The organism is Flavobacterium subsaxonicum WB 4.1-42 = DSM 21790 (assembly GCF_000422725.1).
Classification (GTDB): Bacteria; Bacteroidota; Bacteroidia; order Flavobacteriales; family Flavobacteriaceae; genus Flavobacterium; species Flavobacterium subsaxonicum.
Window position 1 is genome coordinate 1 of record NZ_AUGP01000002.1, and the last position, 57,671, is coordinate 57,671.

60 protein-coding genes and 1 pseudogene (1 of these 61 running past the window's edge) are annotated in these 57,671 nt (G+C 42.6%); 43 read left to right on the forward strand and 18 right to left on the reverse strand.

The window, feature by feature from the left end:
* From G509_RS23605 to G509_RS0100570, 3 genes and pseudogenes are all read left to right on the forward strand, one after another.
* Positions 1-237, forward strand: a pseudogene (locus G509_RS23605) (IS110 family RNA-guided transposase); the annotation flags it as partial.
* 313 nt (positions 238-550) lie between these two features.
* Positions 551-2,347, forward strand: coding sequence for a translation elongation factor 4 (gene lepA / locus G509_RS0100565; protein WP_026989752.1), 1,797 nt, complete (start codon positions 551-553; stop codon positions 2,345-2,347).
* A gap of 83 nt (positions 2,348-2,430) precedes the next feature.
* Positions 2,431-3,810, forward strand: coding sequence for a hypothetical protein (locus tag G509_RS0100570; protein ID WP_026989753.1), 1,380 nt, complete (start codon positions 2,431-2,433; stop codon positions 3,808-3,810).
* 220 nt (positions 3,811-4,030) lie between these two features.
* On the opposite strand, the gene G509_RS23065 is transcribed toward G509_RS0100570, so the two are convergent.
* Both G509_RS23065 and G509_RS0100585 read right to left on the reverse strand, forming a co-directional pair.
* Complete coding sequence (locus tag G509_RS23065; protein ID WP_081663215.1) at positions 4,031-5,899, reverse strand: glycine--tRNA ligase; 1,869 nt, start codon at positions 5,897-5,899, stop codon at positions 4,031-4,033.
* Between the two features lie 100 nt (positions 5,900-5,999).
* Positions 6,000-6,527 carry a hypothetical protein gene (locus G509_RS0100585; protein WP_026989755.1) on the reverse strand — a complete coding sequence of 176 codons (528 nt, stop codon included), beginning with the start codon at positions 6,525-6,527 and terminating at the stop codon, positions 6,000-6,002.
* 119 nt (positions 6,528-6,646) lie between these two features.
* On the opposite strand from G509_RS0100585, the gene G509_RS0100590 reads away from it, so the two are divergent.
* The 5 genes from G509_RS0100590 (at position 6,647) to G509_RS0100610 (ending at position 12,473) form a co-directional block, all read left to right on the forward strand.
* Positions 6,647-7,330 carry a ComF family protein gene (locus G509_RS0100590; RefSeq protein ID WP_026989756.1) on the forward strand — a complete coding sequence of 228 codons (684 nt, stop codon included), beginning with the start codon at positions 6,647-6,649 and terminating at the stop codon, positions 7,328-7,330.
* Between the two features lie 102 nt (positions 7,331-7,432).
* A complete protein-coding gene (locus tag G509_RS21185) occupies positions 7,433-9,058 on the forward strand; it encodes an Ig-like domain-containing domain (protein WP_035738294.1) in 1,626 nt (541 codons plus the stop codon).
* Between the two features lie 277 nt (positions 9,059-9,335).
* Positions 9,336-10,346: a DUF6438 domain-containing protein gene (locus G509_RS21190; RefSeq protein ID WP_026989757.1), complete on the forward strand. Its 1,011-nt coding sequence runs from the start codon at positions 9,336-9,338 to the stop codon at positions 10,344-10,346.
* A 102-nt stretch (positions 10,347-10,448) separates the two neighbouring features.
* Positions 10,449-11,225 (forward strand): pyrroline-5-carboxylate reductase, encoded by a 777-nt coding sequence (gene proC / locus G509_RS0100605; protein ID WP_026989758.1) that lies wholly within the window; start codon positions 10,449-10,451, stop codon positions 11,223-11,225.
* Between the two features lie 474 nt (positions 11,226-11,699).
* Entirely contained in the window at positions 11,700-12,473 is a 774-nt protein-coding gene (locus tag G509_RS0100610) for a Bax inhibitor-1/YccA family protein (RefSeq protein ID WP_026989759.1), read from the forward strand.
* Positions 12,474-12,554: 81 nt separating this feature from the next.
* Here the strand turns inward: G509_RS0100610 and G509_RS0100615 are convergent, their stop codons facing one another.
* The 4 genes from G509_RS0100615 to G509_RS21195 form a co-directional block, all read right to left on the reverse strand.
* A complete protein-coding gene (locus tag G509_RS0100615; RefSeq protein WP_026989760.1) occupies positions 12,555-13,319 on the reverse strand; it encodes an amidohydrolase in 765 nt (254 codons plus the stop codon).
* A gap of 105 nt (positions 13,320-13,424) precedes the next feature.
* Positions 13,425-14,306: a hypothetical protein gene (locus tag G509_RS0100620; RefSeq protein WP_131450753.1), complete on the reverse strand. Its 882-nt coding sequence runs from the start codon at positions 14,304-14,306 to the stop codon at positions 13,425-13,427.
* Between the two features lie 46 nt (positions 14,307-14,352).
* On the reverse strand, positions 14,353-14,793 hold the full coding sequence (locus tag G509_RS0100625; protein ID WP_211219578.1) for a hypothetical protein: 441 nt from the start codon (positions 14,791-14,793) through the stop codon (positions 14,353-14,355).
* 92 nt (positions 14,794-14,885) lie between these two features.
* Positions 14,886-15,620, reverse strand: coding sequence for a helix-turn-helix domain-containing protein (locus G509_RS21195; RefSeq protein WP_035738296.1), 735 nt, complete (start codon positions 15,618-15,620; stop codon positions 14,886-14,888).
* 125 nt (positions 15,621-15,745) lie between these two features.
* Here G509_RS21195 and G509_RS0100635 point away from each other — a divergent pair, with 125 nt between their 5' ends.
* The 15 genes from G509_RS0100635 (at position 15,746) to G509_RS0100705 (ending at position 29,594) form a co-directional block, all read left to right on the forward strand.
* Positions 15,746-16,048 carry a hypothetical protein gene (locus G509_RS0100635; protein ID WP_026989763.1) on the forward strand — a complete coding sequence of 101 codons (303 nt, stop codon included), beginning with the start codon at positions 15,746-15,748 and terminating at the stop codon, positions 16,046-16,048.
* Between the two features lie 115 nt (positions 16,049-16,163).
* Positions 16,164-16,415 (forward strand): hypothetical protein, encoded by a 252-nt coding sequence (locus G509_RS0100640; RefSeq protein WP_026989764.1) that lies wholly within the window; start codon positions 16,164-16,166, stop codon positions 16,413-16,415.
* 202 nt (positions 16,416-16,617) lie between these two features.
* Positions 16,618-16,866: a hypothetical protein gene (locus G509_RS0100645; RefSeq protein ID WP_026989765.1), complete on the forward strand. Its 249-nt coding sequence runs from the start codon at positions 16,618-16,620 to the stop codon at positions 16,864-16,866.
* 296 nt (positions 16,867-17,162) lie between these two features.
* On the forward strand, positions 17,163-17,684 hold the full coding sequence (locus G509_RS0100650; protein WP_026989766.1) for a hypothetical protein: 522 nt from the start codon (positions 17,163-17,165) through the stop codon (positions 17,682-17,684).
* Positions 17,685-17,700: 16 nt separating this feature from the next.
* On the forward strand, positions 17,701-18,108 hold the full coding sequence (locus tag G509_RS21200) for a helix-turn-helix domain-containing protein (protein WP_035738298.1): 408 nt from the start codon (positions 17,701-17,703) through the stop codon (positions 18,106-18,108).
* Positions 18,098-18,538, forward strand: coding sequence for a hypothetical protein (locus G509_RS0100660; RefSeq protein ID WP_026989767.1), 441 nt, complete (start codon positions 18,098-18,100; stop codon positions 18,536-18,538). The genes G509_RS21200 and G509_RS0100660 overlap by 11 nt, the downstream gene beginning before the upstream one ends.
* A gap of 65 nt (positions 18,539-18,603) precedes the next feature.
* The gene (locus G509_RS22665) at positions 18,604-19,155 is read left to right on the forward strand and encodes a hypothetical protein (protein WP_051199864.1); all 552 of its coding nucleotides are present in this window, start codon (positions 18,604-18,606) and stop codon (positions 19,153-19,155) included.
* A complete protein-coding gene (locus G509_RS0100670; RefSeq protein WP_026989768.1) occupies positions 19,139-20,464 on the forward strand; it encodes a phage terminase large subunit in 1,326 nt (441 codons plus the stop codon). Before G509_RS22665 ends, G509_RS0100670 begins: the two co-directional genes overlap by 17 nt.
* A gap of 247 nt (positions 20,465-20,711) precedes the next feature.
* Positions 20,712-21,251: a hypothetical protein gene (locus G509_RS0100675; RefSeq protein ID WP_026989769.1), complete on the forward strand. Its 540-nt coding sequence runs from the start codon at positions 20,712-20,714 to the stop codon at positions 21,249-21,251.
* Positions 21,252-21,490: 239 nt separating this feature from the next.
* A complete protein-coding gene (locus tag G509_RS0100680) occupies positions 21,491-22,096 on the forward strand; it encodes a hypothetical protein (protein WP_242604889.1) in 606 nt (201 codons plus the stop codon).
* The gene (locus G509_RS0100685) at positions 22,089-22,544 is read left to right on the forward strand and encodes a hypothetical protein (protein ID WP_026989771.1); all 456 of its coding nucleotides are present in this window, start codon (positions 22,089-22,091) and stop codon (positions 22,542-22,544) included. The genes G509_RS0100680 and G509_RS0100685 overlap by 8 nt, the downstream gene beginning before the upstream one ends.
* The gene (locus tag G509_RS0100690; RefSeq protein WP_026989772.1) at positions 22,541-23,737 is read left to right on the forward strand and encodes a hypothetical protein; all 1,197 of its coding nucleotides are present in this window, start codon (positions 22,541-22,543) and stop codon (positions 23,735-23,737) included. Before G509_RS0100685 ends, G509_RS0100690 begins: the two co-directional genes overlap by 4 nt.
* Before the next feature lie 504 nt (positions 23,738-24,241).
* Complete coding sequence (locus G509_RS0100695) at positions 24,242-26,374, forward strand: hypothetical protein (protein WP_026989773.1); 2,133 nt, start codon at positions 24,242-24,244, stop codon at positions 26,372-26,374.
* On the forward strand, positions 26,371-26,661 hold the full coding sequence (locus G509_RS0100700) for a PKD domain-containing protein (RefSeq protein WP_026989774.1): 291 nt from the start codon (positions 26,371-26,373) through the stop codon (positions 26,659-26,661). Before G509_RS0100695 ends, G509_RS0100700 begins: the two co-directional genes overlap by 4 nt.
* On the forward strand, positions 26,661-29,594 hold the full coding sequence (locus G509_RS0100705) for a coiled-coil domain-containing protein (RefSeq protein WP_026989775.1): 2,934 nt from the start codon (positions 26,661-26,663) through the stop codon (positions 29,592-29,594). The genes G509_RS0100700 and G509_RS0100705 overlap by 1 nt, the downstream gene beginning before the upstream one ends.
* Positions 29,595-29,634: 40 nt before the next feature.
* Here the strand turns inward: G509_RS0100705 and G509_RS0100710 are convergent, their stop codons facing one another.
* Positions 29,635-30,126 carry a hypothetical protein gene (locus tag G509_RS0100710; RefSeq protein ID WP_026989776.1) on the reverse strand — a complete coding sequence of 164 codons (492 nt, stop codon included), beginning with the start codon at positions 30,124-30,126 and terminating at the stop codon, positions 29,635-29,637.
* Positions 30,086-30,430, reverse strand: a complete 345-nt coding sequence (locus tag G509_RS0100715) for a hypothetical protein (RefSeq protein ID WP_026989777.1) — start codon at positions 30,428-30,430, stop codon at positions 30,086-30,088. The genes G509_RS0100710 and G509_RS0100715 overlap by 41 nt, the downstream gene beginning before the upstream one ends.
* Positions 30,431-30,525: 95 nt before the next feature.
* On the opposite strand from G509_RS0100715, the gene G509_RS0100720 reads away from it, so the two are divergent.
* Positions 30,526-30,765, forward strand: a complete 240-nt coding sequence (locus tag G509_RS0100720) for a hypothetical protein (RefSeq protein WP_026989778.1) — start codon at positions 30,526-30,528, stop codon at positions 30,763-30,765.
* A 4-nt stretch (positions 30,766-30,769) separates the two neighbouring features.
* Positions 30,770-31,012, forward strand: a complete 243-nt coding sequence (locus G509_RS0100725) for a hypothetical protein (RefSeq protein WP_026989779.1) — start codon at positions 30,770-30,772, stop codon at positions 31,010-31,012.
* 14 nt (positions 31,013-31,026) lie between these two features.
* Here the strand turns inward: G509_RS0100725 and G509_RS23795 are convergent, their stop codons facing one another.
* From G509_RS23795 to G509_RS0100740, 3 genes are all read right to left on the reverse strand, one after another.
* A complete protein-coding gene (locus G509_RS23795; protein WP_280512586.1) occupies positions 31,027-31,152 on the reverse strand; it encodes a hypothetical protein in 126 nt (41 codons plus the stop codon).
* Positions 31,153-31,224: 72 nt separating this feature from the next.
* Positions 31,225-31,524, reverse strand: coding sequence for a hypothetical protein (locus tag G509_RS0100735; RefSeq protein WP_026989781.1), 300 nt, complete (start codon positions 31,522-31,524; stop codon positions 31,225-31,227).
* 67 nt (positions 31,525-31,591) lie between these two features.
* Complete coding sequence (locus tag G509_RS0100740; RefSeq protein WP_026989782.1) at positions 31,592-32,041, reverse strand: hypothetical protein; 450 nt, start codon at positions 32,039-32,041, stop codon at positions 31,592-31,594.
* A 576-nt stretch (positions 32,042-32,617) separates the two neighbouring features.
* Between G509_RS0100740 and G509_RS22670 the strand changes: the two genes are divergently transcribed.
* The 12 genes from G509_RS22670 (at position 32,618) to G509_RS0100805 (ending at position 42,680) form a co-directional block, all read left to right on the forward strand.
* Positions 32,618-33,640: a head maturation protease, ClpP-related gene (locus G509_RS22670; RefSeq protein WP_051199866.1), complete on the forward strand. Its 1,023-nt coding sequence runs from the start codon at positions 32,618-32,620 to the stop codon at positions 33,638-33,640.
* The gene (locus G509_RS0100755) at positions 33,640-34,698 is read left to right on the forward strand and encodes a hypothetical protein (RefSeq protein WP_026989783.1); all 1,059 of its coding nucleotides are present in this window, start codon (positions 33,640-33,642) and stop codon (positions 34,696-34,698) included. Before G509_RS22670 ends, G509_RS0100755 begins: the two co-directional genes overlap by 1 nt.
* A gap of 208 nt (positions 34,699-34,906) precedes the next feature.
* A complete protein-coding gene (locus G509_RS0100760) occupies positions 34,907-35,521 on the forward strand; it encodes a hypothetical protein (protein ID WP_026989784.1) in 615 nt (204 codons plus the stop codon).
* Positions 35,522-35,524: 3 nt separating this feature from the next.
* Positions 35,525-35,989, forward strand: coding sequence for a hypothetical protein (locus tag G509_RS0100765; protein ID WP_131450755.1), 465 nt, complete (start codon positions 35,525-35,527; stop codon positions 35,987-35,989).
* Complete coding sequence (locus G509_RS0100770) at positions 35,989-37,143, forward strand: hypothetical protein (protein WP_026989786.1); 1,155 nt, start codon at positions 35,989-35,991, stop codon at positions 37,141-37,143. The genes G509_RS0100765 and G509_RS0100770 overlap by 1 nt, the downstream gene beginning before the upstream one ends.
* Complete coding sequence (locus G509_RS0100775) at positions 37,121-37,618, forward strand: DUF6712 family protein (RefSeq protein WP_131450756.1); 498 nt, start codon at positions 37,121-37,123, stop codon at positions 37,616-37,618. Before G509_RS0100770 ends, G509_RS0100775 begins: the two co-directional genes overlap by 23 nt.
* On the forward strand, positions 37,619-39,973 hold the full coding sequence (locus G509_RS23610) for a hypothetical protein (RefSeq protein ID WP_051199868.1): 2,355 nt from the start codon (positions 37,619-37,621) through the stop codon (positions 39,971-39,973).
* Complete coding sequence (locus tag G509_RS0100785; protein WP_026989788.1) at positions 39,973-40,758, forward strand: hypothetical protein; 786 nt, start codon at positions 39,973-39,975, stop codon at positions 40,756-40,758. Before G509_RS23610 ends, G509_RS0100785 begins: the two co-directional genes overlap by 1 nt.
* Positions 40,755-41,045: a hypothetical protein gene (locus tag G509_RS0100790; RefSeq protein WP_026989789.1), complete on the forward strand. Its 291-nt coding sequence runs from the start codon at positions 40,755-40,757 to the stop codon at positions 41,043-41,045. Before G509_RS0100785 ends, G509_RS0100790 begins: the two co-directional genes overlap by 4 nt.
* A gap of 21 nt (positions 41,046-41,066) precedes the next feature.
* On the forward strand, positions 41,067-41,495 hold the full coding sequence (locus G509_RS0100795; RefSeq protein ID WP_026989790.1) for a phage holin family protein: 429 nt from the start codon (positions 41,067-41,069) through the stop codon (positions 41,493-41,495).
* 25 nt (positions 41,496-41,520) lie between these two features.
* Positions 41,521-42,042 (forward strand): hypothetical protein, encoded by a 522-nt coding sequence (locus tag G509_RS0100800; protein WP_051199871.1) that lies wholly within the window; start codon positions 41,521-41,523, stop codon positions 42,040-42,042.
* Between the two features lie 2 nt (positions 42,043-42,044).
* Positions 42,045-42,680 (forward strand): hypothetical protein, encoded by a 636-nt coding sequence (locus tag G509_RS0100805; RefSeq protein ID WP_026989792.1) that lies wholly within the window; start codon positions 42,045-42,047, stop codon positions 42,678-42,680.
* Here the strand turns inward: G509_RS0100805 and recO are convergent.
* Both recO and porZ read right to left on the reverse strand, forming a co-directional pair.
* A complete protein-coding gene (gene recO, locus G509_RS0100810) occupies positions 42,673-43,386 on the reverse strand; it encodes a DNA repair protein RecO (protein WP_026989793.1) in 714 nt (237 codons plus the stop codon). The genes G509_RS0100805 and recO overlap by 8 nt on opposite strands.
* Before the next feature lie 118 nt (positions 43,387-43,504).
* A complete protein-coding gene (gene porZ, locus G509_RS0100815) occupies positions 43,505-45,796 on the reverse strand; it encodes a type IX secretion system anionic LPS delivery protein PorZ (protein ID WP_035738301.1) in 2,292 nt (763 codons plus the stop codon).
* Positions 45,797-46,123: 327 nt separating this feature from the next.
* Between porZ and amaB the strand changes: the two genes are divergently transcribed.
* Positions 46,124-47,671, forward strand: a complete 1,548-nt coding sequence (gene amaB, locus G509_RS0100820; protein WP_026989795.1) for an L-piperidine-6-carboxylate dehydrogenase — start codon at positions 46,124-46,126, stop codon at positions 47,669-47,671.
* Positions 47,672-48,168: 497 nt separating this feature from the next.
* Here amaB and G509_RS0100825 read toward each other — a convergent pair whose 3' ends face one another.
* The 4 genes from G509_RS0100825 to G509_RS0100840 form a co-directional block, all read right to left on the reverse strand.
* Positions 48,169-49,128 (reverse strand): L-histidine N(alpha)-methyltransferase, encoded by a 960-nt coding sequence (locus G509_RS0100825; RefSeq protein WP_026989796.1) that lies wholly within the window; start codon positions 49,126-49,128, stop codon positions 48,169-48,171.
* 2 nt (positions 49,129-49,130) lie between these two features.
* Positions 49,131-50,285 carry an ergothioneine biosynthesis protein EgtB gene (egtB, locus tag G509_RS0100830; RefSeq protein WP_026989797.1) on the reverse strand — a complete coding sequence of 385 codons (1,155 nt, stop codon included), beginning with the start codon at positions 50,283-50,285 and terminating at the stop codon, positions 49,131-49,133.
* A gap of 314 nt (positions 50,286-50,599) precedes the next feature.
* Complete coding sequence (gene dinB / locus G509_RS0100835; RefSeq protein WP_026989798.1) at positions 50,600-51,694, reverse strand: DNA polymerase IV; 1,095 nt, start codon at positions 51,692-51,694, stop codon at positions 50,600-50,602.
* Between the two features lie 116 nt (positions 51,695-51,810).
* A complete protein-coding gene (locus G509_RS0100840) occupies positions 51,811-52,320 on the reverse strand; it encodes a DUF6169 family protein (RefSeq protein ID WP_026989799.1) in 510 nt (169 codons plus the stop codon).
* A gap of 255 nt (positions 52,321-52,575) precedes the next feature.
* Here G509_RS0100840 and G509_RS0100850 point away from each other — a divergent pair, with 255 nt between their 5' ends.
* Positions 52,576-53,232: an NAD(P)H-binding protein gene (locus tag G509_RS0100850; protein WP_026989800.1), complete on the forward strand. Its 657-nt coding sequence runs from the start codon at positions 52,576-52,578 to the stop codon at positions 53,230-53,232.
* Between the two features lie 169 nt (positions 53,233-53,401).
* Here the strand turns inward: G509_RS0100850 and G509_RS0100855 are convergent, their stop codons facing one another.
* Positions 53,402-54,544, reverse strand: a complete 1,143-nt coding sequence (locus G509_RS0100855) for a cystathionine gamma-synthase (RefSeq protein ID WP_026989801.1) — start codon at positions 54,542-54,544, stop codon at positions 53,402-53,404.
* Positions 54,545-54,650: 106 nt separating this feature from the next.
* Between G509_RS0100855 and G509_RS0100865 the strand changes: the two genes are divergently transcribed.
* The 4 genes from G509_RS0100865 to G509_RS0100880 form a co-directional block, all read left to right on the forward strand.
* On the forward strand, positions 54,651-55,445 hold the full coding sequence (locus G509_RS0100865) for a DUF3298 and DUF4163 domain-containing protein (RefSeq protein WP_026989802.1): 795 nt from the start codon (positions 54,651-54,653) through the stop codon (positions 55,443-55,445).
* Between the two features lie 239 nt (positions 55,446-55,684).
* Positions 55,685-55,891, forward strand: a complete 207-nt coding sequence (locus G509_RS23230; RefSeq protein ID WP_131450757.1) for a hypothetical protein — start codon at positions 55,685-55,687, stop codon at positions 55,889-55,891.
* 140 nt (positions 55,892-56,031) lie between these two features.
* Complete coding sequence (locus G509_RS0100875) at positions 56,032-56,811, forward strand: alpha/beta fold hydrolase (RefSeq protein ID WP_026989803.1); 780 nt, start codon at positions 56,032-56,034, stop codon at positions 56,809-56,811.
* 92 nt (positions 56,812-56,903) lie between these two features.
* Positions 56,904-57,671, forward strand: the 5' end (the start) of a protein-coding gene (locus G509_RS0100880; RefSeq protein WP_262486791.1) for a GH92 family glycosyl hydrolase. Its footprint extends 2,076 nt past the window's final position; only the first 768 of its 2,844 coding nucleotides appear in the window; the start codon lies at positions 56,904-56,906; its stop codon lies off the right edge, out of view.

The following is a 57,671-nucleotide window of genomic DNA, read 5'->3' on the forward strand; positions in this document are numbered from 1 at the left end:
AGGTACTTAAGAAAAGCTATGTACCTGCCTGCATTGACAGCGGTAAAATGGGATGATACTTTTAGGGCCTTATATGCCCGGATCGTTGCAAAACAGGGAATTAAAATGAAAGGATTAGTAGCAGTACAACGAAAGCTGCTTGAAACTATATATGTGATCTTTAAACGAAAAGAAAACTATGATAAAAACTATGAAGAAAATAAGCAAAAAAATAGAGCGCAGATACAAATAGTATAAGGCTCTATACAGGATAGCTCAAGGCTTCCTAAGAATACAAAAATAGAAAAAATTATTATTTTTCTTGTAAATCAACACAGAATCTTTGGAGAGGGGCTTGAGGTGAGGCCAATATATTCGTCAAAGTATAAAACACGCATTGTTGCCCCTATGCCTTTGCAACTCGCTAACTTTAACTATATTTGCCGATTAATAACTACCTTTACAGGTAAGCCCCGCGTGAGGGATAGCATCTGGGCGCCATGCGCCGCGAATAGCCCGGCCTGTAGCGATAGCGAAAGGACACGCCCAACGAAATTGATATACGAAGAAGATGAAGCATATTAGGAATTTTTGCATTATTGCCCACATAGACCACGGAAAAAGTACGCTGGCCGACCGCCTTTTGGATGCCACCCAAACGGTTACAAAACGCGAGAGCCAGGCTCAGTTGCTTGATAACATGGATTTGGAGCGTGAGCGTGGTATTACCATTAAAAGCCACGCCATACAAATGGAGTATGTATATAAGGGGCAGGAGTATATACTTAACCTTATAGATACCCCGGGCCACGTAGATTTTAGCTACGAGGTATCGCGTTCTATTGCGGCCTGCGAGGGTGCACTGCTTATTGTAGATGCTGCCCAGAGCATACAGGCGCAAACTATTTCTAACCTTTACCTTGCGTTAGAGAACGACCTGGAAATTATTCCGGTACTTAATAAAGTAGATTTACCAAGCGCCAACCCTGAGGAGGTTAGCGATGATATTGTAGACCTTTTAGGCTGCAAATTAGAAGATATTATACCGGCCAGTGGTAAAACAGGCCTTGGTGTAGAGGCTATACTTGCGGCTATTATAGAGCGTATACCGGCACCAAAAGGTAACCCGGATGAGCCTTTACAGGCCCTGATATTCGACTCGGTTTACAACCCGTTTAGGGGTATCGAGGTTATTTTCAGGGTAATAAATGGCAGCATTACCAAAGGCCAGAAAATTAAATTTATGGCTACCGGTAACGAGTATTATGCCGATGAAATTGGTACACTTAAGCTAAACCAGGTGCCTAAACAAGTAGTAGGCGCCGGCGATGTTGGTTACCTGATATCCGGCATTAAAGAGGCTAAAGAGGTTAAGGTGGGCGATACGCTTACCGATGCCAAAAACCCTACCCAAAACATGGTTAGTGGTTTTGAAGATGTTAAGCCAATGGTATTTGCGGGTATTTACCCGGTTGATACCGAAGATTACGAAGAACTCCGCAACAGTATGGAAAAACTTCAGCTTAACGATGCGTCGTTAGTGTTCTCTCCGGAGAGCTCGGCGGCACTGGGCTTTGGTTTCCGTTGCGGATTCTTAGGGATGCTGCACATGGAAATTATACAGGAGCGTTTGGAGCGTGAGTTCGACATGACAGTTATTACTACCGTGCCCAACGTATCGTACCTTGCCTACACTAAAAAAGACCCTGAAAAAGGACTTATTGTTAATAACCCGAGCGACCTGCCGGAACCCTCAAGACTAAGCCATGTTGAGGAGCCTTATATTAAGGCGACCATTATTACAAAATCTGATTTTGTGGGCAACGTTATGAGCCTTTGTATAGAAAAGCGTGGTATTATTACCAACCAGACCTACCTTACTACAGAGCGTGTAGAGCTTAACTTTGATATGCCACTCGCAGAAATTGTATTCGACTTTTACGACCGCCTTAAAACGGTTTCTAAAGGTTACGCTTCGTTTGACTACAGCCCAATAGGCATGCGTACCTCAAAACTTGTGCGTCTTGATGTATTGCTAAATGCACAGCCTGTAGATGCGCTGTCGGCACTTATTCACGAAGACAACGCTTACAATATTGGTAAAAAAATGTGCGAAAAGCTTAAAGAGCTTATACCGCGCCAACAGTTTGATATTCCTATTCAGGCAGCCATTGGTGTTAAGGTAATTAGCCGCGAAACCGTTAAGGCCCTGCGTAAAGACGTTACCGCTAAATGTTATGGTGGCGATATTTCGCGTAAGCGTAAACTTTTGGAAAAACAGAAAAAAGGTAAAAAGCGTATGCGTCAGGTTGGTAACGTTGAGATTCCGCAAGAGGCGTTTATGGCGGTACTTAAATTGAATGACTAATCTTTTATTTAGACTTTTAGATAAAAGATGATAGATAATAGACCCGGTACGTATGTGCCGGGTTTTTTGTTTATTTTTATGATATGGAAACAATTACGGGAGAAGAGTTTGAGAAATTGCTTTACATGGAAAATACAATTTCTAATTATATTATTAAGTTAGAAGCCGATTATATTCTTGATATATCTTCATTACAAAAACTTCAGATTAGTAGTTGTAAATTTAATAGCAAACTTGTAATTAAAGATAGCTCTACTTTTAATTCTGAACTTAAGCCTGATGTTTTTAATAATAAAATTATTGATATAACAAATTGTGAATTTTTATCTTTAAGATTAGAGCATTACGATGATGATTTATTTATCAATGATGTTCAAATAGAAAATTTTGAAGTTACTAATTGTAAACTTTATGACTTAGTTTGTACATCTAATAACATACAATCAGAATTTAAACTTACGTCCTGTAAAATAACCAAACGGGCAATTTTATCTGGAAATGTTTTTAAAGAAAGTAGTGATTTGATCATTAGTGATAGCGAATTCAATGGTGAACTTAATTTAAATGAATCACATTTATGTAATATTTCTTTATTTGATAACAAATTTGAATTATTCAACTTTAGTGAAAATACTGTTGAAGCATTTGGCTACTTTAATATTGGTAACTGTAAATTCTCAAAATCATATTTTACCTTAAGTGATTTTACCAAGTTTACAATTTTCCATGATTGTATTTTCGAACAAACATTCATTCTGGAAAAAAACGGCAATTTAATTCATACAAACCTGCAATTATTAAATTGCAGGTTTGAGAAATCTGCCTACTTTACTCAATCAGCTATAAATAAAATCATAATCGAAAATTGCTTTTTTAAAGATATAGCTTCTTTTCAAAATTCTTATTTCTTGGAAATATCAATTGACAAAACAATTTTTGATAAGTTGGCTTTATTTGACGATATGCAAATAGGGAAGGTAGATAACTGTGATAGAAAAACATTAAGGAACATTAAACAACAGCTTCAAAAAGCTGATAATAAAATAGACTATAACAGATTTAGAAATTATGAGCTTAGTGCTTACTATCAAGAATTGGGATGGGGATGGAAAAGTGGTTTCAAAGACAAATTTATTTTAGGTGCCACATTATTATCCACAGGTTTTGACCATAGCTGGCGTAGGGCTTTAGCCTTTACACTATTGATAGGATTTAGCTTATATGCTCTTTTCTTTGTTTCAGAAAACTATATGCTACAAAGAGATTTTTCTCAATGGCAGGAATTTTTATCCGGCTATTTCAGGTTTTTAATAGTTACCGATTTTTATAATCCCTTAGCGGAAGGCAGAACCTATATAGATAATACCAATACTATAGGCTGGCTCATTTTTATCTTCGGTAAAATAGTAATTGCCTTTGGCATTTACGAGATGATACAGGCATTTAGAAAGTTTAAAGCATGAATAAGACCGTTACGGGTATTGTGTGTAAGCAATCGTGGCATTCCCCTCCCCTGGAGGGGGCGGCTGAAAGCCGGGGTGGTTGTTTTATTATCATTACTATAAACCACCCCACCCTACGGGCACCCCTCCAAAAGAGGGGAATGCTAATCTTTACATTTAATATACCCTCTAAAACAAAAACGCCTCCCAATCAGGAGGCGTTTGTATAAATGCTGATTTATTACATCTTCATTAACCAGTTTCTAACCGAAACCTCTTCGTTAATGATGTTTCTAAGGTTGGCTATGGCAACCCTGTCTTGTTTCATGGTATCGCGGTGACGGATGGTTACTGTTTGGTCTTCCAGCGTCTGGTGGTCTACCGTAATGCAGAAAGGCGTGCCCAGGGCATCCTGACGGCGGTAACGGCGGCCAACGGCATCTTTCTCGTCATACGCCACGTTAAAGTCCCATTTAAGGTCGTCTATAATAGAGCGGGCAACATCCGGCAGTCCGTCTTTTTTAACCAGCGGAAGTACTGCAGCCTTAGTAGGTGCAAGCACGCTTGGCAGGCTAAGAACGGTACGGGTAGAGCCATCTTCTAACGTTTCTTCTTTTAACGATGTAGCAAAGACCGATAAGAACATCCTGTCTAAACCAACCGAAGTTTCTACTACATAAGGTGTATAATTCTCGTTAACTTCAGTATCAAAATATTGCAGTTTTTTACCTGAGAATTTTTCGTGTGCTTTAAGGTCGAAATCAGTACGCGAGTGAATACCTTCAAGCTCTTTGAATCCAAATGGGAAGTTAAACTCGATATCGGCGGCAGCATTGGCATAATGCGCTAATTTTTCGTGATCGTGAAAACGGTAATTTTCTTTACCCAAACCTAAAGACAGGTGCCATTTAAGGCGGGTGTCTTTCCAATACTCGTAATATTTCATCTCTTCGCCCGGACGTACAAAAAATTGCATTTCCATCTGTTCAAACTCCCTCATACGGAAGATAAACTGACGTGCAACAATCTCATTTCTAAACGCCTTACCGGTTTGTGCAATACCAAACGGAATTTTCATTCGGCCGGTTTTTTGCACGTTCAAAAAGTTTACAAATATACCCTGGGCTGTTTCCGGGCGCAGGTATAAATCCATTGCATTGGCAGCTTCGGCACCTAATTTAGTACCAAACATAAGGTTAAACTGGCGCACTTCGGTCCAGTTCTTAGAGCCCGTATCCGGGTCGGCAATCTCCAGCTCTTCAATAAGGGCTTTAACATCGGCCAGGTTCTCTGTCTCTAAAGAGCGGGCCATACGTTCAAGAATTTGTTTTCTTTTTGATAAACCTCTGAATGGATTATTATTATCTTTTACGAAATCAATTAGAGAAATTATATCTAAAGCAGCAAGTTGAAGATTGCTATGCTTTAATTTTATTAAACTAAAAGCATTTATATCCCAAATGTTTGTTCCATCATTTTTTAAATATTTATCAGATAATTTAAATTCGTTATATAATTTAAATTTACTTTCAAAGTATATTAAATCATTTATCAAATCCAAGTAATCCAATGTGATATCATCAACCCTTTCAAAACTATTAAATAATAATAGTCTTGCACTTAGATTATTCAAGTAATTATTGAAGCTAAGATGAAAATTTTCTCCTTCTTTATAAAGAAGTATATCCAGAAGCTTATAATACATATCGACTATTCGCTGTATATTGGCATTTGGATTTTTCTTAGTCAATTCTTTTTGGGCTTTCTGGTTTAGCTTTTCGGCATAATCCTCTATAAGCACATCGGCCCTGTAGCGTTTTTTGCTGTCTTTGTTGTCTATTAACGGGTCGTTAAAGGCATCTACGTGGCCACTGGCTTTCCATGTTGTAGGGTGCATAAAAATTGCGGCATCTATGCCCACAATGTTTTCATGCATTTGCACCATGCTTTTCCACCAGTACTCGCGGATGTTCTTTTTTAACTCGGCGCCATTCTGGCCGTAGTCGTACACTGCACTTAACCCATCGTATATTTCGCTCGACTGGAAAATAAATCCGTACTCTTTAGCATGCGAAATAACATTCTTAAATTGATCTTCTTGTTTTGCCATGGTGCAAAAATATAAAAAGGGATTATTTAATTGAATGATTGAAGATTAAAAATTTAAAAATGTGGCAATGTAATAGTTTGTACTACAAAATTTGTGTGCATTAAGGATATTTATACTCAAACCATGTTGAATCGACCTGACGTGTAATGTAATATGTACGGCCTTTAAATATAGAATCTCCCACTTTAAAGTGCTGTGTGGCATTATATATGTACCCCTTTTCGTAAGACAAATAAGATTCGCTCGTAAACATATAAAAACCTTCCTCTTTCCGGTAACTGTCGGCATTTATGCCGAAAAAACTATTTAATACCTGTAATAAAGTAGTGGGGTTTACATCAATTTCGGCGGCTCTTTTTTTATAGCTATAAAAATTTGGCATGTTGGTAAAAGTACTGTCAGTAAAGATGTGCTGACCGTTTACCCGGAACTCTTTTCCGGTTTTGGGTAAATCTGTAAGCGAAATGTTATTGATCGACGTTAGCCCCTCAATTTGCCGTACAAATATATTTGCAGACTTAAAATCAAAATCCGATATTAAATACCGGTGATATGGGCTTGGGTCAGAAATTGTTTTGCATCCTACAGTTAACAGTAAAACCATCAGTACGATCAATAATCTGTTCATTATCTTTGTTTTAGAGATACTAAGATAATATATTGTGAATTTAAAAATTGATATCGCTAATCTTTTTGAAGAATGTATGTTTTGAGGCCATTCAAAATAAAATATATATTTTTACCCCCATGCTCCAAAGCCTCATTAACCTGCTGTTTCCGCCGTTATGCCCCGGTTGCGAAGATCCGTTGCCCAATGGCACTGCGTTGGTGTGCGCCACATGCAGGCACAATATGCCTTTTACGCAGCATCACATTCATCAAGATAATGAGACAGCTAAGAAGTTTTTGGGGCGGGTGCCGTTAGAGCATGCCTCTGCCCTGCTTTACTTTCATAAAGAAGGTATCGTGCAGAATTTAATTCATAACTTAAAATACCGAAAGCAACAGCAGGTTGGCAATATATTAGGGCAGTGGTATGCGCCGCAGCTAACTACAGTAGCGGCATTGCAAAGCGTTACCCACATTATACCCATACCATTGCACCCCAAAAAGCAGCGTGAACGCGGTTATAACCAGGCGGCTGCCTTTGGCCGTGCCATTGCTGCGGGAATGGGTGCCGAATATAACGAGAGCATTTTATTACGTACCACCTACAACAAAACACAAACTAAAAAGAACCGCGAGCTGCGCGGCGACATCATCAATGCGGCATTTAAAGTAGACCATAGTAATGCCACCCCAGGCAGTCACTTTTTAATTGTAGACGATGTTATTACCACCGGTGCCACAATAGAAGCCTGCAGCAAACTGCTGCTTGCCGTGCCCAACAGCCGGGTTAGCGTGGTTACTATGGCGTATGCGCACACATAATGCATACTATTATAATGTTAACAGCGTTACCATTAAACATTTTCTAAAAACATTTCGTCGGCACTAAATATAATTGTTATTTTGTGCTGTAAAGAATTTGGTATGCTCAAACAAAAATTTCTTCTTGCTTTATTTATAATCGGCGCATCGCTGTTTTTTGCAGCCTGCGCAAAAAGGGGCTCTATAACCGGTGGTACTAAAGATACCATTGCACCTTATATTATTGGTAGTTCGCCCAAAAATATGAGCACCAATTTTACAGGTAAAGAAATAAGGATAGACTTTAACGAGTATATTAAGATTAAAGATATTAATAAGCAGCTTATTATATCGCCCCCCATGAAAACCCAGCCCAGCATTATACCCACGGGCAGTGCCAGCAAATACATAGATATTAAAATTAAAGATACCCTGGAGCCCAACACCACCTACAGCTTTAATTTTGGGCAAAGTATTACCGATAATAACGAGGGCAACCCTTATTCGCAGTTTAAGTACATATTTAGTACCGGAAGTTATATCGACTCACTTGCGCTGGGCGGCCGCATTAAAGATGCCTACACCCGCGAGACCGATAATTTTGTTACCGTTATGCTGTATGAAGATAACGAAACCTTTACAGATTCTACCGTTTACAAAGAGCGCCCGCGCTACGTTACCAACACGCTGGATAGTATGGTTAACTTTTCGCTGCAAAACCTAAAAGAGGGCAGGTACCACCTGTTTGCGCTTAAAGATGCCTCTAACAATTATAAATACGACCCTAAAAGCGATAAGATTGCCTTTATAAAGCAAACCATTACCGTACCTACAGATTCTACCTATACCCTGAAACTCTTTAAGCAAAAGGGCGCATTTAAGTCGGTTAAGCCTACCCTTGCCACTTCTAATCGTTTGTATTTAGGTTACGAAGGTGCTTACGATAAATCGGTTACGGCCACTGTTACCAACGCTGCCACTAAAGAACAGATAAAGACACTGATTACCAATGTGGCCGATAAAGATTCGGTGCAAATATGGCTGCCCCGCGAAATTAAGGCCGACTCCCTCAACGTACAGGTTACCCAACGCGATACCGTGCGTAATTTCAATGTCAAATTTAAAGAGCTTAAGGCATCCGACTCGCTTACGGTTGATGCCGTACAAAAAAGCGGCCTGCATTTTAGGGAACGCTTTACCCTTAAAACCAGCACACCACTTGTTAGCATAGATACTACAAAAATTACACTGGTTAATAAAGACTCTGTAGCCGTGCCGTTTAAGCACGTTTACGACGATTTTAAACAGGAACTGATATTTGATTTCCAGAAAGATGAGAGTCAGAAATACACGTTTAGCCTCTTACCGGGCGCTATGACCGACTTTTACGGCAAGCAGAACGATACCCTTAAATACAAGCTCTCTACCCGTACCTATGCCGATTATGGCACCATTAAGCTAACGCTACAGAATGTTAAGCGCTTTCCGTTGATTATAGAATTTACCGACACAAAGGGCAAGGTGTACCTAACCGATTATTCTGAGGGTAAAACCGAATTTTTCTACGAAAATCTGGAACCCAACACGTATATTCTTAGGGTTATTTATGATGATAACAAGAATAAGGAATGGGACACCGGCGATTACCTCAAAAAGGTACAGCCCGAAGAGGTGCTGTACTATGCCCGCGAAATTAAACTACCCGCCTACTGGGATCTCGAAGAAGTGTTTATCATGAAGGGGGATTAATCACAGACAATTCCCGTACCGTTTTCTCGTAGAGACGCATTGAATGCGTCTCACATAATTAATACACATTTATATTTCTAACCTTTACGGGAGATACATTCAATATCTTAAATTGCTATATTGTATCGCAAGATCCGCGATATCGGGGTTTACTACTGGATATCCGGATTCTTTTAATAGAATGTATATTGCGTTAGCCATTACGAACACATTGCAGCGAAGTTGAGGATTCTCAATTTAGTTAAAATGGAGATGTTTCCTTTCTAAAAACACACCTATGAAGGCACTATATTTTCTGTTAACCCTGTTCATATTCATTTCTTGCACAAAGGAAAAATTTGTGAAAGCGGAAATAAAACTTTCAGAAATTGATTCTCTGGATACCAATAACAAAGTGGAAGAATTTATTGGTAAAACAGATAGCCTATACCGCAAATTCTCCCTTAAAAAAGTGCAGGATATAAAATGTCTCGGTTGTGATACTGTTTTGGTAAACCTTGCCAATAGACTAAAGGCAGATTATGCTTTTTTTAGAGCCGACCTTGATAACAATGGTTATACGGATTTGGTAGCAACAGGGGTTAACAAAACATACACATCTGGCAATTATGATCCCAACCTTCTTGTAGAATTTTCAAAGGATTTTAATGCCCTTGTGCTTATGAATTTCGGTAAGGATAAAATAAAACTTTATAACCTTACCGACGGACTTTATAATGGTATTATACCAACTCTTGAATATATAGAGAACAGACCTTTTTTAACTATATATAAACCACGGCATATACATACAATAGAAAGGTTAAAAAGGGAAGAATTAAAGACTGAACTAACATTTAAGTTCGATGCCTTTGTAGAGTACAATCCTGAGCCAATATCCTATAAGATAGAGAAAATAGAATATTCTACCACCGGCTGTATGGGCATGTGCCCTATTTTTTTATTATCTGTAAATAATGATGGTACTGCCACATTTGAGGCAACTGAATACAATTACACAGAAGATTTTCAAATGGGGAAATTACTTACCGGCACCTTTACAGCCACAGTACCCTCTAAGGAACTTAATGAATTAAAGGATTTACTTAATTATATTGATTTCGTAAATTTAAAAAACAGATATGACGTGCTCTGGACGGATGACCAGACTGCTATTTTAAAAATTACTTACAACAATGGCAAGACAAAAACCATAACCGACTATGGTTTGAAGGGAACATATGGATTAATAAAACTCCATGACTTAATTTTTAAAATGAGAATAAACCAAGGCTGGACTAAAAACTAAAGGTGTCTATACAGGCATTTACCCTAATCATCTACCCCCCTACGTGTAAAAACAATCAGTCAAATTGTTATCTTAGCCATAACCATAAACTGATACACCACAATGAAGATACATATAATAGGCGGCGGTAACCTTGGCGGTGCCGTAGCCATAGGCCTGGCACAATTTACGTTAGATAATACCATAACCGTTACCCGCCGCAACGTAAAGCTTATAGAACACCTGCAGCAATACGGCATAGCCATAGCTGCCGATAACACCAAAGGCATAGCCGTGGCCGATGTAATAATTTTAGCCATTAAGCCGTGGCAGGTAGATACCGTTTTAGACGAGGTGCTGCCCCACCTTAGCGGCAAGATAATAGCATCGGCGGTAAGCGGGGTAACGCTTGGCCATCTCAACAAAAAAGTGGGCGGCACCAATACCGTGGTGCGCATTATGCCCAACATAGCAGCACAATATGGTGCAAGTGCCACCTGTATTTCGGCGGAAGCCAGCGATATTGCCAAACTGCAACCCATTTCCGACTTGTTTGATAAGGTAGGCACGGCCGTTATAATCGACGAGAAACTTATGGATGCCGCCACTGTTTTGGGGGCCTGCGGTACAGCCTTTGCGCTGCGCTACATTCGAGCAAGCATGCAAGCAGGAATAGAAATTGGCTTTGATGCCAAAACGGCACTGGCCATTGCGGCACAAACCGCCCTTGGCGCTACCGAAATGCTACTGAAAGAAAATGCCCATCCTGAACAGTTAATAGACAAAGTTACTACCCCACAGGGCTGCACTATTGCAGGCCTTAACGAAATGGAACACGAAGGTTTCAGTTCGTCGTTAATTAAAGGGATCAAGACATCGCTTAAAAAAATAAAAGAGTAGTTTTTGGCAGAAACGCCTGATTAATTAGTCACAAATAGATTGATCCGCTGATTTTGAATTATTAGAGCCATTTCAACACTATAGATATAGATATGTTAAAACTCACTATTTATTTTTGACAATTTGCACAATACTTAATCATAATGACGTGTAATTCTGCTCATTTTTTGATTTATATTTTAAATAAAACTCATGCAAAAAATAACTATGCGCGCATTTCATCGACTTTAGCTGTAGTTTATCTAAAACATTTTGTCACATTGAATCAATGAGATAAGTTTACACAAAATAGCATTAGTAAAATTAATTTTTTACGGTATTTTTGGGGGCAAAAAAAGGGAAAACTGATCGGTTTTCCCTTTTTTATTTTACGCAGGTGCCACTTCTTACATTTATTTCATAAAACCTTATTAACGGGCATGCTTTTTGATTTTGTTCTAAATATCTTATATTTGGATACAAATTAACAGCATTATGGAATTTAAATCTAAAAACCCATTTTTAAGCAATAAGGCGTTTGCAAAAGGCGACACCCAAGTGTACAACGCCGATGGCCGCCCTGTAGAAATTATAGACTATAACAACACCATGACCGTTAATGGTGCTGTAAACAAAACCTTTGTATTGTTCGCATTACTTATGGCAGGTGCCGCCGTTACCTGGTATATGGCTGCAACGGGCCAAAACCCTATAACGCTTACCATTGCGGGTGCCATTATTGGCCTTATAATGGTAATAGCATCTATGTTTAAGCCGCAATATTCAAGGTACCTTGCCCCGGCCTACGCGCTGTTTGAAGGTTTGTTTATTGGTGGTATATCGGCAATATTCGAAGTCAGGTATCCAGGCATTGTACTAAAAGCTGTTGGCGGTACGTTTGTAACCTTTGGCGTATGTCTTGCCCTGTACAGGTTTGGTGTAGTTAAGGTTACAGAGCAATTTAAATCGGTTGTAATAGCCTCTACATTAGCTATTGGTACATTTTACCTATTATCATGGATACTGAGCCTTTTTGGTGTAGGTATGTTTATATACGGTAACTCGTTACCAAGCATTGGTTTTAGCATATTTGTTATTGTAATAGCTGCCCTTAACCTGTTTATGGACTTTGACCTGATTGAGCAGGGAGCAAGACAAAAACTACCTAAATTTATGGAATGGTTTGGCGCTATGGGCCTTGTAATTACTATGGTATGGCTTTACATTGAGTTTTTAAGGCTGCTAAGCAAACTGCAAAGCAGAGACTAAGTATCTTACTTCTTACTAAATATAAAACCCCTAACATTGCAAAGTGTTGGGGGTTTGGTTTTTGTATAATATGCAGAAAGTTTACGCAAGCGTAAAGTTATCCCTATCGTTTAAAAAGGCCAGTTTGCTGCGGGTATCAAGAGTAGCCTGTTTGTCGAGTTCTATTGTAAACACACCTTCGGTTTGTTGCGGCTCTAAGATATAGCTACCTAACGCATCTACAGCCTGCGTGTGGCCGGTATAGCTGTGGCCGTTGCCATCTATACCCACGCGGTTTACCCCTACTGTATACGCCTGATTTTCGATAGCACGTGCCCTAAGCAGTGTATCCCACGCCAGGGTGCGTACCTGCGGCCAGTTAGCAACATAAATCATCAAGTCGTACTCTTCCACATTACGCGCAAACACCGGAAACCTAAGGTCGTAGCATATTAACGGACAGATTTTCCAGCCCTTATACTCCACTATCAGCTTTTGAGTGCCGGCGGTATAGGCTTTGTCTTCGCCCGCAAGGGTAAAGAGGTGACGTTTGTCGTACGTTTTATAAGTACCATCAGGATATACAAACAACAGGCGGTTGTAGTAGTTGCCGTCATCCTCAATAACAAGGCTGCCGGTAATGGCGCAGCTGTTGGCAGCAGCCATCTGCTTCATCCAGGTAACGGTGCTACCATCCATTGTTTCGGCTACAGCCGAAGGGTTCATGCTAAAGCCGGTGGCAAACATTTCGGGCAACACAATAAGGTCGGTCGTGCCATTAATGTTCTTAATAAGCGTGGTAAAGTTATCGCGGTTGGCAGCAGCGTCTTCCCACGCCAAGGAGGTTTGTATAAGCGAAATTTTCATCTTCCGTAAGTTTTGATAAATTTAATGAATTGCGGTTTAATAAGGAAAGGTTAAGTAGGGAGAAAACAACACTCATTATAATACAGACTTTCAGATAGTTGTATGCTAATTTTTTACAACCTTATCAGCATCCTGGATAAATATTTTTTCATCAATAAGATAAAGCATCGATCTTTCTTTATTTTTTGACAGGAAATGATTGAACCTAAAGCTAATGGCATCCGGGGTTGTTAAAGTAAGCTTAAGGGGCACATAATATTCATCTGCATTTTCAATTTTAAACACCCTAAATGATTTATCCTTCTGACTATTAAGTATTAAAAGCGCATCAGGCCTGAGCATAATTACCAAAATTTTTGAATTCAGAATTTCATAACTCAACATATCATAATCCAAGTCTAAAACTTTATTTTCATTACCGTTTTCATCTAAAGTAAAGAAAGTAAACGTATTATTTTGATAGTAATAATTGTAAGCAGCATCTTTATCTAACGCTTTTACATCGTTAGGGCGGTACATTTTATTGCCAACAATTTCGAGTACAATTTTAGAAGGCGTGCTGTTGTATATTTGGGATAGCTTTTTTGGCGGGTAAATTTTATGCTTTTGCCTGTAATTTAGTGTAATACAATATTCTATAGTATTTAAGCAACCTATTATATCGAACTTAAATTCGTGATAATATAGATAAATGGCATTAGCATATACAGAGTCTTTTAGGCTTGCCTTATGATAAGAACCTGATAATGAGTCGTTTTTGTTATAATCTTCTACAAATATTAAATTGATATCATCTGAATACTTATATCTTTCAGATAATAACGCTGCATATTTAGCGATGATGATGGTTTTGTTCATCTTCTCGCCATAATCTCCCAGCATGGTGGTTAATTTAACATTGCCATATTTTTTTTCGAACACCACTTTTTGATGTGCAAAGGCCTGTACACAAAGCATTAAGGCGCAAGAAAAAAATAATGATCTCATTTTTAAAGAGTTAAAAGCGTTAAACTTACTAAACTGATCCCGAACTTTATTCGCAATTTTGAATACAGTAAAGCCCCTGTTCATCAACTTCATACGAATAGACTAATTCAACTTTACCTATTTTGATTCTTAAAACTTTAGCCAAAGATTCGACAAACGACCATTCTATAGATTGTGAGTTGAAGTAGGTAAGAATTTCATTCAAATTATTTTTGGTAAGGCTAAAGTCTTTATAAAGTATATCAATGTTTTGGTTATATTTAGGCAACTTTAGCATAAAATATTTAATCCTGCTAAGATCATCTATACCCATAGTTATTTTAACTGTATCAACCTTTAAAATAACAAGTTCGCTAAAATTTTGTTTGTTAATATTGATTGATTTTTCTACAACTAAATCCATTAATTTGGAGTCAATACTACATCCTGTCCTATATCCTAAAATAGTACCTTCTACTATAAATTCGTCCACATTAAATGTCAACATGTTTTATACTCTTTAAATTTACTGTTTAAACTATTCGAAAATATACAGATTATAAAATATAACATACATAATTATATATCAACTTGTTAAAACTAATAAAAAGTCTTCTTACTCACCGTCCTGTTAACATCTATAACATAAAATAGTGCCTGTATGTCGTTAAGGTGCAGCTTAAAGTCAGTAAACTCGGGGCTGTCGTTAAGCGAGTGGCAGGTAATGTAGCCCTCCTCGGTATTATGCTCTACAATTTCTTTTAGTAGCGGCATTTTGCTCTGGGTGGTATAAATTACCCAGTACGGAAAATCGCGAAACCGCAGCTTGCCGTTCCAGTGGTGGCGCTGTAACTCGCGGGTACTCACTACACTGTTGCGGGTAATGGCTGCCGAGCTGCCGTCGTCCATACTATCGCCGTTAACCCTAAAGGCCACATAGCGCCCCTGCACGGGCTTGTCTACCAATATGCCGTGCTGGCTCAGGTCCATCAAAAAATCAGCATCCTGGTAGGTGCTTAAAAACCCGGCCTGAACATTAAACTCTGCCAATGGCATAAGCATGTAGTATTGCCCGTTTGGCAGCTCTATAAATTTGTTGCCGTTTTTGTTTTCAAAATCGTCTACAAATTTTACCACCTCCTCGTTTTTCACGGTCTTATGATGCACCGCGCCCGGCTCGAGCACTTTGTTTAATATTTCACTTTTGGACTTTGGAATTGGCTTACCCTTCTCGTAGTTAATAATTGTTTCGCGACTGGCGCCAATAAGGTCGCCCAATTCCTTTTGGGTCAGCCCCAATTGTTCGCGGCGTTGTTTAATATCTAATCCGTCCATAATCAAAACATTAGCTTAAGGTCAATAAAAATTTCACACAAAAGTGTAAAAATTAACATTGACTTGTTTTGTGATGTGGAATATTCCACTTAACTTTGCACTATACTTCACAAAGATATAACAAAATGCGTAATAAACAACACATAACCAAAGAAATAGTACAGTTAAGTGCGATTAAAGCTGCATATAACTACTTCTTAGCGTCTGAACGCTCTATGTTTGAAGTGGAAAATACCACACAGGTACAGCAAAACCTTAAAGTGGTTAACCAATCGCTAAAGGCACTCTATGCGGAGTACAAGATGGTTATTGGTTGTCGGTTGACGGTTGACAGCAACGTCCAACAACCGTCAATCATCAACCAACAACTAAACCATAGCGCAATAATACACTTTAACGCCGACAGGCGGTTTACTATTACCGAATAAAGTTGTTGGGTGTCGGTTGTTAGTTGTTGGGAGCTTCTGAACTTCTAATTATCAAATCCACGAATCAACAAAATTTTCAATTTTTCAAATCAAAAATCTTTAAATCTAAAAAAAAATGACCATTACAGGAACAATTGAGAGCATTGAGTACCGCAACACAGCCGGACACGAAAAAAAAGTAGTAACCCTGGTGCCCGATGGCAGGCAAAGGGCGTTTGTAGAATTCCGCGGCCGCCGCATGGACGACCTGGACACTTACAAAGAAAACGACGAGATACAGGTAGCCGTAACCCTGGAAGGCAAAATATCTAAAAACAGCGGCATACAATACAACAACCTTGTAGCGCAAAGCGTAACAGGCTGCTAAATGGATTGATTCGGTTATTTGGTAATGTGTTAATTTGAAGCTTCAAACTACCTAATTAAATCAACCGCAAGAGTGTGGCTACTCCCCTCTCCTTTTGCTTCGCCAGTTCGCTACGCTCATGTGGAGAGGGCCGGGGGTGAGGACAACCAACAACCAACAACCAACTTTAAGACTTGACGACTTTTAAACTTTCAACTCGATTATGAACTACAAAATAAAAGGCATTATAACCGCCATAGGCAATATAAAAACCACAAAATTAGGCACCGCAGTGCAACAGCTGCACTTTGAGCAGGAAACCGGCAGGATGTTTTACCCATCGGCCTTGGGCACAAAAATCGACCTGCTCTCAGACATGCTTCCCGGTGATGTAGCCGAACTGGAATTTCACATCTCGGGCTCCAAAGGCACTTATAATAACGTAATTATAGATAACCTGGTAAGGGTGTAGTATTAAGGGTTACGGGTTGGGAGTTTAGGGTTGCGGGTTTTTCCATTTCGACCGCAGAGAGAAATCTCTTAGTGTTTAGAAACTTATTTTAGACTTTCAACCCAATGACTTTCGATCTATGACTTTCGGCTTTAAGACTTGATGACTAATTGGCTCTTTGACATACTGTACGATCTAAAATTACTTATTTCATATATATAAAAATATTTCTTACTTTTGACTTTGATCAAAAGCATATAAAAATAATCATAAAATACACTTAAAAGTGTATTTTTTAGTTGCTAATAAATAATATTGTGAATATATTTGCTTTAGAAATATGGGATGATGAAGGTTCTGCCTGTACATTTTATACTGTAAGAGATGATGAATGCGATGAGAACGAAACAGATATCTTCTTTAATAAGTATAATAGCCTTAAAGATTATAAACAGTACACACAAGAGCTTTTATCATTTATTATATACGCAATTGGCGAAGACCATGGAGCAGTTGACGAATTATTTAACAGGGCAGAAAATGAGGTTAAGGGTTTGCCTCTACAAGGTAAAGCTAAAATAAAAGAAATTACTTATCACTATCCTAATTTTCCATTACGAATATATGCGCTTAAAATTACTACCACCATTGTTATTCTCTTTAATGGTGGTGTAAAAGATGGATCTACCAATCAAAATAGTTCTTTACACATACAATGGCTTGCAGCCTGTAATTACGCCCGGCGAATAACAGAAGCTATCAAGGATGGCTCAGTTGTTGTAGATGAGAAAAAAAGATTGCTGTTAACTTATGATGGTTTAAATGAAATCATCCTCTAACTAAAACTAAAAAATTATGAGAAGCAAAGTTGCCCAAAGAATTCTCGCAGAAACTCCCGAAGAAACAAAAGTTTTTGCAAAAATGTACGCTGATATTGTTGTTCGTATAAATCAGCTTTTAAAAGAAAACAATTTAAACCAAAAAGAACTCGCAGATAAATTAGAAAAAAGACCTTCTGAAATAAACAAATGGCTTACAGGCGAGCATAATTTTACATTGCGCTCTTTGGCGAAACTACAGGTGGAACTAGGCGAAGCTATTGTAAATGTGCCCAAAAGAAAATTAATTAATACTGTAGATGGCAATGCAGGCTATGTAACTGTTTATAATAACACTACGGCCAACACAAGTGAAACAGAATATAAAACGAGTTGGAAAAAAGCTAAGCCTAAAACTAAAACTCCATTAGCCAATGTCAGCTAATATATTGCAACCTGAAAAAATACAGATTGCCACTTTTAAAATTACCAAAGGACAAATTAATAGCCCCTTTGAATTTGAAAGCTCCAAAGTTGAGGGACACAATTATTCTGTAGAATTAGATCTTGGATTCAACCTACAGGATAAATTGGTAAAAGCAGATTTTTCTGTTGCGGTTGAAACAAAGAGTAATGGGGCTAATGCAGAAGAAGCTACAGGTGCATTTACCTTTGCCTATGTATTCCATATTGATAATATAGAAGAACTAACTGCTATGGAAAAAGAAGAGATTGTGGTATTGCATCCATCTTTAGGTAATGCAATTGCATCAATTACATACTCAACTTCGAGAGGAATATTATTAACAAGATTTCAGGGTACGGCTTTAAATAAGTTTATCCTGCCTGTAATAGATCCAAACGAATTACTTTAATAACCCAAGCCTCAACCTAATTGAGGCTTTTCTTTACCCCAATATTTCCTCAACCCTCTTAAACAATGCAAGAAACCGAAGCCCAAAACAGCGCTTCCGTTTCCGCCGCAACCCCTGCAAAACGCAAAAAAACAAACAACGGCCCGTATAAAGATGAGTATGCCCTACAGGCCTACAAACTCTGCCTGTTGGGCGCTATAGACCGCGACCTGGGCTCTTTTTTTGGCGTAACCCGCGAAACCATTATTCACTGGAAAAGCAACCAGCCCGATTTTGGCGAGGCTGTATCCCGTGGCAAGCGTGCCGCCGATATGGAGGTAGCCGAATCGTTATACCGCGCCACCATAGATAGGGTTATTACCACAAAACAGGCCATAAAATGCAAGGAGGTATATTACGACGAAAACGGCAAGCGCGTTGAAAAAGAACGCGTAGAGATTGTGGAGGTAGAAAAGCATGTACCGGCCTGCTTCCGCTCGCAGCAGTTTTGGCTGCGCAACCGCAACCCCAAGCTTTGGAGCTTAAAACACGAGGAGCCGGATGACTATCCTGTACGCAACCTTACCCTCAATTTGGGCTACGGCCACAACCCCGAAGACGATGAAACTACTGCCTAAACAACAGCACGCGGTGTACTTTTTAAAAGACAAAATAACCGAAGAAGTACTGTATGGCGGGGCGGCAGGTGGTGGCAAAAGTGCCTTGGGGTGCCTGTGGCTTATGGAAATGTGCGGCAGGCACCCCGGCACACGCTGGCTGTTGGGCCGCAGCAAGCTTAAAACACTTAAAGAAACCACATTGAGCACTTTTTTTGAGCTGGCTAAGCAACTTCGCCTTTCACGCCAGTTTAAATACAAGGCTACCGAGAACATTATTTACTGGAATAACGGCAGCCAGATCATCCTAAAAGACCTGTTTTTATACCCGTCCGACCCTAATTTCGACAGCCTTGGGTCGCTCGAAATCAGCGGGGCTTTTATAGACGAGTGCAACCAGGTGCACTACCACGCCTGGCAAATTGTTAAGAGCCGTATTCGCTACAAGTTAACCGAATATAAGCTTATACCCAAAATGCTTGGCAGTTGCAACCCTGCTAAAAACTGGGCATACAAAGAGTTTTACAAACCCCATCGCGACGGTGTGCTGCCTATCTATCGCAGGTTCATTCAGAGTTTGCCTACCGACAACCCGCACCTGCACCCCAGCTATTTACAGTCGCTTTTACGGCTCGATAAAAACAGCCGCGAACGCCTGTACTTCGGCAATTGGGAGTATGATGACGACCCGGCCACCCTTATTGACAACGACAGCATTGCCGATTATTTTAAACCGCACCACCTTTCCCCCGGCGGACTCAAATACATGACCATAGACGTTGCCCGTAAAGGCCGCGATAAAACGGTTTTCAGGATCTGGCACGGCTGGGTGTGCATAGCGCGGGAGAGTATCGCTAAGTCCGGATTGGACGAGGTGGTTAGCCGCGCAAAGCTGCTGCAAATTCGTCATGGCATTGCCCTTAGCAATATTGTAGCCGATGAAGATGGCGTGGGCGGTGGCGTGGTAGACTTTTTAAAATGCAAGGGCTTTGTAAATAATTCGAGTCCGCTCGAAATGTTAGAGGGCAACACTTACGTGAAACCTAATTACGATAACCTTAAGAGCCAGTGCTCTATTAAAATGGCCGAAATGATTACCAACCGCCTTGCCGGAGAGCTGTGCGACGATGATGCCGTACAGCAAACCACCGCCGAAGAAATGGAGCAGGTTAAGCTTAAAGACATCGACAAAGACGGCCGCCAGGGCATCATCCCCAAAGACCGGATAAAAGACCTTATAGGCCGCAGCCCAGACGAATGGGACAGTATTATGATGCGCTACTGGTTTGCTTTGCGGAAAAATTATACAGCACGTATTCGTGTAGGGTAATCTGGGGATTTGTTGATGCGGTTATCTGGTCGCCAAAACTGTCATTGCGAGGGAGGCACGACCGCGGCAATCTAACAATTAGCTTATTTTAAAGATATTCATTCTCAAGCATATTGCTATATGCGTTTGGGATTGCCGCGGTCGTGCCTTCCTCGCAATGACAGCATCTGAAGAAAAATCTGTGTAAATCCGCGTCTGCGAAGCATCCGCGTCATCCGCGTTCCAAATTAACCAAATCCACATCAAAATGAAAAACATCACCCTAAAGCAATACACCCGACTAACAGACACCCTGCCATACGACAGCATTTTAAACCACCTTAACCCAAAAAACAGCTTTGGCGGCAGCCGTATGGATATCGGGCAAATGCCCTACGCCAACGTAAAATACTGCATCAGGCTGTTGCCGAAACTATCTGATTGGAGCGGGATACAACAGCTTTTTGAGATATGCTACAACGTGCCCGAAAAAACCTTTTGGCGCACCCGCATAACGGAATATTTTGCAGCCCGAAAGTTTATGCTCCTCGAATTTGAGCGCATTATACTAACAGAGAACAAGCTGCTCGCCACCCAGTCTACCGATGCACACCTGTGGCAAATGGCCGGCGCCGATAAACTAAAACCCTACAGCGATACCCTGCCCCTGCTGCAACTGGGCAAGCTGCTGGGCCAGTACCCGTTCGACCTCGGGCGCAAGCCCTACTCCGAAATTTTTAACCTGCTCGCACAAACCAAAACCCAAAACGAAGTAGAAGCAGAGTACCAGAAGCTTTCGAGGAGTTAGTTGGTGGTTGGTGGACAAAAAGGAGTTATACCACAGAGATGCGCAGAGGGGGCACAGAGATACACAGAGTTTAAAGCAAAAGATAACATCTTTTAGATGGAGGCCACAAAGCAAACCCTATAACAATCCTGCCAAGGGCAGGATAACTCTGTGCGCTCAATTATCTCACAAAAAAATATATCTCTGTGTATCTCTGTGCCCCCTCTGCGCATCTCTGCGGTATAACCTGATGCTCTATAATGATGAGATTGCGCGTAGATACGGCAACGGATACATCATTTATAAAAATCCATGTAAATCCGCGCTGCCTGCATCCGTGCCATCCGCGTTCCTTCCATCAACCAACAACCAACAACCATCAACCGTCCACCAAACACCCAAATCCACTTAAAATGATAAAAGACATCGTTCGCATACTGCAGGACATTGCCCAGGCAAAGGGCCTGGAATACCACTACGGCAAAAAAGCCGCTTTAAATTTATTAGACGGCACGGCACAGCCCGGCAAGATATTTTTGCTGCACGAGTTTACCAACCGCAAGAGCGAGTACAACACATCGGGCACCAAAATTACCGCTGCTAATTACGAGGGCAAATTCTTTTTAGTGAAGCACGCCGACTTCGACCAGCAGTATTTTGCCGAAACAGGAACCCAGGACACCTCTAAATACACCGCCAACATAGAGCCGCTACTGGAGGTGTTTACCGCTATTGGCAACACCCTGGCATGCCTTACGGCAGAAGTAACCCAATGGGATAATATAGACGTTACCGATGCGCTCGATGCCAACATGGATGGCCTGCTATGCAGCTATAGCCTTAAAATACCGGTGCATTATGAGTAGCCCGGCACAACTACTGCAAGCCGAATTTGAAGCCCTTAAAGCCGACATAATTGCGGCGTATGAGGCAAGCGGAATGGCAACCGGCGGCAACTGGGGCAAAAGCGTACAAATACAGCAGCTGCCCAACGGCCTGAGCCTGGTTGCCGACGGTTACATTAACGGCCGCAAGCCCGGCAAAGCCCCACCCAGTGCGGCTATAGAAGCATGGCTGGTAAAAAAAGGCATCGCCGCAAGGCTAAAAGAGCAAATAAGTGTTAGCAGCCTGGCCTTTTTAATTGCCCGTAAAATTGCTAAAAAAGGCTGGCAGCCCAAGCCGGGCACTGTAAACCCCATAGATGCCGTTGCCACGCCACAGCGCATTCAAAAAATACTCGACAAAGTGGGCCAGGCACATTTACAAAACTTTACCACACAAATTATTAACTACTTAAACCAAATTGCTGTATGATAGTATTTACCCCCGAAGTCGATACCACCAAACTAAGGCTTGCTTATAATAACGATGTTTTCCGGTTCAGGAGCAATTCGGCTTTAGCCCCCTTGTACTGCGATATTCAGTTGGCCGGCAGCCAGGATTTCAACATCCCCGATGTTAACCTTCGGCTGTACCCGGACCCTGACGGTAACTTCTTCGTCAACTTTAAGCCCTACATAACCGCGCTTATAAACACCACCAATTTTCAGGACACGCTGTCGCCCGATCTACAAACGCTGTATCCCCAAACCTTCCTTTACGACCGTACTACGGCGCATTACATACAAAAAGGCACCTGGTTTCGCATAACGCTTAACGACAACTCGGTAGAATCCGACTACAAAATATTCGACTACATTTGCGGGGTAACGCAGCCGGACAGCCGTATATCATTGCAAAAAAACAGCATCTATGCCCTGGCGCCTTTTAAGCAAAATACCACCAACAGCTACTACCTAAAATACTGGCAGGGCTATCCGTTTGATGTTACCCTCTACGTTCCAAAAACAGGGCCACTACAGGTTAAAAACTTAACTACCCTTTTTAGTATGAATTTTAGCCATACGGGGCAGGTAAAACGTTTATTCTTTTCGGATGGCCGTACCGATGAAACCCTCGAAGACATACTGCCTATGCAGGAGGGTTTTAATAATTTACAACTAAAACAAACTATTCCGTTAAGCGCTAATGATACGATAGATATAGATACGGCCAACAATACCATTTACCTAACCCTGCAAAAAGTGCCCTACCAATGTGGTGTGTACCTTAAATGGTTTAACGCCCTGGGCGGCTACAGCTACTGGCTGTTTGAAGACACCTACAGCATAGACCGCAGCACCAAACAGCTGGGCGAACTGGATTTTGATAATGCCAATATTGAGGACACCCTTGGCCGAACCCTGCAAATTGGCAAGGAAAGCCAGGATACCTTTAAAATTATAGCCGAACTGCTTACACCGGATGAACGCACTATAGTAGAAGGCCTGTTAGACAGCCCCAAGGTGTACCTGTTTACCGGTAAGCCGTATGCCCGTAATGCAGCGCAGGACTGGGTAGAAGTTACCCTTAAAACCACGCAGGCCCGCATAAAAAACCCACGCCAGCAGCTAACCAACTTTACTTTTGATGTAGAGCTGCCGGTACGGTATACGCAAACGCTTTAAGAGAAAGTTGCAGAGTGGCAGAGTTGCAGAGTGGCAAAGACCTCACCCCGGGTCCCTCTCCACACGAGCGTAGCGAACTGGCGAAGCAAAGGAGAGGGGAGCGGCTACACTCAAATGTCTTGATACTGAAAAGCCAAACGGTACCAGTCCTCTCCCCCAGCCCCTCTCCACACGAGCATAGCGAACTGGCGAAGCAAAGGAGAGGGGGGTAGCTACACTCAAACATACAAATGCTAAGCAATGCTTAATTACCACACTATACCCGTTCATGCTCCCCTCTCCTTTGGAGAGGGGCCGGGGGAGAGGACTTTGAAACTCTGTAACCCGTAACTCCAAAAGAGAGGGGGAGCAAGCTACACTCAAATATCTTGATACTGAAAAGCCACACTACCTGTTCATACCCCCCTCTCCTTCGGAGAGGGGCCGGGGGAGAGGACTTTGAAACTTTGAAACCCTGCAACTTTGCCACTTTAAAACTTTAAGACTTGACAACTTTAAGACTCTATGAATTTACTCCTCTACATAAACGGGCAGTTGGCCGACCTGGATGCCGGCCAAACCATAGCCCAGACCAAACAGGTAAACGACCTTAACAGCCTCGACAACCGGCAGGCCAGTTATACCAATAAATTCAAGCTTCCTAAAACGGCTAACAATACCAAGATAATGCAGTTTTTAACTGTGGCCGGAAACAAGTCTACAGTACCCTACCAAAAAAACGAATGCAGCCTTTATAGTTCCAACGGCGAGTGCTTTGTTTACAACGGCTGGGCGGTTATTACCGATGGCGGAGACGATTATGAGGCCGTGGTTTACGATGGCATTATAGACCTTTACAAGGCCATAGAAAACCTTACTTTTGCCAATGTGCCCCTGCCCGAGATTATCCATATAAAATCGCTGCAGGCCGTTAAAAACTCCTGGGATAACGACTTAAACTACCGCTATATACTGGCCGATTACAATGGCGATACCGGCAACGTAAACCTGCAGGGCTATGCTATTGTTAATACAGATTATCTGGTGCCATCAGTAAAAGTTAGCTACCTGTGGCGCCGCATTTTCGAAACTTTTAATATGCAGTATTCCGGGCAGGTGTTTGATACCGAGAATTTTAAAAACCTTTGGCTAACCTACCCTAAAGGGCTAACTACTACCGAGTTTAATACACAGGTTTTTTATGCCGAAAGCCTGGGCTATGTTAAAAGTGGCTGGTACTACCTTAAAGCTAACGAAGATGGCTACGAAGCTGACGGCTTTACCACTACCGATGGCCTTCACCTCTATGCCCAGGAGGCCGGCAACTACCGTATACGCCTACAGGGCAATATATACCCCATGCAAAATAATCGTGAGTTCTTTTTGGGTAAAAATGCACAGGGCCTTGCTGCCAACCAGGTAAGCGTGTTTAAAGCTGTTGCTACGGTTAGCGATGACAACACGGCTATTAATTTTGATGAAACTATTTACCTGGCCCAGAACGAAAGTATTTGTATGGTGCTGCAAAAAACGGTTTTGGGTTTCGGCCTCAGCCTTACCATAGATAAGGTAACCGCTACAGATATAAACTTTTCGTCGTCGCTGGCAGATTTTGGGCTTCGCGATTTTTTAACCGAAATAGTACACCGCTTTGGCCTTACAATGTTTAAAGATAAGTATACCAATACTTATCAGTTCTTAACCCTCCAGGAGTTGCTGCAAACACCGCAAACGCTAAACTGGAGCGGTAAATTTGCCAAAAAAGTATCCGAAAATTACATCTATGGCAGCTATGCCCAGCGCAACTGGTTCAGGTACAATTATGATGATAAAGAAGGCTCTTTTAACGATGGCTTTATAGACGTTAGCAACGTTAACCTGCCCGACGCCAAAGATGTTACTAAATCTAAAATTTACAGTCCGGAACAAACACCGGTAAACTACATCCATAAACCAACAAATGTATACAAGCTTTGGGAGAAAGAAATAACCCGCGAAACTAACGAAGAGGGCCAGGAAACAGATGTAACAACATACAAGTCGTTAGATAAACGCTACTACTTTATGCGGTGCAGCAACCCGGTTATTGGCGCTGTAATGCTGCAAAGCAAACAGGCCGATGATCTTGTTCTAACCACAAAATACTATCGCGAAAGCTTTTACAAACTCTCTTTTGCCGAGGTTACACAAGAGTATTACAACCCCATACGCCAACTGCTTAACCGGTCGCAAATTATTACCGCCGACCTTTGGCTTACCGACGCCGATATTACCGGTTTCGACTTTAAAAAACTGGTGTACATAGAGCAGCTTTCCAACTACTATCTTGTAAATAAAATAAACAATTACGTTACCGGCAAGCCCACCCGTTGCGAGCTGGTAAGGGCGTTAACCACCCTTCCCACCGATTTTTTTGGCACCCTTACCATTACGGGCAATGAGAGTACCCTGCTATCGGTACGGTTATATTTTATAAGCAGTTACAATTATACAGAGGTGCAGGTGCAGTATTCGGCAAACGCCATTACCTGGACCAATGCTGTAACCACATTGGCCACGCCCGTAATTTTTGATGTACCCGCACCCGGCCTGTATTATTTCAGGATAATCGATCCTATAACCGATGCAATTTCTAACCAGATAAGCTTTAATGTATGATACAGCAACTAAAAACCTTAACGCCCTTTATCCATTTTGGCTTAGGGGCAAACCAAAAGCAGGTGGCCGCGGGGCAGCCCGTAACCATTTGGCTCGACACCCTGTACAACCAGGAGGCCTATACCTTCAGGCTGGCAGCAGTAGGTAGCCAAATAACAAAAATATCCAATTATGAATATCAAGTTACCTATGCCGCAGCCGGAAGTTACACCATAAACTTCACTGTAAACAGTGCAGATAAAACCATAAGCCTTGCAAGTAATACTTTAAACCTAACCGTAGTATAATGGCAAAACAAAAAATAGTCCTGGCGCAGTTAGACCTCGATGTCAAGGGGCTTATAAAAGCCACAGAAGAATCAGAAAAAGCCATAAAAAAGCTTAAAAACCGCATGGCCGAACTTCAGGATGCAGGACAGGAAACATCGGCCGGGTTTGCAAGTTTACAGCAGCAACTGGAACGCCTTACCGATGCGTTAGAAGACCAGCAGGATGCCGTAAAAGAACTCCGCAAAAAAAATGAAGACCTGGCCGATGCCCAAAAAGATACCGCAAAGGCTACCAAAAAACAAACCGAAGCACATAACGACCTTTCAGACAGCCTGGATGCCGCAACAAGCGCCGCCACCGGCTTAAAGGCTGCTGTTAGCAGTACCGCAACACAGGTAGCCGGGCTGGGTACGGCAGCGGTAACATCGGCAACGGGTGTAGAGCAGCTAAACCAGTCGCTAACCACACAGGCGGCACTAAATGCGCAGGTTAGCGAGGCCAACACAAAGGGTATAAAAACCTTTAACGATTATAAAGACCAGGTTGCAGAAAGCTTTAACAGCATAAACATTTTAAACGGCGGCCTTGGCGGATTAATATCGCGCGCGCAGGAAGCCGGTGGCGCGGGCCCCTTATTAAAAAATGCTTTCGATGGTATGGCCTCGGGCATTGGCGGCATGACAAAGAGTTCGCTGGCCTTTATGGCAACACCCATAGGTGCTGTGCTGGCAGTCATAGGCCTTGCTGTTAGCGCGCTGGTAAGCTATTTTAAAGACTCTCAGGAGGGTATGGATAAGCTAACTGCCGTAACAAGGCCACTGCAATCGGTGTTTAGTGCCTTAAACGTAGTGTTGCAAAATGTAGGCAAATACCTGTCAGATCTTTTTACAGACCCGGTTGAATCCCTCAAAAAATTCGGGAATTTTGTACAGGAAAACGTTGTAAACCGTTTTATGGGTATGGCAGAGCTGCTGCCTAACCTTGGCAAAGCAATTGGCCTGTTGTTTGAAGGCGAATTTGGCAAAGCCGGCAAAGTAGCCGCCGATGCCGTGGGTAAAGTTGCCATTGGCACAGAAAATATTACAGATAAGGTGGCCGGTGCGGCAAAGCAAACCTCTGCCTTTTTACAAGATGCCTGGCAAAGGGGCCAGCAAATAGACCAATTGCAAAAACAACTGGATAAAAGCCTTGCCGATTATACCAAAACCCACAGCAGCCTGGGTATCGAGCTGGAAAAGCAAAACACCATTGCCGACGATACCAACGCTACCTTTGCACAGCGCGAAACCGCAGCAAAAAAAGCACTTACCACACAGCAGGAGCAAAACAAACTGGCGCTGGCCCGCATGGATACCGAGATTAAGATCTTAGATCTTAAACTTCAGGAAAATGGCGTTACCGATGCCGAAAAAGTGCAGTTGGCAGAGCTTAAGGCCAAACGAGACGAAACAGCTGCCCAGTACACAGCGGGCGAAAAAGTACTTCATGATAAAATTGGCGGCATAAGGCAGGAGGCTAACGATACAGAAAAAGCCCGCAGGCAGCAATTGCTGGATGATGCCCTTGCCAAACAAAAGCAACAGCTCGACCTGTTTATAGCGCAGGGCAGCGCGAAATCTAAAACATTACAGCAGGAAATTGATTTTGAGAACAGCAAAGCAGCACAAACTATTGCTATACTGGATAAAGAGCTTAAGGCTAAAAAAATTACCCGCGAGCAGTACGACAAAGAAAAATTAAATACAGAACAACAGCAGCTTAAGGCCATTGCCGATGCTACTGCCGCTTATGCCCAGGCCGAACTCGATTTGTATGTGCAAAACAATGCAAATAAACTGGAAGGCGAAAAACTGCTGACGGCTGAGCTTGTTAAAGCCGAGAACGACAGGCTCGAAAAAATTAAGATCGAGAAGCTAAAGATACTGGATATAGAAACCGGTATTAGCCAGCAGAGTATTGAAGAGAAACGCAGGCTTAACCAGCAGCTTACTACCGAAGACCTTGCTTACCTTACGCAAAAGGCCGCCACCGAAACGGAGTTTAAAAACCAGATGAAGGAAAACGATGAGGCACTGGAGGCACAGGTTAAAGCACAAAAAACTGCACAGGCACAGGCCGATAAAGATATTGCCGTAGCCAACGCCCAAACCCAGTACGACGCCGATATACTGCTGGAACAGCAACGTTTTGCTGCCGAACTGGAAACCCTGCAGGAACAGTACGATAGCAAACTGCTTACAAAGAAGCAATACGATACAATGGTAGACCAGGCTACAGAACGTAGTGCCGATAACCAAGAAAAAATAGAGCAGGCAAAAAATACGGCAGTAGCATCTCAGTATGCTACGTTGTTTGGCAATGTATCGCAATTACTGGGCAAAAAAACAGCGGCCGGTAAAGCAGCCGCTATTGCAGAGGCTACTATGAATACATACAATGGGGTTACACAGGTTTGGGCTTCCGACAGTATTTTACCAGAGCCTGCTGCAACCATTGCCAAAGTGGCAAGTACAGCACTTGTAGTGGCATCGGGCTTATCGGCAGTAAAAAAAATAACCAGCACAAAAGCCCCAAAGGCAGCAAAAGGTGCATTATTTAATATTGGCGGCAACAGGCACAGCAATGGCGGCACTATGTTTACCGGTGCCGATGGTACCCGTTTTGAGGCCGAGCAGGGCGAACTTATTGGGGTTATGAACCGTAATGCCGCTGCACACTTTATGGCGTTTAACAACGCATTTCCGGCGGGGGGCAGTTCGGGCACGCCCAATTACTTTGCCAGTGGCGGCATTGTGTCGAGAGAAATGACACAACCGGGGCTTAATGTAGATGAGCTTGCTGCTAAAATAGCCGTGGCCAATGCTGCCCTGCCCGCCCCGGTTGTGGCCGTACAGGATATTATAACCCAGGGCAACAGCTACGTGCAGGTGCGCGATGCGGCTAATTTTTAAGCAAAAAAATTCCCGCTCAACAGGCGGGAATTATAGTTATTTATTTTATAGTAATAAGGCACGGTATAACCTTTTGCAACGTATTGGCAGAATCATCAAACATTACAGCCTGTGTTTTAAACAATGTAAAGCTTTTTATTTTATTGGCCTTTAGCAATTCTAACTCTGCCTCGGTAAGTACAAATTCTGTATTATAAATGGGTGTCGGCCCCTTTGCGTTCTTTTCAACCAAAGCATCCTTTTGTATCTTTTTGTTGTTTTCTAATTCAAGGGTAACACCTCTGCCGCCGGTACCTTCGCCATCTTTACCCGTTTGCAGGCTCATTTTATAAACCACAGAGCTGCCGTCTACAAATTTATATTTAGCAATGGTAAAAACATACTTTTCTTCTACCGTATAGCTAATTATTGTTTCGTCAAACATGCCTTTTACTATATAATCGCAATAATAATCTGCCGGCAGGGTAAAATTAAGCGGTGTAAAAGGTGCATTATACCCTTTTTGATATTTTATAGTACACCGTTTCGCCATTGCCCTCCAGTTTAAATTTGTAGTATGTTGCCATATAACCGGTAGACGATGTAATGTCGGCCACCTTAAAAGTCCTGCCTTTAAGAGCATTGGGGTCGGTAGTACTATTGCTGCCTTTATAAGTAGTCAGCGTTGCTTCATCGGCATAAAAATCTTTGTAGCCGCCATCATATTCAAGCATACTGGCGCTAAGGTCGTTTATTTTTACATCGTAGCCTTTTAAAAGTTCGGGCTTTAATTTAGGCATTTGCGCAAAGGCTGTAAGAGAGCACAAAATGGCAAGCAGTAGTAAAATTCTTTTCATTAGATAATAATTGTCTGGGTTAAGATTCCGAAAAATAATTGTTTTTACGATTTCAAAGATATAAGAATTTTTATATCTCATAAAATTATTTTAGCATGTTACAGCACATTTTGTCCGGCTGGAAAAACTACCTGAGCAAAAGCGCGGTTACAGAGATAGTAGCCCAGCAGCGGGCCAGCATTTGCGCCACCTGCCCACATGCAAAGCAAGGTAAAATACTGGCCTTTATAAAAGATAGTTTAAAAGAGGCAGAAGGCGCTTACTGCGCCGCCTGCCACTGCCCGCTAAGCGCCAAAGTGCGCAGCAACGATATTTGCCCTGAGAACAAATGGTAAACAAATGACGCGTTATGAAACAATACAAAGCCTTGGCGACAACTTTATTAAGCTAATGGGCAAGAACCTTATACCACTGCATATACTGGACTGGAAAGTGTATTATGAGGCCTACCTTAAAGAAGCCGATGCACTTGCCCAGCACCGCGGCAAACGCAACAAAACCCGCGCCGCCGGCAATGTTGCCGATACTTATAAAATTAGCGAGCGCAGCATGTTTAGCATTATTGCCTTTATGGAGGGGTAATAACCATTAAGCAACTATTTAAGCTTAGAATACTCTTTTCTACGCTGTATCAAATGCCTGCGTATGTAAGGGTTATTCTCTTCTTCGTCTTCAAAAATATCTTTTTTGGGGCGTTTTGTAGTAAGTAAATTAATAAGCATAAAAAACCCGAAATAAAGAATTACCCCTATGGTAGTGTAAAAAGAATATTTTAATAAGTAATAGAGCATAAATTAAATATCGTTATAATCTACAAATGTTGCAACCTCAACCTTTTTTTGCTCAGGGGCGTAGCCTTTGCGTGCTGCCCATACAAGATAATCGGCATAATGCAATTCGTTTTGCAACTGTGGAGACATTTTACTTTTAGATGTATTATCTTTAACACCCTTCAATCTTTTTAGAAAAGGCTGAAATACATACGCTTCTAACAAAAAAGCTTCAACAAAAAACAGGATAAAGGCAAACAAAGCTGCCAAACTCCGCATACCATCAATGTCAGTAACTGAGCTTACAACATTAAAAACTACCATAATTTGTGTGTTTTATATACAGGCTATACACCGGCAAGATATATAAAATTGCTGCAAAAGCAAAAATTTATTTAGTGTCGGCCACAGTAATGGCAGCAACCTCTTTAGCAGCTCCGCTAAAAGTAAACACAAGCGCATTATTTTGTAAATAAGCACTCCAGTTTTTACCGGATATGTCCGTTTTAATTTCTTTAACCGTAAGGGTTTCTGTATCAATAAACAGTAACGATGTGGTACTGCCATCGGGCGCATCCCACCGTTGTAAAAAAATGCCGTTAAAAGCAATGTAAAGCCAGTCGCCAAACAACATACGCTCCAGTTGGGGCAGTTCGGGGTAGCTTTTAAGATAGATGGAGTCGGCATTATCGCCCGGCAGGCTGCCTGCAAAACGGCAGTACAGGTTAAACTGGCTCTGCTGGTAAAAAACACTCCAGGCATTAAGCGCAGGCAAATCGGCCAGCACCACCTTTTGCGGGGTTTGCGGTTGTTTCTTTTTAAAAAAGTTAAAGAAAGACATGGTAAACGGTATTAATGCCGCAAAGATAAGGGTTTACTGCAACAACCACTTCAGTACTAAAAGCTGGAAACGGTTGTAACTTTGCAGTATCAAAAGTCCTCTCCCCCTCCCGATGGCTATCGGGACTCTCCGAATGAAAAGGGAGCATGAACGGGAACAGTTTGAGTAAGCACATTGGAGTGAAGCTATCCCCTCTCCAAGGGAGAGGGTTAGGGTGAGGCCAAAACACTGCAACAACCACTTCAGTACTAACAGATGGAAACCGCCGTAACTTTGCAGTATCAAAAGTCCTCTCCCCCAACCCCCCCCCCAAGGAGAGGGGAGCATGTACGGGAACAGCTTGAGTAAGCAAGTTGGAGTGAAGCTATCCCCTCTCCAAGGGAGAGGGTTAGGGTGAGGCCAAAACACTGCAACAACCACTTCAGTACTAACAGATGGAAACCGCCGTAACTTTGCAGTATTAAAACAAGGGAACAAGTAGCTACCTTCCCATTTTAAGACTTCCAGCTTTAGACCTTCGATTTTAAGACTCCTCAATCCTTCAATCTTAAATATTTCAATCTTTCAATTTAATGAATGACAGGAAACATTTATATCTCCGGCCAGATAGGCACTTTTGACGGCACACCCGGCGTAGAGCTTGTAGATGTGGTGGGCCAGGTAAAAAAACAGCTCAAAGCCACTGCCTTTAACGTGCACATTAACAGCGAGGGCGGACTGGTAGATGTGGGTTTCGACATCTACAACTACCTAAAAGCCCTGGGCAAGCCCGTTACCACCATAGGGTCGGGGATTGTAGCCAGCATTGCCACCGTAATTTTTATGGCCGGCACACAAAGGCAGGTGCGCGAAAACACCCCGTTTATGATTCACCTACCCTGGGGCGGCTCTATGGGCACGGCCGATGAGCTGGAGCAGTTTGCAGACCAGCTGCGCGCCATCGAAAAAAAGATGGTAGGCTTTTACAAAAAAGCCCTCAACGTGCAGGAGCAGGCCATTATGCCGCTCTTAAAAAACGAAACCTGGCTTACGGGCAATCAGCTCTCGGCACTTGGTTTTACTACCTCGCGGCAGGTTAAGGCCGCAGCAAAAGCTTTCATTAACCCTAACTCACCTATGAGAGGAACGTTTACCGACAAAGACAGGCACTGGATGGAAGGCCTGTTTACCAAAGTACTGGGCAAGTTTAAAAGCGCCCATATTTTTAACAAGATCGTACAGGATGCCACCGGCGCCGAGATCGATTTTACCGACTTGCCCGATGATGCACTAATTGAAGTTGGCGCCACCGCCACTGTAGACGGCGCACCGGCCGAAGGCGAATACCTGCTGCCCGATGGCTTTACCTATGTGTTTGAAGCCGGCGAACTTACCGAGATTATTGAACCCGAAGAGGATGCCCCCGCAGCATCGTTAAGGGCAGAGAACAAAAACCTTAAACGCCAGCTTGGCCTTATTAAAAACGAGGTGCTGGCCCTTAAAAAACAGGTGGGCAGCCGCTACAGCATAGATGGTAAAAAGGTAGCCGCCCGCAGGCCCGGCACATCCGACAGGACTAATGGCATGAAGCAATATTTGCAGAATAAAAACAAAAAGTAATGGGAGTTATTAACGCAGATGCATTAACACTAAACGCCCGCGAGGCCGAAACGGTAAGCGAGGTAATCTTTGAAAGGGTTTTTAATGACAGCGACCTTGCCGAATACCACGAAATTGAAACGGGCATTGATGTTAAAACCCAGATTGCTTTTGCCGAAAGGCTGGGCCTTTTAGGTAAGGTAACCCAGGGCTGTACACCCAACGAGGCAGGTGGCTTTGCCCTTACCGAGAAGTTTTGGACACCCGTTATGGAAGATTTCCGCCTGAGGCATTGCCAGACCGATATGCCTGCCCTGCTTAAATTATTCAGGAAATCGCAGCGTGTTAACCCCGATTTTTTTGATGTGGTGGGCACACAGGAGTTTGGTGTAATTATCTCGGCGGTAGAAACTTCTATGATAGAGAACATTCACCGTAAGGTTTGGTTTAACGATACAAATGCCCAGACCACAGCCAACGGCGGGGTGTTTACCACCGGTACCGACCTGGGTTATTTTAACTCGTTCGACGGCCTGTTTAAACAAATTTTTACCGAGGTGCCAAGCAACGCCACCAACCGTGTAGCCATTACCGTTAATACAGCCGCAAATTACGCCGCACAGGCTTTACCGGCAGATACTGCCCTTGCCATCTTCGAAAAAATGGTTACCGCAGCCGATGAAAGGCTGGTTAGTGCCGATGATGCCTTTATACTGGCCACCCGCTCGCTTGCCGATAACTACCGCGCTACGCTGCGCAACAAAAACCTGGGATCGGGCTTTTTAGAAGTGGTAGAAGAAGGCCGCCCTAAGCTGTACTTTGATGGTATTGAGGTTAAGGTGCGCTACGACTGGGACCGTTATATTAAAGAGTACCAAAACAACGGCACCAAATACAACCTGCCACACCGTGCCGTGCTTACCACAAAAAGCAACATTCCGGTGGGTACGCTAAGCGAAGAAGACCTTTCTAAACTGGATGTGTTTTACGATAAAACCCTTAAAACAAACATTATGGATGCCGCCTACACCATAGATGCCAAGCATTTAGAAAGCTATATGACGGTAGCGGCCTACTAAGTCATAAAGTTTATAAAGTCTTAAAGTTGAAAGTCTTGGATTGAGCAAACTTATTTGCCTGGCACCATTTTACATAAATGCCCTATCGACCTAATGACTTTAAGACTTGATGACCTTAAGACTTTACGACTTTAAGCTTTCGCCCTGATGACTTTAAGACTTGACGACCTTAAGACTTGACGACTTGAAATAAATCAAAACAAAAAACATGGATTGTACAGGAAAACTAACTGCTAACATTACATTCGACTGCCTTAATGCACCCATAGGTGGTATAGAGCAAAACATAGTGCTTATTAATAAAGACGATATAGATGTTACCGCCACAACGGTATCTGCCCTTAACCGCCTGCAGGTAACCGGCATTCAGCTAAAACCCGGCACATCGGGCTACAGGCTAAGCGGCATTAAGCAGGCCAATGGAAAAGCGTGGGAACTGGTTAAAAAAGAAAACGCACCCGATAAGTTTAAGCACACCTTTAGCGGCGTAATATTTAGCCCAAGCCTGGAGAATAAAGAGCAGGCCGATAAGCTTAGCCAGGGCGCTAAATATGTAGTGGTGGTAGAGCAGGTTTGGAAAGGCGAAGGCAATGCCGATGCGTTTGAGGTGCTTGGCCTTAACAGCGGCCTGGAGCTTACCACAATGACCAACAGCTCTAAAGAAAACGACAACATGATTATGTTCGAACTTTCATCTGCCGATGGTTTTGAAGAAACTACCATGCCTAAAACCTACTACTGGACACCGGTATCGCCGGAAACTACTGCGGCAGGCTACACCGAAAGGAAAACGTTGTTTGACAACTGCTTTACCGAAGCATAACCAATGGATTTTTGCACTATGGATATCAGCACCCTCACCCGTTCTGTAACGGATGAGGGGGTTAGATACCTGGAGTTATTCCTAAAGGAATTTACTACCCTGTTTCCCGGGCCGGTAAACCCCTCCTGCCCTACCTGCTTACACGCTTATTTAACGGCTTATAAACAACATTACAACACCATGCAAAACACATGCACGTACAGGCTGCACGCCAAGTACGAAAACATACCGCTGGAGTTTGGGTCGCCTATACTGGTTAACAACACCAACATAACTACAGCCTACGCCAAACAGCTTTTGCAGCAGCCCAACGGGCAACGCTTTTTTGCACAGCTGCCACCTAAAGAAGAACCGCTGTCGGAAAAGATAAAAACCCTGAAAAAGGTAGTACGGAAATCGGCGAAAGCCAAAAAAAAAGACCCGGAAAATGTAAGTCCGCCCGATATTTCTAATACCACACCGGCTTAATGAAAACCCTGTTAATAGACGTTTGGAAACGCCTAACGCCCTGGAGCAAAACCACCGATGTGTATGCCAACGACATAGACAATGCCTACCCCGAGCGCATGGACAGGCTTATTAACAACAGCGTAACCGCCAAAAGCGCCGCGGCCATAATGGTGCAGTACCTGTTGGGCAAAGGTTATGGCACCGATGCAGATGGTATTATCATCAACAAAGAAAAAAACCTGAAGCTTATTGACTTTGCCGATGATGTGGCCGACGACCTTGTAAAGCAGCGCGGCGTATTTATACACATAAACTGGAATGCCCTGTACCAGATTGCCGATTGTAGTGTAATACCCTACGAGTGGTGCCGCATTGGCAAAAAAGACACCAACGACTATTCCGGCAAAGTGGCTATAAGTAAAGAATGGCTTAAGCCCAAGCGTACCGATATTCAGCTGATCGATATTTATAACCCCCGCAAAAAAGTAATTGATGCGCAGGTAGAAAAAGCCGGTGGCTGGGAACATTACAAAGGCCAGGTATTGTTTATTAACATGGATACCAAGCTAATTTACCCGCTTTCGCGGATCGATTCGGTTGCCGAAGACTGCGATAGCGAGTCGCAGGCCTCTGTTTACAAAAACAGGCTGCTGCGCAAAGGCTTTTTTGGCAACACGCTGGTAGTTACACGCCCGTTGGTAGGCGAAGGCCTGGAGCCTGGCAGCCGTGCCCTTCTGGATGCCGAGACCGAGCGAGAGGCATTTCAGAAAGCCATAAAAGATAGCCTTGGTGCCCAAAATACCGGAGGCGTATTGTGTTTGGAAATGGATTTTGCCGGAGAAAAGCTGGAGGATGCTATTTTGATAAAGCAAATAGAAAGCAAGATAGACGATAAGCTTTTTAATTATACCGAGACCAGCGTGCGCGAAAACATACTGGTAGCCTTTAATAACCTGCCTGCCGGATTGGTAAAAACTAACGAGTCGGCTCTTTTTGGTAATTCGGGCGAGGCCATCCGCGAAATGAAACGCACCTATTGGGAAAATACCAGCAAAGAGCGCAATTTGCTAACAGCGGTGCTAAACCAGTTGCTGCAACGCTCTCAGGATTATTCGAGCCTTACCGTACAACCCCTAAAACTAATAGAAGATGCAGCCCCTGATAACCCGTAGCGATATAGCCCGCTACAAGCAAATTTCTAAAACCCCGCACAACGATAAGCTTAACGAGCAAATTTTAGATGCGCAGCTGCTGGACGTACAGCCGCTTATCGGCGAAGGCCTTTTTAATAAGATAATGGCAGCACCACAAGACTATGCCGGTTTATTAGACGGTGGTATTTATGAGCATGAGGGCATCAGCTACACCAATTACGGCCTTAAAATGGTACTGGCCTATTACGCGTATGCGCGGTATATAATGTTCTCGTCGGTAACAGACACGCCATTCTCTGTAGTCGAAAAACTAACCGACAGCAGCAGGCCGGTAGAGGCATCGGCCAAAAAAACCATTTACACCCTAAACAGGCAGGCGGCGCAACAGGTTTGGGATAACGTAAAAAATTACCTCATCCGTACCCGCCACCCCGACTATACCGGTTGCCAAGCCAGGCCGGGCAGTTTAAGATTTACAAAAATAGGTTACTAAATGATTATTATAAATACCGTAAACAGCAGGCGTTTTAGCCTTAACGGCATAGAGTACCTTAAAAATTACGTAACCACTGTGCGCGGCAGCCGTGTAGAAGTATTTAACTGCTACGAGCGCGCCGATGTTTTGGTACAATCTGCCCTCTACGCCAATTTTAAAGTAAACGGCGCCGTTTATGCATCGGCAGCCGCACTACAGGCCGCATTGATGGATGTAACGTATTCCAGGCTTATGGAAGGCAGCGATGTATCGTTCGACCAGAATAATTCAGGACTAAAAATAAACCTCTCCCGTATTACCCAGGATGATGTTGCTGCCAGGATAGTAGAAAAAGTAAATGCAACATTTGGTTTTAGCGTTTCTCAAACCCAAACACCCATTATACTTTACGGGCTAAAGGGTTATACCTACCAAACCCATGCTAACGGCCATTTAGCATTTAAGCCAACTGCCCGCTACAACGCATTATTTTTAGGTGGCAAAGGAATTTGGGGCGGTGGCGGTACACCCATTACTGCCGAAATGCTGCACCTGCTGCCCCTGGAAGGCCTTATACCGGATGATATTACAGACGATCAGGAAAGCCAGATAATTGCTTTAGGCGAAGTTGCCAATACCGCCGGCTTTTTACAAAGTGCCAATAGCGAGGCCCGCAATTTTAACGATGACGGGCTAAGCTACTATTTTAGCTATTCTATAAACAACGTACTGTATTTTGCTCTTTTTGTGGGCGAACCCGATGAATATGGCGGTGTTATCGGCAATAATTTTACCGCCGAAGATTTTATTGCCATTACCGATAGCGAAGTTACACCCGGCCCTGTACCACCCACATTACAGGAGGTGCTTATGGCGGGGAGTTCGGCCACTATAACATCAGACCTGGTAGTAAACACTACCAATGCTACATTACAGGTTAAGGAGGATGGCAACTTATTCTCCGAGGGTACAGGTACCGCAACTTTACAGTATCCGGTTATAGACCTGGGCTCAGGGCAAACTAAAACAAGTCATGCACCATCAGAGCCGACCGACGTAGTTAATAAAAACTACATGGATAACAGGCTTAATACAAAAGCCGATTTGGTAAGCGGGCTTGTGCCAGCCGCGCAGCTTCCGGGTTATGTAGATGATGTCTTGGAGTACGCCAGCCTTGCGGCTTTCCCTACAACAGGCGAAAGTGGTAAGCTTTATATTGCCGTAAATACTAACCTTGTGTACCGATGGGGCGGATCGGGCTATGTTGTTACAAGTTCGTCTTTAGCGTTGGGAGAAACATCGGCCACAGCCTACCGCGGCGACAGGGGTAAAACCGCTTACGACCATTCGCAAATAACCACAGGCAACCCGCACGGTACAGCGGTAGCCGATATTAGCGGACTATCAACAGCATTGAATGCAAAACTTACGGGTGCCATAGCTACCGATTCCGATACCCAAGCTAATTCAATATCCTCCGAAGATAACAAGTTTGTATCCCGTTTAAAGTTGCTCAATTGGTGGGTGTGGATAAAATCGCAGGCGGTAACTATAACCGGTAACTGGAATTTTACCGGCCCCCTTAGAAAAAGCGGTGTAGATGTGGCTACAGTAACCGATGTAGCTACAAAACTAAACACAGCGGCCAATACCGGCCTTGCAGGCACAGGTGCACGTATACCAAAGGTAAGTGAGAACGGCACTATAACCGCAGATGCCTTTTTACGCTGGGCAGCAGAGACAAACGAGTTAATCGTTGGGTCGGCCACCAGCCCCGGAAGGATCAATGTAGTTTCTGAGATATTTGAGCTGGCTGTACAGGATAATATACTCTCCGGGCAATCGCGAATTGTGTTTAATTCTGCACAGGAAAACGCTTTGTCCTTTGTAGATAAATCCGGAAAAGTATACATGACGTTTCGCTCTACAACAGGCGATACAGGCGTAGTGCTAAAACAGCGCGAAGTGTTTGATGAGCAGGTCTTTTACCCGCTAAGCAGGCGGCAGGCCGCTGTTACAAGTGCCGGAGCAGGTATAAAGGTTTACGCAACCGATTCTTTAGGCAACGCAATTGCAATTCCGTTTATTGTCGACACAACTATTTTATTTGTTGAAGCAACATTGGTTGTAAAAAACAATACGGCCTCTCAGGTTATTTGTGCTAAAGTAAAAGCAGTTGTTAAAAAAGTGAGCGGCACAGTTACAATAGCTACTTCTCCTTTAGAAATTATAAGCAATAACCCTACCTATGCAGGTTTTGCAGCGGGTATTGAACTTGTGGGTACAAACCTTCAATTTTTCTTTACACCGGCTGCCGAAGATACAACAGCTTACACAGGAGCATTTACAGAAATTAAACACACTATTAACTAATGTACGTACAAGGAGCAACAGCAGAAGGAATACGATACGGGGCCGTATCCCCTAAAGATTATACCGGCCTGATAGGTTGGTGGAAGGCATCTGAGGGTGTCGAGTTTTCTCAGGGTAGTTCTATTAGCAAATGGAAGGATTTAAGCGGAAATGAGAATCATTTAGTACCGGAAAATGGGCAAAGTAGTGCAGGTAGGCTAATCAACACTGTTAATGGCGTGGCAATCACACGACTTGGAGCGGGAAATTATTTAGTATGTACTAATGTAGACATGCACAAAACATTACTTGATGGGTCTCCTAATACAGTAATTATAATAATGAGGACTAATAATTTGACATCATCGGTTACTCTCATAAGAGCATGGCCTCAAATTGGTTTGAACACAATAATTTGGGGTATTAATCAACCGGATGCCATCCCAAATATATTATCTAGAGCGTATGATAATACTGGCCTTAAAGCCAACATTCTATCTAGTGCCCCTTATATCTTACCAAGTCAGGGGGCGGTATATATGAATGTTAATTATGGATATGGTTCGGCGGTTGTAAATCCTTACCAATTTTTCTTTAATAATACATTTAAAAATAGTGCTGCCTATTCAGGTATGCCAATATATGTTTCAAGTAATCCATTTTCCTTTTTGCCTAACGCAGCTATCTATATGTATGAAATCATCATATATAACAATACAGGAAAAACGGTCTCACAAATTGATTACGAAAAAGATACACTATATAATGACTATATTTTAAAACAATACCCCAATTTATTATTATGAAATATATAATCTATGAGCCTGTATATAATGCTGATGTAAGACATTGGCAAATTACTAATGATGCAAGGAGTGCTAATTTTTTATCCGAAACAGAAGAGTATGAAAGCTTAATAATTCATCCTACTGAAGATAAGGTTGCATTGCCAATAGTAAATCTGGAATCAGTATATTATAAAGGCTTTCCAACGCAAGCTCTTAACTTTGAGATTTTCTTTACTGCGCAGGAACTGGCAAAAGCAGTTAACGAATTACCGGCCGACTGGTATCCTGTTAATGAAGAATTCTAAGATTTATAAATTCTCATTACCATGAAATTTATTCAATCAATCCTGCTATCTGTTACAACTTTTTTTTTGCCTGTGCAGGGCATTTTAATTGCAGTAGGTGTTGCTATAATGGCCGATACAATTACGGGTATTTACAAGGCAAAAAAACTAAAGCAGCCTATTGTAAGCAAGAGGTTCAGGCAGGTAGCCAATAAAATGGCAGTTTACGAAGCGGCTGTTATCCTTTTTTGGTTAATGGATCATTACCTGCTCTCTGAATTCTTTAAGATCTGGTTTTCTGTAGATTATTTCTTTACTAAAATAGTGGCTCTGGTACTCATTTTTACCGAAATGGTTTCTATAAAAGAAAACATTGAAGAAGCCCACGCTTTTAGCATAGCCTCCATGATACGCGCATTACTTAAAAGCGGTAAAGAAATAAGGAAAGATGTTAACCAGATAATAGAATAATATGATAGACGCGAAATATTTATGCATGGCCCAGATACCTGGCCTGCCCAAAATGGTTGTCGAAGCTTTTAAGCTCGGGAAACTAAATACTACCGAACTACCCGGCACAAAAGCTAACCCTGTTATTATAGCACTGGCTAAGGAGGCCAATGTTGCAAACATTTATACAAGCGATGAAGTTGCCTGGTGTGCCGTAGCGCATACAGTATTAGCGTTACGTGCTGGTAAAACAGTTGCGTTTAAAGGCTATGCAAGGCTTAGGGCAGCATCGTTCTTAGAATTTGGGCAACCGATTACTATACCCTGCCTTGGCGACACCCTTGTTTTTAAGAGAGATGGTGGCTACCATGTAGGGCTTTACATTGCCGAAGACACCACACATTACCATGTTGCCGGTGGCAATCAGAGCAACCAGTATAACATAACCCGTATAGATAAAAAGCGGCTGTTGCAGGCGCGCAGGCCATATTATTCAATAGGTATACCCCAGTCTGTAAAGAGATTTTTTTTTAGTCCTGCCGGAGAGATTTCTGTAAACGAAATGTAATTATGAAAAATTATGTTTACTGGGCAGTAATTGCAACCCTTGCCACTGCATTACTTTTTAGCTTAAAGCAATGTAGTTCTACCAAAAGTCAAAATTATAGTGTTACAAAGTCGCTTACCGACACACTATCGCACTTTACAAATGTTTTGGGATCGCAAACGGCCAGCATTACAATATTACAGGCCGATAAAAAGACGCTTAATAACTTAATACTTTCTAAAGATGCCGAACTCGCCAGACTTTCTAAAGAATTTGCAGCGCTAAAAAATATAACAAAGTATAAAACAATTACTGCGTTTGATACCATAACCATTGCCTATACAGATACTATTGCGTGCGAATTTAAAAGAAGCGGGGTTATTAACAAGCCCTGGTATAGTTTTACCTACCATTCTAATCAAAACGCATTAAAAATTGGCACTTTAACCGTGCCTAACACCGCCACAATTATTACCGGTACCAAACGCAAATGGTTTTTGGGTAAAGAAATAGTAACTACTGATATTACCAATTCTAACCCATACATTAAGGTTACAGAGATTAAAGCTGCCGAAGTTACTGTTGCTGTACCCTGGTACAAAAAATGGTATTTATGGCTGGCAATTGGCGCAGCAGGTGGTACGCTTATAGCTAACTAAAAACCTCTCGTAATACCTCTAACGATTTTGGCTGCCTAAAACCATCCATGTGCAATGCATAATAATTAAGCAGTATCTTTAAGAGTGCTTGTCTTTCGGACACGTGAAATGCCTTGCCACTGTTATCAAACTTTAAAGGCATAAGGCGCCTGAGCAGAGTGGTTTCATGAGCAGAGATGCAACTGATAGACTGGTAGGGTATAAAAATACCCTCCGTCATTTCAAAAAAAGGATATTCCTGTTGCGAACTGTCTGGATAAAAACCCAAAAATTTGGTAACCTCCAGCAATAGGATCAGGTGAAAGTTTGCGGCCTCATCGTGACTGTCAAGCCATAAAAGAGCAGTTTCTAAGAAATTGTAGAACGATTGGTTTTTTTCTTCTTCTTTTATGCTGTTGTGCAGCATTTCAGATATAAAAAGCGCAATAGTTGTCTTTGTAATATCAGTTGTAAGGGTTAGGTACTGGTGTGCAAGCCTTACTTCTTTAAAATACTCCAGGGTGCCTTTATTTTTATGGGCAGCCTCTATTTCTAAAATAGTAAGCGGCCGGAAATATATGTTTTTCTGGCTGCTTTTTTTTGTAGAAAACGCATCGCGAATGTAATACGATTTAAGTCCGTCGCTCTCTGTATAACATTTTACCACCAGGCTTTTTTCCTGGTACCGCAAGGCGCTTATTACTATGGCTTTAGTTTTTACAAGCACACTTTTTTAATTATGAATTTGAAATTAAGAGTTACTGCAATATTCAGAATATTCTAACGGAGGTTTATCAGATAAAATTCGTAATTCGTAATTCGTAATTCGTAATCCGTAATTCTGATTAATTCCCCCTTATTATCATTACCTTTTTAACCTTGGTTTCTACAGCGTCTTCGTCTACAATAAAAATCATGTACACGCCAGATGCTACTTTGTATTTACCAAAGGCGCGGGTATCCCAAAGTATGGTACCCCCTTCAGATTTTGTTTCGTATACCAGGTTGCCCTCAATATCGGTAATTTTAACGTTGGCATTGTTAACAAGCCCGCTAATTTTTACATCGCCCTCAAAACCGGGGCGTACAGGGTTAGGGTAAACATATACATTGGCAAGGTCATCTGCGGCAGCGGTAGATGTACCTTTATAAGACACCATACCTTTATCGGTAGCAAAAAACACCTCGCCGGTTGCGCTGTCTATTTCTATATCGTTAATACTATTGCTTGGCAGCGGAGAGTTTTCTTTAGTAAACTGAAAAAGTGTTGTCTGGCCATCCGGCGATACTAAAAAAGCACCTGCTGCAGTACCCAGCCATTTATTATTAGAGCCATCTACCTCTATATCTGTAACAACCTGCTCATACAAAAGTTCGCTGGCCTCGCCGCTTGATTCTAAAAACACAATAGATGTTGCCGTAAGCGCATCATCGGTAACAAACCTGTCTACGCTGGATATTATTCTTAAACCATCTACAGTACCAATCCAGAGCCTGTTGTTATTGTCTATGGCAAGGCTTTTAACATTAGGAGTGGGCAATCCTTCTCCCTCGCTAACAATAAGATATTTATCCAGTGTTTCGTTATATGCTATAAGCCCGGCATTGTTAGTGCCTATCCATTTGGTATTATTTTTATCTATAACTATTTTACTATACTCAGTTGCTTGTGTATTACTCACAATATCGGTAAAAGAGTACTCATTCCAGTTAGTGCCATCAGGTTTTAATTTTTTTAATGGTTTTTCTGTCCTGGTATTCATTAGCCATAAGTTACCTTCCGCGTCAAAAGTACCACCGTTTACACGTATACTCCTGTAGGCCCCACCCTGCGTAATCACGGACCTCAGGGGGCTGTTGCTCTCGCCATAAAGCTTTACCGGTACACCGTCTACCACTTTTAGCAAACCGGAATGGAACGAGTTTAAATATACCTGCTTTTCATCATTCGGATTTATGCTTATATCTGATATGGATTGCACCGTTCCTAAAACCGACAGCTCGTTATAGGGTATAGACACCCAACCATTAGCAGTATACCTGCTAACACCATATTCTTTATAATCAGGAACATAATCAAAATCATATCCTCCAAATACGGCCCATAAATTGTTAGCCGATTTTTCTAACGAAAATATATTATTATACAGCGGCCCGTTTGGTGTTATGTTAACCGGGGCAAGCATAGTCATGTCTAACGCATATACACCCTTATCTGTAGTACCAATATAAATTTTACCCCCTACAACGGTAGCACAGGTAAAGGTTGCTACCTGATTATCTGGCAGCCCAAGTGTATTTATTTGCGATGCCAGCATTAAATCCTGATCGTATACCAGTACTTTATTGGCGCAGGTAATTACCATATATCCATTAGCCTCTCTAAGGTCGGTTCCCTGGGCAGGCAGGGTGGTAAAAACATACGGAATACCGTTTTCTATCCTAAAAACATTCTGGGTGTTGGCTACCGCAAATAAATTATCCTTGTAGGTTAAAATACCGTTCCAGCTGCCGCCAAATTGCTGCTCCCACTGGCTGTAATCGTTAAGGTTAGGGTTAGCCAGTAAGGCACGCCTAATACCGTAGTCGCCCAGTGTGCAGGCATAAATATATTCATTAAAAACAGTTACCTGAGATACTGGAATTTCGGCACCAACAGGCCCAAGAAAATACGTATCGCCAAATTGCAGGGTAGCAAGGTTAAATACGGCAACACCAAAATCGCAGGACAGGTACGCAATACCGTTATACTCGTCTATATGGTTAATTTTCTTTTTAGAGGCTGCCACTGTAGCTTCCTGCACAATATCTATTTTGGTTGCAATGCTACCATCCTGGTTTATAACCAACAGCAGGCCGTTAGCATTGCCCACTAAGGTGCGGTTAAATTCTGTACTATGATGTATTGCTGTTATAACATCGGCTTTAAGCCCATCTACAGATGTTATTGTTTTAAGCTCTCCGCTAAGGGTATTTTGCGAAAATATGGCACTTTCAGACGCTGCAAAAACCCTGCTGCTGCCCTGAGCTATATCTACCGTATTATAATACGAAAAATAGCTGCCCCACGTTTGGTTAGTCTGGGCAAGGCATGTAACAGAAAGGAAAAATATATATAAGGAGAGAAATTGTTTCATTAACCACTTGTTTGCGCAAATATAGCTAAAACGCAATTATTGTTGTTTTTGTATAAAGCACACAAAAATAAGTAAAACCAAGGTGCATAGCGTAATAAATTTAGGGCAGCAAAAATTTGATAATAATATTTTAAACGCAATTCTATAATATTCAGGTTAAATGTTATTAGCCTTGGCAGACACCTGCAACATTAACAGGTTTAGTTATAAAAATTCAGGCAACACAAATAACCACTGCTATTTGTACAATTTTAGACAGAAAACACCCAGATATAAAAAAAGCCTATATTTGTAAAATATAACAACAAACCGCAAAAAAGTTACAAAATGGCAACATTAACCGATACCTTCGGCATACAGCAAGCCCTTTCTAAACTGGGCATACAAGATATAAACAACGGCACCTCTACCGGAACTGCAAGCTTTGCCAATGGCGAGCTTATAGAATCGTACTCGCCTGTAGACGGCACCCTTATTGCAAAAGTTACGGCATCTACCCCCGATGATTACCAGGCTGTAATGGCTAAAGCCGAAGAGGCTTTTAAAGCATGGAGGCTGGTACCGGCACCTAAACGTGGCGAAATTGTGCGCCAGATGGGTAACGAACTTAGAAAGTTTAAAGAACCGCTGGGCCAGCTGGTATCTTACGAAATGGGTAAAAGCCTGCAGGAAGGCCTTGGCGAGGTTCAGGAAATGATAGACATTTGCGACTTTGCCGTTGGTTTGTCGCGCCAGTTGTATGGCCTAACCATGCACAGCGAGCGCCCATTGCACCGCATGTACGAGCAGTGGCACCCAATGGGTATTGTGGGCATTATATCGGCATTTAACTTTCCGGTAGCCGTGTGGAGCTGGAATGCTATGCTTGCCCTTGTGTGCGGCGATGTTTTTGTTTGGAAACCAAGCTCTAAAACACCACTATGCGCCGTTGCCTGCCAAAATATTATTAAAGGCGTGTTAGAGCGCAACGAAATACCCGAAGGTGTTTGCAGCCTTGTTACCGGCGAAGCCTGTAACGAACTTATTAATAACGATAAGCGCATACCCCTAATATCATTTACCGGCTCTACCCGCGTTGGCCGCCATGTATCTAAAACGGTGGCAGAGCGTTTTGGTAAAACCATACTGGAGCTTGGTGGCAACAATGCCATTATAGTATCTGAACATGCCGACCTAAGCATGGTACTTGTTGGTGCCGTATTTGGTGCCGTAGGTACTGCAGGCCAGCGTTGTACTACAACACGCAGGCTTATTATTCACGAAAGCATGTATGATAAAACCGTTGCCGTACTTAAAAGTGCCTATGCACAGCTTAAAATCGGCAACCCGTTAGACAGCAACAATCACGTGGGCCCGCTTATAGATAAAACTGCGGTACAAAGCTTTTTAACTGCTATAGAAAATGCTAAAGCCGAAGGCGGAACCGTTATTTACGGCGGTGGCATCACCGAAGGTGACGGCTACGAAAGCGGCTGTTATGTTAACCCTTGTATTATTGAGGCTAAAAACGAGTACAAGGTGGTACAGGAAGAAACCTTTGCCCCTATATTGTACCTTATAAAATACAGCACTATCGAAGAGGCTATCGAACTGCAAAATGGTGTGCCGCAAGGCTTATCATCGTCTATTTTTACTAATAGTATGAGAGAGATGGAATTATTCCTTTCGCAATCAGGGTCAGATTGTGGTATTGCCAATGTTAACATTGGTACATCGGGTGCCGAGATTGGCGGTGCTTTTGGTGGCGAAAAAGAAACCGGCGGTGGCCGCGAAAGCGGAAGCGATGCCTGGAGGGCTTACATGCGCAGGCAAACCAACACTATTAACTACGGTAGCCAGTTGCCATTGGCACAGGGCATCCGTTTCGATCTGTAATTATTTCTTACTTATAAAGTGTTTTTTATATAGAACGGCCTCCAAATTGGAGGCCGTTCTTTTGTGCTGTGTAGAGACGCAATGCTTTGCATCTCGAATAATGTAGGAACAATGCATAAGACGCAAAGCATTGCGTCTCTACGGTTGTAATGTGATTTCTTGACTCATCTAAATTGCAATAATAAATATCCGCAGTAGCATATATTTGGCTAAAGCCGGTATTAGTCACTTTTAAATCGCGTGGCTAAAGCCACGGGCAACACATGCCACCTGAGTATACAAACAGGTTTGTTTTGATGTGTTGCCCCTGACTTTAGTCAGGGGTTAAAGGTAGGTCTGGTTTTGTGGCTTTAGCCGAATATGAAGCTCCATCAAAATAAAAATAGTATCACGCTTCGACAATCTCAGCGTGATACCATTTTTAATTACCGTTGCAGAGTTAAATTGCTACAACAAACTCACAACTTTAAGAAAACCTGAAGCCCTAAACCCCAACTCTAAACCTTTTCCCAAAGGCTATCGGTAAAATAATGCCTGCAATCTAAAAAGTTATGGCTTACGCCGAAGCCCGATGCTGCGGCAAGCTCGTGAATTTGCGGGATGAGGTATTTTTTAGAAAGCTCTGTCCAAACCAGTTCGTCTTTCTCAAAAAAGAAGGTCTGGTTTAAAACCGTGCTATGAAAATGCTGTTTTTTTAAACTGACCAGGTAACTGTTAACTTCGCCATTTTGCGGGTTATAGTTGCTGTAAAAATCGAACTGATCCAGGGCAATATCGGCTTCCAACTCGTTATTAATGCGGCGCAGCAGGTTCATGTTAAATGCCTTGGTAATACCGTGCGGATCATCATACGCAAGTTGAATAGTACGCGGATTTTTTTGCAGGTCGATACCCACCAGAAGTTTATCGCCATGCTTCATACCGGCATTAAATTTTTGCAGCAGGGCAAGGGCATCATCGGGCAGGTAATTGCCAATGTTGCCGCCCATAAACAAGAACAGGCTGGGTACATCGCTGGTAGTGCTCAGTTCTTCCAGCACCTCAAAATAATCGCCGGTGCGGGGCTGCATGTCTATATTAGGCACAAAGGCATTAATGTTGTGCTCTAAGGCATCTATAGCCTCCTGCGATATATCTATAGGAATATAAGTAAAGCTTGCGCCTGCATTGGTAAAGGCCTTGAGCAGGTGCTTGGTTTTCATACCGTCTCCGCTGCCAAACTCTACAATATTAAAAGGGCCGCTAAAGTTAAGTTTGCTTAATATTTGTGCCGACTGCTGCGAGATGATCTCGAACTCGCAACCGGTAGGATAGTATTCCGGCATTTTCATAATCTCCATAAAAATGCGGCTGCCCGCATCATCATAAAAATATTTAGAGCTCAGGTATTTATTTTTATCGGTAAGCCCAGTGCGCACATCCTGCGCAAAGGTGCTAAGTAGTGTAGTAGTTGCCATAATTATAATTTTACAAGGCGAATGCCGGTAAACTGCCAGCGCTCGCCGGCATGAAAAAAGTTGCGGTACGTGTTGCGGCTGTGCCCTTTGGGCGTAGCACACGATGCCCCGCGAAGCACCATTTGGTTAACCATAAATTTGCCATTATATTCGCCCAGAGCACCATCGGGCTTGTGGAAGTTGGGGTACGGCAGGTAGGCACTGTGCGTCCACTCCCAGCGTTTGCCCCAGTTAAGCTGTGCAGATGCTATTTCCCATTCAAACTCGGTTGGCAGGCGCATGCGTTTCCACTCTGCAAAAGCAGCAGCTTCGTAAAAAGATACGTGTGTAAGCATCGCATCAGGGTCGACCGGCTTTAGTCCGCTTAGTGTGTAGTGCATCCACTGCCGGTCTATAATATACCAGTACAGGGGCGCTTCTATTTTATTTTCGGTAACCCAGCTCCACCCCTCGTCTAACCAGTAATTAAAATTGGTGTAGCCGCCTGCATTTATAAATTCCAGGTATTGGGCATTGGTAACAAGGGTATTGCTTATGGTAAATTGGTTAAGGTACACTTTATGGCGGCCATGCTCGTTATCAAAGCTAAAGCCCGCACCCTCGTGCCCTACGTTATAAACACCTTCATCGATAGTTACAAATCCGGTGCCGGTGTTGTGTTGTGCTTCCCAGTCGGCCACCTCATCATATACCGGAAACAGCGGGTTGCCACCCAAAATGTATTTAATATCGGTAACCAATAATTCCTGGTGCTGCTGCTCGTGGTTTAGCCCCAGTACAATTAAACCGGCCAGTGCAGCATCATCGGCTTTTGCCTGAATAAGTTCCTGCATGTGCGCATCTACATACTGGCGGTACTCGTACACCTGCGCCACGTTTGGGCGCGTTATATTACCCCTGTTGGCCCTAAATACGCGGTTGCCCACGTTGTTGTAATAGCTATTGAACAGAAAGCCAAAATCTTCGTCGAAAACCACATAGCCCGGCAGGTATTTTTTTAAGATAAATTCTTCAAAAAACCAGGTGCTGTGCGCCAGGTGCCACTTGGGCGGACTTACAAACGGTACCGGTTGGGGCACATAATCTTCGGTTTGCAAGGGCTGGCAAATATCCTGGGTGGCGGTTCTTACGGTATCGTAATATTGGGCAAGGGTCATTTTTTGTTTGTGTACATGGTTATGTATACAAGGTACGATTTATGTTAACGCGTTGGTTTTTTACAAATGGTTTTAACCAAAAAATAACAGGTGTTTAATTGCAGTTTTGAGTCGCAACCGCAGTTATCCGTAAGAGCGAGTGCGGATTTTAATTGGATTGGAATATAGCTTGGTTGTATCAGAGATATTGTCATGCTGACATTCACTTTATTATCGCGCTATCAGATAACTGCATATAACACGCTGCACTCACTGTGACTGAAAACTGAAAACTGCGACTGCGACTGTGACTCACAACTGCAACAAAAAACTTTTTAAAAATCAAACTTAAGCTGTACGGCCACGGCTTTTTTCTCTCCCGCTTCGTTATTTAAGTTGGCTAACGATATGCCCAGCAGCCGAACCGAATCTTTAAGGCGCTCCTGGTACAATAGTTCTTTTACGGTTTCGAGTATCAGGCTTTTATCTGATATAAAATACGGCAGGGTCTTGCTGCGGGTTTGCACCGTAAAATCAGAATATTTTATTTTGAGGGTTACTGTTTTGCCGGCAATCTTTTTTTTGCGCAGGCGGCGGTCCAGCTCATCGGCAATATGCTCCAGTTTTTCGAGCATAAACACCTCGCTTACTAAATTTTCATCAAAAGTATGCTCCGTACCCACCGATTTTACTATCCTGTCGGCCTTAACCTCGCTGTTGTGTATGCCCCGAACCACGTAGTAATAATAGCCCCCGGCCTTGCCAAAATGCTCGGTTAAATATTCGACGGACTTTAGTTTAAGGTCGGCGCCCGTAAAAATGCCTAACTGGTACATTTTCTCGGTAGTAACCTTGCCCACACCATAAAATTTGCCAATAGGCAGGTCTTCTAAAAACGTAAGCACCTCATGGGGGTTCACGGTTTTTTGTCCGTTAGGCTTGTTGTAGTCGCTGGCAACCTTGGCAATAAATTTATTGATGGATATACCTGCCGATGCCGTTAGGCCCGTAACCTCTAAAATACGCTGCCTAATTTCCTGCGCTATCATGGTTGCGCTGGGGTTGCCTTTTTTGTTGTAAGTAACATCAAGATAAGCTTCATCTAACGATAGTGGCTCCACCTTATCGGTATATTCATGAAATATATCACGTATTTTTTGCGATATCTCGCGGTAGCGATCAAAACGCGGCCGCACAAATATTAACTCCGGACACCGTTTCTTGGCCAGGTAGCCGCTAATGGCACTTCGCACCCCAAACTTACGCGCCTCGTAACTGGCAGCAGCTACAACACCGCGCGTTTCGCCGCCACCCACGGCAATAGGCTTGCCGCGCAGGCTTGGATCGTCCAGCTGCTCTACAGAGGCATAAAACGCATCCATATCTACATGGATTATCTTGCGCTGCGGTATTTTGGTTTCGGTATCCATTGGTGCAAAATTAATCAAAAAGAGATGGGCAGGCAGTAGTATTAGCAATGGTAACTTATACATTAAAAAAATAATATAATAAGTCTAATATCGTCGTTAAACAAAAACTAAGCCGCTTACTTATCTTTTAAAGAAGCTATAACTTCGTTATATGAATTTTGCAACGCTTCTTTAAAAGGGTTTTGATTATGGTAAAGAAGGCAGGTGTAGTAAATTGTATCCTGATCTACAATTATAGACTCGTCTATTTTTGAAACCTCATTTTTATAATGGCTTTTTGCGTACCAATCGTTAAATTTATTACGCCTTAAAAGTTCTTTTTTATCGCCGGCATCACACAGGTAAATTATAGAGTTTTCCGGATCATTAAAAAAATGGGTAATTATTCCATCAATTGTTTTACGCACATCAAGGTCCAGAGGTTCTTTAATTAATGACATCTTTTCTATATTTAGCGTATAGACTTTAGTGATATGATGTCGCGCCGAAGTACCATCAAAAAGGTACACCGAATCGGCAAAAGTAACGTTATATTCTATAAGGTTTTTTGTTATGAAAGAATAGATAAATGTTTGAGTATCCAGCGTAACCTTATACGGGCATGGCAAGTTTAATTCCTCTTTCATTTAATTCCTCTAAGGTAATTTCGCCCTTGCTGTATGCGCGTATAGCTTTCTTGTCCTCTAAGAACTTCTTAGCGGAAGAAAGTATTTGCTTATTTTTTTCGGGTTTGTTCATAACTCTACAAAAGTAATTAAAAATAGTATTATTACAAAATCAAATTACTGGTATTAGGTGTGTTAAGATGTTCTCTTAAACATTCTTAAAACTACTCCCCCTTTTATCAATTTATTGTAACTTACAACATCAAATAAAAAACCATGCCAAAAACAGCCATTATATTAGGTGCCAGTGGCGCCACCGGAAGCGAGTTACTGCAACTCCTGCTGGCCGATGCCCGCTACAGCACCATCAAGCTTTTTAACCGCAGCCTTATTGGTATAGCCAACCCTAAAATACAGGAACATATTATAAACCTATTGGAATTGGATAAGTATGCCGATCAATTTACAGCTGATGAGGTATTTTGCTGCATAGGTACTACTAAAGCAAAAACTCCTGATAAAGATGCGTATTATAAGATCGATTTTGGTATTCCTGCGACTGCCGCAAAACTGGCAAAGGCTAACGGAATTACTACGTTTATAGTAGTATCGGCGGTGGGGGCAAACAGTAAAAGCGGTATATTTTACAACAGGACAAAAGGCCAGATGGAAGAGGCCGTACTGGCGCAAAATATAGCACGGACACACATTCTGGAGCCGTCGCTTATTGTGGCGCAGCGCAAAGACAACCGCATATTAGAAAAGCTGTTTATTAACCTGTGGAAGCTTGTAGATCCGCTGCTTTACGGCAGTGCCGGTAAATACAAAAGCGTTACGGCGCACAACATTGCAAAAGCCATGCTTTGGCTTGCCAACAATACCTTTAGCGATGTTATTGTAAAATCTGATACTATTAGCAGAATAGCCTGTTAGCTATATCATTTATAATAGACTATAATAAAACAAGACCCGGGACTTACAGTTGTAAGTCCCGGGTCTTGTTTTAGGAAATTGTCGAAGAGTTGTTCGACAAGCAGTAAGAGTAAGTATTTAACAAACTGCGAGTGAGCAAGCACTGCCTACTGCCACTGAACACTGCTTACTATAAAAGCGCCTGCTCAATATCGGCTATTAAATCTTCGGCGTCTTCAACGCCAACGCTAAGGCGCACAAGATCGTCGGTAATGCCAATTTCTTTACGTTTAGGTTCCGGTATACTGGCGTGCGTCATCAATGCCGGGTGATTGGCAAGCGATTCTACACCGCCTAACGATTCGGCCAACGTAAATACCCTTAGGTTTTCAAGGAATTTTATGGCTTCGGCCTTTTCGCCCGAAGTAAAAGTAAACGATACCATTCCGCCAAAACCGCCAATCATTTGCTTTTTGGCAATATCATAATGCGGGTGGTTTTCTAAGCCCGGGTAGTATACCGTTTTAATTTTAGGGTGGTTCTCTAAATATTGAGCCACCTTAACACCATTTTCGCAATGGCGCTGCATGCGCAGGTGCAGGGTTTTAATACCCCTAAGCACCAGGTACGAGTCCTGCGGACCCAGTGTACCGCCTGTTGCAAACTGTGCAAAGTGCAGTTTTTCGCCCAGTGCTGCATCTTTAACAATAAGCGCACCGGCAATAACATCGCTATGGCCGCCCAGGTATTTGGTGGCGCTGTGCATTACAATATCGGCACCCAGATCTAACGGACGCTGCAAGTAAGGCGTTGCAAAAGTGTTGTCTACCGCAAACAAAACGTTTTTAGCTTTGGTAATTTTTGCAATAGCAGCAATATCGGCCAGTTTCATAAGCGGGTTGGTAGGCGTTTCTACCCAAACCAGTTTTGTTTTATCGTTTATAAGCAACTCAAATTTGGCCGTGTCGTTCATATCTACGAAATGAAAAACAATGCCGTAATCCTGATAAATGCGCGTAAACATACGGTAGGTACCGCCATAAAGGTCGTCCATGGCAATAACCTCATCGCCGGGCTTAAGCAGTTTCATAACGCAATCGGTAGCCGCAAGGCCAGACGAAAATGCCAGTCCGCGCTCGCCGTTCTCAATACTCGCAAGCGAATCTTCCAGCGCCGTACGTGTAGGGTTAGCCGCACGGCTGTATTCGTAGCCGCCGTGTACGCCCGGGCTTTTTTGTGCAAAGGTGCTTGTTTGGTAAACCGGCACCATTACAGCCCCGGTAGAAGGGTCGTGATGCTGGCCCCCGTGTATGGTTTTTGTGTTAAATTTCATATAAAGAAGGTTCAATGTCTATAAAAATTAAGCAAATTTACTGTAATTTGGTTACACCTGTAACACGCCCATTAACCTTTTGCAAAACAATAACACACTTTACTGCATGAAATATTACCTAACCCTTTTTGCCACCGTGCTTTTACTGGCAAGCTGTAAAAAAGACAAAGAAGAAACCGTAGCCGAACCCACCGTAGCCGAAAAACCTGCTGCACTGGCGTTTGCGGATAAAGAATACGACCAAAAAACCACACTGTCGGGCAAAGAGCCCCGCACCTATGTAAACATTAGCGTGCCCGAAGCCACCGGCGGAAACCCCGCAGCGTCTGACACCATTAACAACAAGATTTTTCATGTGGTGCGCAGCATTGTGTACTTTGGCGAAAAGCCAACTAATGCGAAGAGCTATAAAGAGCTTATGGCATCGTTTATAGGATCGTATGAGGAGCTTGCCAAAAAATATCCTGCCGATGCCATGAGCTGGGAGGCAAAAATTAAGGCTACCATAGATTATAAAACCGACAGCATTATAAACATTAAGCTGCACAACTACACCTTTACGGGTGGTGCACATGGTTATGAAGGCGACAGGTCGTTACTATTCAACGCGCAAACGGGCAGGTCGTTAGAATACGCCGATATTTTTAAGGACGAGAAAGCATTTACGGCTTTTGCCGAAAAGAAATTCAGGGCCAAATACAAGATACCGGCCGGTAAACCGATAAATTCAACGGGACTGATGTTTGAAGGCGAAAAATTTGCACTGCCACAGAATATATTTTTTAAAGAAAATGGCATACTGCTATATTACAACGCTTATGAGGTTGCCGCTTATGCCGAACAACAAAAAGAGGTTATGATACCGTATAGCGAAGCTGATGCGTTTTTGAAGATGAAGTAATTATTTAGCTATAAATAATTACTTTTGCAATTGTTGTAATAATAGAAGCGTATCGTTCTTCACGAACCGTCATCGCGAGGGACCAAGCGATCTCACATATTGAGCTAAGATTGCCGCGCTGCGTTGCACTGCGCTCGCAATGACAGTTACGGGTACAGTGCGTAAGTTTATTATAAGCGCAGCTTTCTGCACGAAGCGTCATCGCGAGGCACGAAGCGATCTAAAAACATAGATGTATCATGGAATGGAAAGACCTTCTGTTTAGTTTTGTATTTGCACTTGGTTCTTTTATGTTATATCTGGCACACAAATATGAGAAAAGACGGGTTATAGAGCAAGACGGCAAGATTGATCCTTACAAAAAAGTGAAATTAGCAAAGAATTGGTTATATATAATAGTTTTAGCTTTTGCGGCACTTGTTTATCTTATTATGGCATTGGTGTAATATCAAATTAGTATGATGGCACCTGAACACTTTATTTTTGAGACACGTACAGATACTGAGTAAGCAAACTTTCAACTTTACGACTTTCGACTGCCCAGGCATTTGACTTTTGACTTTACAAACTTTAAGACTTTACAGACTTGCTTCTAAACTACAAAAACATCGACCTAACGTATTCCGAAACCGGAAAGGGTACCGCCCTGGTACTATTGCACGGCTTTTTGGAAAACAGTACCATGTGGAATTTTTTTGTGGCCGAGTATGCTAAAAAATACCGTGTTATTACCATAGACCTTTTAGGGCATGGCGAAACAGGCTGCCTGGGCTATGTGCATACTATGGAAGATATGGCCGATGCTGTACAGGCTGTGCTGGCAGAGCTGCGCATACGTAAGGCTATATTTATGGGGCACTCTATGGGGGGCTATGTGGCTTTGGCTTTTGCCGAGCTGTACCCTGATATGGTTAAGGGCATTGTGCTGCAAAACAGCAGCGCCCTTGCCGATAGCGACGAACGTAAAGCCAACCGCGACCGCGCCATTAAGGCTGTTAAGCAAAACTACACCGCCTTTGTGCGCATGAGCATTGCCAACCTGTTTAGCGAAGACAACCGAGAACAATATGCCGCCGAGATTGAAGACCTGCGCGACCAGGCTGTTAAAACCCCGCTACAGGGCATTATAGCTGCATTAGAGGGCATGAAGGTGCGCAAAGACCGCGAAGTACTGCTGCACTTTGCACCCTACCCTATACTGCTTGTTTTGGGCGAAAAAGACCAAAGCCTTATTTATGCCGAACATGCCCCACAGGTAGAGGGCACGGCCACTAAATTAGTTACTTACCCCTACGGCCACATGAGCCATATTGAGAGCCGCGACCCGCTTTTAAAAGAAACCCTGGAGTTTTTTAAAGGCTGCTAAAGGGTTCTGTTACATCATCATAATTTTACTTTTCCGGGCACAAAATATACTTTGTACTTTCGGCAAAATTCTGCACCTTTATCAAAAATTTCATCCTAAAAATGAAGAAGTCGTTAATCGTAGCCGTTTTTTTAGCCTCAATAAGTGCATTTTCTCAAAAAGCAGATCACGCCATGCAAGTAAACCCCTTTATTGGTACGGGCGGGCATGGGCACACGTTTCCGGGTGCTACAGTGCCTTTTGGCATGGTGCAGCTAAGCCCCGACACCCGTATAGACGGCAGTTGGGATGGCTGCAGCGGCTACCATTATTCAGATAATGTTATCTACGGCTTTTCGCACACGCACCTTAACGGAACGGGCGTTTCTGATTATGGCGATATATTGCTTATGCCTACTATGGGCCAGCCCAGCCTTGATAATAAAGACTATTCATCTGCTTTTAAGCATACTAACGAAAAAGCCTCGGCGGGGTACTATTCGGTCCTGCTGGACGACGATGCCATTACTGCCGAACTAACCACTACGCCACGCGTGGGGTTGCACCGCTACACCTTTAGCAAAAGCGGTCAGTCCAATATTGTGCTCGACCTTAACCATCGCGACCAGCTGATTATGGGCGAAGTGCGCGTTATAAACAATAAGGTTATCGAGGTTATGAGGCGGTCGTCGGCATGGGCCACCAACCAGTATGTGTATGCGCGTATTGAGTTTAGCACACCAATGAAAATTACCAAAGTAAACAACAGTGCCTTTGCACCTGCCAGGGTTACCGACACGTTTTTTGCCGGCTCTCTACTGGCCATGAGCTTTAGTACCGATGTTAAAAAAGGCGAACAATTGTTAGTTAAAGTCAGCTTA

What these genes read in the sequence shown, in the direction of transcription:
- G509_RS22670 (WP_051199866.1), top strand. Translation starts at nt 32,618, where the DNA reads ATGACAGGAAACATTTATATCTCCGGCCAGATAGGCACTTTTGACGGC.
- G509_RS23610 (WP_051199868.1), top strand. Translation starts at nt 37,619, where the DNA reads ATGATTATTATAAATACCGTAAACAGCAGGCGTTTTAGCCTTAACGGC.
- G509_RS0100805 (WP_026989792.1), top strand. Translation starts at nt 42,045, where the DNA reads ATGAAAAATTATGTTTACTGGGCAGTAATTGCAACCCTTGCCACTGCA.
- G509_RS0100840 (WP_026989799.1), bottom strand. Translation starts at nt 52,320, where the DNA reads ATGAAAGAGGAATTAAACTTGCCATGCCCGTATAAGGTTACGCTGGAT.
- G509_RS0100620 (WP_131450753.1), bottom strand. Translation starts at nt 14,306, where the DNA reads ATGAGATCATTATTTTTTTCTTGCGCCTTAATGCTTTGTGTACAGGCC.
- G509_RS21190 (WP_026989757.1), top strand. Translation starts at nt 9,336, where the DNA reads ATGAAGGCACTATATTTTCTGTTAACCCTGTTCATATTCATTTCTTGC.
- G509_RS0100645 (WP_026989765.1), top strand. Translation starts at nt 16,618, where the DNA reads ATGAACTACAAAATAAAAGGCATTATAACCGCCATAGGCAATATAAAA.
- dinB (WP_026989798.1), bottom strand. Translation starts at nt 51,694, where the DNA reads ATGGATACCGAAACCAAAATACCGCAGCGCAAGATAATCCATGTAGAT.
- egtB (WP_026989797.1), bottom strand. Translation starts at nt 50,285, where the DNA reads ATGACCCTTGCCCAATATTACGATACCGTAAGAACCGCCACCCAGGAT.
- G509_RS0100670 (WP_026989768.1), top strand. Translation starts at nt 19,139, where the DNA reads ATGAAACTACTGCCTAAACAACAGCACGCGGTGTACTTTTTAAAAGAC.
- G509_RS0100755 (WP_026989783.1), top strand. Translation starts at nt 33,640, where the DNA reads ATGGGAGTTATTAACGCAGATGCATTAACACTAAACGCCCGCGAGGCC.
- G509_RS0100850 (WP_026989800.1), top strand. Translation starts at nt 52,576, where the DNA reads ATGCCAAAAACAGCCATTATATTAGGTGCCAGTGGCGCCACCGGAAGC.
- G509_RS0100795 (WP_026989790.1), top strand. Translation starts at nt 41,067, where the DNA reads ATGAAATTTATTCAATCAATCCTGCTATCTGTTACAACTTTTTTTTTG.
- G509_RS0100700 (WP_026989774.1), top strand. Translation starts at nt 26,371, where the DNA reads ATGATACAGCAACTAAAAACCTTAACGCCCTTTATCCATTTTGGCTTA.
- G509_RS0100680 (WP_242604889.1), top strand. Translation starts at nt 21,491, where the DNA reads ATGATGAGATTGCGCGTAGATACGGCAACGGATACATCATTTATAAAA.
- porZ (WP_035738301.1), bottom strand. Translation starts at nt 45,796, where the DNA reads ATGAAACAATTTCTCTCCTTATATATATTTTTCCTTTCTGTTACATGC.
- G509_RS0100685 (WP_026989771.1), top strand. Translation starts at nt 22,089, where the DNA reads ATGAGTAGCCCGGCACAACTACTGCAAGCCGAATTTGAAGCCCTTAAA.
- G509_RS22665 (WP_051199864.1), top strand. Translation starts at nt 18,604, where the DNA reads ATGCAAGAAACCGAAGCCCAAAACAGCGCTTCCGTTTCCGCCGCAACC.
- G509_RS0100855 (WP_026989801.1), bottom strand. Translation starts at nt 54,544, where the DNA reads ATGAAATTTAACACAAAAACCATACACGGGGGCCAGCATCACGACCCT.
- G509_RS0100590 (WP_026989756.1), top strand. Translation starts at nt 6,647, where the DNA reads ATGCTCCAAAGCCTCATTAACCTGCTGTTTCCGCCGTTATGCCCCGGT.
- G509_RS0100720 (WP_026989778.1), top strand. Translation starts at nt 30,526, where the DNA reads ATGTTACAGCACATTTTGTCCGGCTGGAAAAACTACCTGAGCAAAAGC.
- G509_RS0100770 (WP_026989786.1), top strand. Translation starts at nt 35,989, where the DNA reads ATGAAAACCCTGTTAATAGACGTTTGGAAACGCCTAACGCCCTGGAGC.
- G509_RS0100610 (WP_026989759.1), top strand. Translation starts at nt 11,700, where the DNA reads ATGGAATTTAAATCTAAAAACCCATTTTTAAGCAATAAGGCGTTTGCA.
- G509_RS0100625 (WP_211219578.1), bottom strand. Translation starts at nt 14,793, where the DNA reads ATGTTGACATTTAATGTGGACGAATTTATAGTAGAAGGTACTATTTTA.
- proC (WP_026989758.1), top strand. Translation starts at nt 10,449, where the DNA reads ATGAAGATACATATAATAGGCGGCGGTAACCTTGGCGGTGCCGTAGCC.
- G509_RS0100710 (WP_026989776.1), bottom strand. Translation starts at nt 30,126, where the DNA reads ATGGCGAAACGGTGTACTATAAAATATCAAAAAGGGTATAATGCACCT.
- G509_RS23065 (WP_081663215.1), bottom strand. Translation starts at nt 5,899, where the DNA reads ATGGCAAAACAAGAAGATCAATTTAAGAATGTTATTTCGCATGCTAAA.
- G509_RS0100785 (WP_026989788.1), top strand. Translation starts at nt 39,973, where the DNA reads ATGTACGTACAAGGAGCAACAGCAGAAGGAATACGATACGGGGCCGTA.
- G509_RS0100790 (WP_026989789.1), top strand. Translation starts at nt 40,755, where the DNA reads ATGAAATATATAATCTATGAGCCTGTATATAATGCTGATGTAAGACAT.
- G509_RS0100690 (WP_026989772.1), top strand. Translation starts at nt 22,541, where the DNA reads ATGATAGTATTTACCCCCGAAGTCGATACCACCAAACTAAGGCTTGCT.
- G509_RS23795 (WP_280512586.1), bottom strand. Translation starts at nt 31,152, where the DNA reads ATGCTTATTAATTTACTTACTACAAAACGCCCCAAAAAAGATATTTTT.
- G509_RS0100740 (WP_026989782.1), bottom strand. Translation starts at nt 32,041, where the DNA reads ATGTCTTTCTTTAACTTTTTTAAAAAGAAACAACCGCAAACCCCGCAA.
- G509_RS0100660 (WP_026989767.1), top strand. Translation starts at nt 18,098, where the DNA reads ATGTCAGCTAATATATTGCAACCTGAAAAAATACAGATTGCCACTTTT.
- G509_RS0100725 (WP_026989779.1), top strand. Translation starts at nt 30,770, where the DNA reads ATGACGCGTTATGAAACAATACAAAGCCTTGGCGACAACTTTATTAAG.
- G509_RS0100715 (WP_026989777.1), bottom strand. Translation starts at nt 30,430, where the DNA reads ATGAAAAGAATTTTACTACTGCTTGCCATTTTGTGCTCTCTTACAGCC.
- G509_RS23230 (WP_131450757.1), top strand. Translation starts at nt 55,685, where the DNA reads ATGGAATGGAAAGACCTTCTGTTTAGTTTTGTATTTGCACTTGGTTCT.
- G509_RS0100775 (WP_131450756.1), top strand. Translation starts at nt 37,121, where the DNA reads ATGCAGCCCCTGATAACCCGTAGCGATATAGCCCGCTACAAGCAAATT.
- lepA (WP_026989752.1), top strand. Translation starts at nt 551, where the DNA reads ATGAAGCATATTAGGAATTTTTGCATTATTGCCCACATAGACCACGGA.
- G509_RS21185 (WP_035738294.1), top strand. Translation starts at nt 7,433, where the DNA reads ATGCTCAAACAAAAATTTCTTCTTGCTTTATTTATAATCGGCGCATCG.
- G509_RS0100635 (WP_026989763.1), top strand. Translation starts at nt 15,746, where the DNA reads ATGCGTAATAAACAACACATAACCAAAGAAATAGTACAGTTAAGTGCG.
- G509_RS0100640 (WP_026989764.1), top strand. Translation starts at nt 16,164, where the DNA reads ATGACCATTACAGGAACAATTGAGAGCATTGAGTACCGCAACACAGCC.
- G509_RS0100735 (WP_026989781.1), bottom strand. Translation starts at nt 31,524, where the DNA reads ATGGTAGTTTTTAATGTTGTAAGCTCAGTTACTGACATTGATGGTATG.
- G509_RS0100865 (WP_026989802.1), top strand. Translation starts at nt 54,651, where the DNA reads ATGAAATATTACCTAACCCTTTTTGCCACCGTGCTTTTACTGGCAAGC.
- amaB (WP_026989795.1), top strand. Translation starts at nt 46,124, where the DNA reads ATGGCAACATTAACCGATACCTTCGGCATACAGCAAGCCCTTTCTAAA.
- G509_RS0100585 (WP_026989755.1), bottom strand. Translation starts at nt 6,527, where the DNA reads ATGAACAGATTATTGATCGTACTGATGGTTTTACTGTTAACTGTAGGA.
- G509_RS0100695 (WP_026989773.1), top strand. Translation starts at nt 24,242, where the DNA reads ATGAATTTACTCCTCTACATAAACGGGCAGTTGGCCGACCTGGATGCC.
- G509_RS0100705 (WP_026989775.1), top strand. Translation starts at nt 26,661, where the DNA reads ATGGCAAAACAAAAAATAGTCCTGGCGCAGTTAGACCTCGATGTCAAG.
- G509_RS21195 (WP_035738296.1), bottom strand. Translation starts at nt 15,620, where the DNA reads ATGGACGGATTAGATATTAAACAACGCCGCGAACAATTGGGGCTGACC.
- G509_RS0100800 (WP_051199871.1), top strand. Translation starts at nt 41,521, where the DNA reads ATGGCCCAGATACCTGGCCTGCCCAAAATGGTTGTCGAAGCTTTTAAG.
- G509_RS0100760 (WP_026989784.1), top strand. Translation starts at nt 34,907, where the DNA reads ATGGATTGTACAGGAAAACTAACTGCTAACATTACATTCGACTGCCTT.
- G509_RS0100825 (WP_026989796.1), bottom strand. Translation starts at nt 49,128, where the DNA reads ATGGCAACTACTACACTACTTAGCACCTTTGCGCAGGATGTGCGCACT.
- G509_RS21200 (WP_035738298.1), top strand. Translation starts at nt 17,701, where the DNA reads ATGAGAAGCAAAGTTGCCCAAAGAATTCTCGCAGAAACTCCCGAAGAA.
- G509_RS0100615 (WP_026989760.1), bottom strand. Translation starts at nt 13,319, where the DNA reads ATGAAAATTTCGCTTATACAAACCTCCTTGGCGTGGGAAGACGCTGCT.
- G509_RS0100765 (WP_131450755.1), top strand. Translation starts at nt 35,525, where the DNA reads ATGGATTTTTGCACTATGGATATCAGCACCCTCACCCGTTCTGTAACG.
- G509_RS0100570 (WP_026989753.1), top strand. Translation starts at nt 2,431, where the DNA reads ATGGAAACAATTACGGGAGAAGAGTTTGAGAAATTGCTTTACATGGAA.
- G509_RS0100675 (WP_026989769.1), top strand. Translation starts at nt 20,712, where the DNA reads ATGAAAAACATCACCCTAAAGCAATACACCCGACTAACAGACACCCTG.